At 54.7% G+C, this 57,671-nt stretch carries 53 protein-coding genes and 1 pseudogene (1 of these 54 running past the window's edge); 31 read left to right on the forward strand and 23 right to left on the reverse strand.

The features are described 5' to 3' along the window. The first annotated feature begins 103 nt into the window (after positions 1 to 103). The 12 genes from AB9F26_RS18320 (at position 104) to AB9F26_RS18375 (ending at position 17,515) form a co-directional block, all read left to right on the forward strand. On the forward strand, positions 104 to 1,006 hold the full coding sequence (locus AB9F26_RS18320) for an extracellular solute-binding protein (RefSeq protein WP_369768727.1): 903 nt from the start codon (positions 104 to 106) through the stop codon (positions 1,004 to 1,006). A 137-nt stretch (positions 1,007 to 1,143) separates the two neighbouring features. Then, entirely contained in the window at positions 1,144 to 2,016 is an 873-nt protein-coding gene (locus AB9F26_RS18325; RefSeq protein WP_335585179.1) for a sugar ABC transporter permease, read from the forward strand. A 1-nt stretch (position 2,017) separates the two neighbouring features. After that, positions 2,018 to 2,848 (forward strand): carbohydrate ABC transporter permease, encoded by an 831-nt coding sequence (locus tag AB9F26_RS18330; RefSeq protein WP_335585180.1) that lies wholly within the window; start codon positions 2,018 to 2,020, stop codon positions 2,846 to 2,848. After that, on the forward strand, positions 2,848 to 3,852 hold the full coding sequence (locus AB9F26_RS18335; protein ID WP_335585181.1) for an ABC transporter ATP-binding protein: 1,005 nt from the start codon (positions 2,848 to 2,850) through the stop codon (positions 3,850 to 3,852). Before AB9F26_RS18330 ends, AB9F26_RS18335 begins: the two co-directional genes overlap by 1 nt. A 126-nt stretch (positions 3,853 to 3,978) precedes the next feature. Beyond that, on the forward strand, positions 3,979 to 5,388 hold the full coding sequence (locus AB9F26_RS18340) for a mannitol dehydrogenase family protein (RefSeq protein ID WP_369768728.1): 1,410 nt from the start codon (positions 3,979 to 3,981) through the stop codon (positions 5,386 to 5,388). Then, positions 5,385 to 6,338 carry a carbohydrate kinase gene (locus tag AB9F26_RS18345; RefSeq protein ID WP_369768672.1) on the forward strand — a complete coding sequence of 318 codons (954 nt, stop codon included), beginning with the start codon at positions 5,385 to 5,387 and terminating at the stop codon, positions 6,336 to 6,338. The genes AB9F26_RS18340 and AB9F26_RS18345 overlap by 4 nt, the downstream gene beginning before the upstream one ends. A gap of 54 nt (positions 6,339 to 6,392) precedes the next feature. Next, entirely contained in the window at positions 6,393 to 8,786 is a 2,394-nt protein-coding gene (locus AB9F26_RS18350) for a glycogen/starch/alpha-glucan phosphorylase (RefSeq protein WP_369768673.1), read from the forward strand. 30 nt (positions 8,787 to 8,816) lie between these two features. Further along, positions 8,817 to 11,015: a 1,4-alpha-glucan branching protein GlgB gene (gene glgB, locus AB9F26_RS18355; RefSeq protein WP_369768674.1), complete on the forward strand. Its 2,199-nt coding sequence runs from the start codon at positions 8,817 to 8,819 to the stop codon at positions 11,013 to 11,015. A gap of 36 nt (positions 11,016 to 11,051) precedes the next feature. Then, positions 11,052 to 12,311 carry a glucose-1-phosphate adenylyltransferase gene (gene glgC / locus AB9F26_RS18360; RefSeq protein WP_335585186.1) on the forward strand — a complete coding sequence of 420 codons (1,260 nt, stop codon included), beginning with the start codon at positions 11,052 to 11,054 and terminating at the stop codon, positions 12,309 to 12,311. 1 nt (position 12,312) lies between these two features. After that, positions 12,313 to 13,749 (forward strand): glycogen synthase GlgA, encoded by a 1,437-nt coding sequence (gene glgA, locus AB9F26_RS18365; RefSeq protein ID WP_335585187.1) that lies wholly within the window; start codon positions 12,313 to 12,315, stop codon positions 13,747 to 13,749. Between the two features lie 9 nt (positions 13,750 to 13,758). Beyond that, complete coding sequence (glgX, locus tag AB9F26_RS18370; protein ID WP_369768675.1) at positions 13,759 to 15,861, forward strand: glycogen debranching protein GlgX; 2,103 nt, start codon at positions 13,759 to 13,761, stop codon at positions 15,859 to 15,861. A gap of 22 nt (positions 15,862 to 15,883) precedes the next feature. After that, positions 15,884 to 17,515, forward strand: a complete 1,632-nt coding sequence (locus tag AB9F26_RS18375) for an alpha-D-glucose phosphate-specific phosphoglucomutase (protein WP_369768676.1) — start codon at positions 15,884 to 15,886, stop codon at positions 17,513 to 17,515. 3 nt (positions 17,516 to 17,518) lie between these two features. Here the strand turns inward: AB9F26_RS18375 and AB9F26_RS18380 are convergent, their stop codons facing one another. From AB9F26_RS18380 to chvE, 6 genes are all read right to left on the reverse strand, one after another. After that, positions 17,519 to 18,436 carry a dihydrodipicolinate synthase family protein gene (locus tag AB9F26_RS18380; RefSeq protein ID WP_335585190.1) on the reverse strand — a complete coding sequence of 306 codons (918 nt, stop codon included), beginning with the start codon at positions 18,434 to 18,436 and terminating at the stop codon, positions 17,519 to 17,521. A gap of 30 nt (positions 18,437 to 18,466) precedes the next feature. Further along, a complete protein-coding gene (locus AB9F26_RS18385; RefSeq protein ID WP_369768677.1) occupies positions 18,467 to 19,399 on the reverse strand; it encodes a Gfo/Idh/MocA family protein in 933 nt (310 codons plus the stop codon). Further along, a complete protein-coding gene (gene araD / locus AB9F26_RS18390) occupies positions 19,400 to 21,142 on the reverse strand; it encodes an L-arabinonate dehydratase (RefSeq protein WP_335585192.1) in 1,743 nt (580 codons plus the stop codon). Between the two features lie 11 nt (positions 21,143 to 21,153). Then, complete coding sequence (mmsB, locus tag AB9F26_RS18395) at positions 21,154 to 22,350, reverse strand: multiple monosaccharide ABC transporter permease (RefSeq protein ID WP_369768678.1); 1,197 nt, start codon at positions 22,348 to 22,350, stop codon at positions 21,154 to 21,156. Between the two features lie 11 nt (positions 22,351 to 22,361). Further along, entirely contained in the window at positions 22,362 to 23,882 is a 1,521-nt protein-coding gene (gene mmsA, locus AB9F26_RS18400; RefSeq protein WP_369768679.1) for a multiple monosaccharide ABC transporter ATP-binding protein, read from the reverse strand. Between the two features lie 78 nt (positions 23,883 to 23,960). Next, a complete protein-coding gene (gene chvE, locus AB9F26_RS18405; RefSeq protein WP_369768680.1) occupies positions 23,961 to 25,025 on the reverse strand; it encodes a multiple monosaccharide ABC transporter substrate-binding protein in 1,065 nt (354 codons plus the stop codon). A 169-nt stretch (positions 25,026 to 25,194) separates the two neighbouring features. Between chvE and AB9F26_RS18410 the strand changes: the two genes are divergently transcribed. Further along, positions 25,195 to 26,127, forward strand: coding sequence for a LysR family transcriptional regulator (locus tag AB9F26_RS18410; RefSeq protein ID WP_369768681.1), 933 nt, complete (start codon positions 25,195 to 25,197; stop codon positions 26,125 to 26,127). Here AB9F26_RS18410 and AB9F26_RS18415 read toward each other — a convergent pair. From AB9F26_RS18415 to AB9F26_RS18440, 6 genes and pseudogenes are all read right to left on the reverse strand, one after another. After that, positions 26,058 to 26,243 carry a hypothetical protein gene (locus AB9F26_RS18415; protein WP_369768682.1) on the reverse strand — a complete coding sequence of 62 codons (186 nt, stop codon included), beginning with the start codon at positions 26,241 to 26,243 and terminating at the stop codon, positions 26,058 to 26,060. The two genes, AB9F26_RS18410 and AB9F26_RS18415, sit on opposite strands and share 70 nt — an antisense overlap. Further along, a pseudogene (locus tag AB9F26_RS18420) lies at positions 26,188 to 26,448 on the reverse strand (TRAP transporter large permease subunit); the annotation flags it as partial. The gene AB9F26_RS18415 and the pseudogene AB9F26_RS18420, both read right to left, overlap by 56 nt. Before the next feature lie 72 nt (positions 26,449 to 26,520). Beyond that, a complete protein-coding gene (locus tag AB9F26_RS18425; protein ID WP_369768683.1) occupies positions 26,521 to 26,658 on the reverse strand; it encodes a hypothetical protein in 138 nt (45 codons plus the stop codon). Between the two features lie 184 nt (positions 26,659 to 26,842). Continuing rightward, positions 26,843 to 27,013, reverse strand: a complete 171-nt coding sequence (locus AB9F26_RS18430; RefSeq protein WP_369768730.1) for a hypothetical protein — start codon at positions 27,011 to 27,013, stop codon at positions 26,843 to 26,845. A 43-nt stretch (positions 27,014 to 27,056) separates the two neighbouring features. Further along, positions 27,057 to 27,782 (reverse strand): STAS/SEC14 domain-containing protein, encoded by a 726-nt coding sequence (locus AB9F26_RS18435; RefSeq protein ID WP_335585199.1) that lies wholly within the window; start codon positions 27,780 to 27,782, stop codon positions 27,057 to 27,059. Positions 27,783 to 27,920: 138 nt separating this feature from the next. Next, positions 27,921 to 30,215: a Tex family protein gene (locus AB9F26_RS18440; RefSeq protein WP_335585200.1), complete on the reverse strand. Its 2,295-nt coding sequence runs from the start codon at positions 30,213 to 30,215 to the stop codon at positions 27,921 to 27,923. Between the two features lie 212 nt (positions 30,216 to 30,427). Between AB9F26_RS18440 and AB9F26_RS18445 the strand changes: the two genes are divergently transcribed. Together AB9F26_RS18445 and AB9F26_RS18450 are read left to right on the forward strand one after the other, a co-directional pair. Next, a complete protein-coding gene (locus AB9F26_RS18445; protein WP_335585201.1) occupies positions 30,428 to 30,997 on the forward strand; it encodes a carboxymuconolactone decarboxylase family protein in 570 nt (189 codons plus the stop codon). 163 nt (positions 30,998 to 31,160) lie between these two features. After that, positions 31,161 to 31,760 (forward strand): TetR/AcrR family transcriptional regulator, encoded by a 600-nt coding sequence (locus tag AB9F26_RS18450; protein WP_369768684.1) that lies wholly within the window; start codon positions 31,161 to 31,163, stop codon positions 31,758 to 31,760. Positions 31,761 to 32,037: 277 nt separating this feature from the next. Here AB9F26_RS18450 and AB9F26_RS18455 read toward each other — a convergent pair whose 3' ends face one another. After that, complete coding sequence (locus AB9F26_RS18455) at positions 32,038 to 32,730, reverse strand: TetR/AcrR family transcriptional regulator (protein WP_335585203.1); 693 nt, start codon at positions 32,728 to 32,730, stop codon at positions 32,038 to 32,040. 151 nt (positions 32,731 to 32,881) lie between these two features. On the opposite strand from AB9F26_RS18455, the gene AB9F26_RS18460 reads away from it, so the two are divergent. The 7 genes from AB9F26_RS18460 to AB9F26_RS18490 are packed head-to-tail and all read left to right on the forward strand — an operon-like array spanning position 32,882 to position 40,123. Beyond that, positions 32,882 to 33,742, forward strand: a complete 861-nt coding sequence (locus AB9F26_RS18460; RefSeq protein WP_369768685.1) for a xanthine dehydrogenase family protein subunit M — start codon at positions 32,882 to 32,884, stop codon at positions 33,740 to 33,742. After that, entirely contained in the window at positions 33,739 to 34,227 is a 489-nt protein-coding gene (locus AB9F26_RS18465; RefSeq protein WP_335585205.1) for a (2Fe-2S)-binding protein, read from the forward strand. The genes AB9F26_RS18460 and AB9F26_RS18465 overlap by 4 nt, the downstream gene beginning before the upstream one ends. Beyond that, positions 34,224 to 36,578 carry a xanthine dehydrogenase family protein molybdopterin-binding subunit gene (locus AB9F26_RS18470; RefSeq protein ID WP_335585206.1) on the forward strand — a complete coding sequence of 785 codons (2,355 nt, stop codon included), beginning with the start codon at positions 34,224 to 34,226 and terminating at the stop codon, positions 36,576 to 36,578. The genes AB9F26_RS18465 and AB9F26_RS18470 overlap by 4 nt, the downstream gene beginning before the upstream one ends. A 26-nt stretch (positions 36,579 to 36,604) precedes the next feature. Continuing rightward, a complete protein-coding gene (locus tag AB9F26_RS18475) occupies positions 36,605 to 37,066 on the forward strand; it encodes a CoxG family protein (RefSeq protein ID WP_369768686.1) in 462 nt (153 codons plus the stop codon). 58 nt (positions 37,067 to 37,124) lie between these two features. Next, a complete protein-coding gene (locus AB9F26_RS18480) occupies positions 37,125 to 38,198 on the forward strand; it encodes a C4-dicarboxylate TRAP transporter substrate-binding protein (protein ID WP_039001135.1) in 1,074 nt (357 codons plus the stop codon). Positions 38,199 to 38,253: 55 nt separating this feature from the next. Next, complete coding sequence (locus tag AB9F26_RS18485; RefSeq protein ID WP_335585208.1) at positions 38,254 to 38,799, forward strand: TRAP transporter small permease; 546 nt, start codon at positions 38,254 to 38,256, stop codon at positions 38,797 to 38,799. A gap of 1 nt (position 38,800) precedes the next feature. Then, the gene (locus AB9F26_RS18490) at positions 38,801 to 40,123 is read left to right on the forward strand and encodes a TRAP transporter large permease (protein WP_039001133.1); all 1,323 of its coding nucleotides are present in this window, start codon (positions 38,801 to 38,803) and stop codon (positions 40,121 to 40,123) included. Positions 40,124 to 40,290: 167 nt separating this feature from the next. Here the strand turns inward: AB9F26_RS18490 and AB9F26_RS18495 are convergent, their stop codons facing one another. Genes AB9F26_RS18495 through AB9F26_RS18505 form a run of 3 tightly spaced genes read right to left on the reverse strand, consistent with a single transcriptional unit; the run spans position 40,291 to position 42,830 of the window. Beyond that, positions 40,291 to 40,782, reverse strand: a complete 492-nt coding sequence (locus tag AB9F26_RS18495) for a flavin reductase family protein (protein WP_369768687.1) — start codon at positions 40,780 to 40,782, stop codon at positions 40,291 to 40,293. A gap of 1 nt (position 40,783) precedes the next feature. Next, positions 40,784 to 42,013, reverse strand: coding sequence for a styrene monooxygenase/indole monooxygenase family protein (locus tag AB9F26_RS18500; RefSeq protein ID WP_369768688.1), 1,230 nt, complete (start codon positions 42,011 to 42,013; stop codon positions 40,784 to 40,786). A gap of 40 nt (positions 42,014 to 42,053) precedes the next feature. After that, entirely contained in the window at positions 42,054 to 42,830 is a 777-nt protein-coding gene (locus AB9F26_RS18505; protein WP_369768689.1) for an SDR family oxidoreductase, read from the reverse strand. 140 nt (positions 42,831 to 42,970) lie between these two features. Here AB9F26_RS18505 and AB9F26_RS18510 point away from each other — a divergent pair, with 140 nt between their 5' ends. The 3 genes from AB9F26_RS18510 (at position 42,971) to AB9F26_RS18520 (ending at position 44,625) form a co-directional block, all read left to right on the forward strand. Further along, on the forward strand, positions 42,971 to 43,996 hold the full coding sequence (locus AB9F26_RS18510; RefSeq protein WP_369768690.1) for an AraC family transcriptional regulator: 1,026 nt from the start codon (positions 42,971 to 42,973) through the stop codon (positions 43,994 to 43,996). Positions 43,997 to 44,310: 314 nt separating this feature from the next. After that, complete coding sequence (locus AB9F26_RS18515) at positions 44,311 to 44,505, forward strand: hypothetical protein (RefSeq protein ID WP_369768691.1); 195 nt, start codon at positions 44,311 to 44,313, stop codon at positions 44,503 to 44,505. Between the two features lie 33 nt (positions 44,506 to 44,538). Continuing rightward, complete coding sequence (locus tag AB9F26_RS18520) at positions 44,539 to 44,625, forward strand: hypothetical protein (protein ID WP_369768732.1); 87 nt, start codon at positions 44,539 to 44,541, stop codon at positions 44,623 to 44,625. A 1,282-nt stretch (positions 44,626 to 45,907) separates the two neighbouring features. Here AB9F26_RS18520 and AB9F26_RS18525 read toward each other — a convergent pair. After that, positions 45,908 to 46,339 (reverse strand): hypothetical protein, encoded by a 432-nt coding sequence (locus tag AB9F26_RS18525; protein ID WP_369768692.1) that lies wholly within the window; start codon positions 46,337 to 46,339, stop codon positions 45,908 to 45,910. Positions 46,340 to 46,823: 484 nt separating this feature from the next. Here AB9F26_RS18525 and AB9F26_RS18530 point away from each other — a divergent pair, with 484 nt between their 5' ends. Genes AB9F26_RS18530 through dctP form a run of 3 tightly spaced genes read left to right on the forward strand, consistent with a single transcriptional unit; the run spans position 46,824 to position 49,637 of the window. Next, positions 46,824 to 47,300 (forward strand): TRAP transporter small permease subunit, encoded by a 477-nt coding sequence (locus AB9F26_RS18530; protein ID WP_335585216.1) that lies wholly within the window; start codon positions 46,824 to 46,826, stop codon positions 47,298 to 47,300. Further along, positions 47,297 to 48,610 (forward strand): TRAP transporter large permease subunit, encoded by a 1,314-nt coding sequence (locus AB9F26_RS18535; RefSeq protein ID WP_369768693.1) that lies wholly within the window; start codon positions 47,297 to 47,299, stop codon positions 48,608 to 48,610. The genes AB9F26_RS18530 and AB9F26_RS18535 overlap by 4 nt, the downstream gene beginning before the upstream one ends. 55 nt (positions 48,611 to 48,665) lie before the next feature. Next, positions 48,666 to 49,637: a TRAP transporter substrate-binding protein DctP gene (gene dctP, locus AB9F26_RS18540; protein WP_335585218.1), complete on the forward strand. Its 972-nt coding sequence runs from the start codon at positions 48,666 to 48,668 to the stop codon at positions 49,635 to 49,637. A gap of 52 nt (positions 49,638 to 49,689) precedes the next feature. On the opposite strand, the gene AB9F26_RS18545 is transcribed toward dctP, so the two are convergent. After that, on the reverse strand, positions 49,690 to 50,457 hold the full coding sequence (locus AB9F26_RS18545; RefSeq protein WP_369768694.1) for an amino acid ABC transporter ATP-binding protein: 768 nt from the start codon (positions 50,455 to 50,457) through the stop codon (positions 49,690 to 49,692). A 34-nt stretch (positions 50,458 to 50,491) separates the two neighbouring features. Beyond that, positions 50,492 to 51,145 carry a GntR family transcriptional regulator gene (locus AB9F26_RS18550; RefSeq protein ID WP_369768695.1) on the reverse strand — a complete coding sequence of 218 codons (654 nt, stop codon included), beginning with the start codon at positions 51,143 to 51,145 and terminating at the stop codon, positions 50,492 to 50,494. 179 nt (positions 51,146 to 51,324) lie between these two features. On the opposite strand from AB9F26_RS18550, the gene AB9F26_RS18555 reads away from it, so the two are divergent. The 3 genes from AB9F26_RS18555 (at position 51,325) to AB9F26_RS18565 (ending at position 54,073) form a co-directional block, all read left to right on the forward strand. Then, positions 51,325 to 52,134: a substrate-binding periplasmic protein gene (locus AB9F26_RS18555; RefSeq protein WP_369768696.1), complete on the forward strand. Its 810-nt coding sequence runs from the start codon at positions 51,325 to 51,327 to the stop codon at positions 52,132 to 52,134. Between the two features lie 88 nt (positions 52,135 to 52,222). After that, entirely contained in the window at positions 52,223 to 52,894 is a 672-nt protein-coding gene (locus tag AB9F26_RS18560; protein ID WP_335585222.1) for an amino acid ABC transporter permease, read from the forward strand. Positions 52,895 to 52,936: 42 nt separating this feature from the next. Next, positions 52,937 to 54,073 (forward strand): aminotransferase class V-fold PLP-dependent enzyme, encoded by a 1,137-nt coding sequence (locus AB9F26_RS18565; RefSeq protein ID WP_369768697.1) that lies wholly within the window; start codon positions 52,937 to 52,939, stop codon positions 54,071 to 54,073. A 58-nt stretch (positions 54,074 to 54,131) separates the two neighbouring features. On the opposite strand, the gene AB9F26_RS18570 is transcribed toward AB9F26_RS18565, so the two are convergent. The 4 genes in view from AB9F26_RS18570 to AB9F26_RS18585 are tightly spaced (each overlapping or abutting the next) and all read right to left on the reverse strand, a layout consistent with a single transcriptional unit that may run on beyond the window. Next, on the reverse strand, positions 54,132 to 54,965 hold the full coding sequence (locus AB9F26_RS18570) for a dipeptide/oligopeptide/nickel ABC transporter ATP-binding protein (RefSeq protein WP_335585224.1): 834 nt from the start codon (positions 54,963 to 54,965) through the stop codon (positions 54,132 to 54,134). Beyond that, positions 54,962 to 55,861 (reverse strand): ATP-binding cassette domain-containing protein, encoded by a 900-nt coding sequence (locus tag AB9F26_RS18575; RefSeq protein ID WP_039003100.1) that lies wholly within the window; start codon positions 55,859 to 55,861, stop codon positions 54,962 to 54,964. The genes AB9F26_RS18570 and AB9F26_RS18575 overlap by 4 nt, the downstream gene beginning before the upstream one ends. Next, complete coding sequence (locus tag AB9F26_RS18580; RefSeq protein ID WP_369768698.1) at positions 55,858 to 56,721, reverse strand: ABC transporter permease; 864 nt, start codon at positions 56,719 to 56,721, stop codon at positions 55,858 to 55,860. The genes AB9F26_RS18575 and AB9F26_RS18580 overlap by 4 nt, the downstream gene beginning before the upstream one ends. Continuing rightward, positions 56,714 to 57,671 carry the 3' portion of an ABC transporter permease gene (locus tag AB9F26_RS18585; protein WP_369768699.1) on the reverse strand. Its footprint extends 50 nt past the window's final position, so only the last 958 of its 1,008 coding nucleotides appear in the window; the start codon falls outside the window, past its right edge; it ends in the stop codon at positions 56,714 to 56,716. Before AB9F26_RS18585 ends, AB9F26_RS18580 begins: the two co-directional genes overlap by 8 nt.

Raw genomic sequence — 57,671 nt, forward strand, 5'->3', positions numbered from 1 at the left:
CCTCAAGCGCCACAGAAGCTTTAAACTTGTCTGAAAAGTTCCGTCGTTTCGTCATTCTCGTATCCATTCTCTTGTGTTGGATACACCTTAGCACCTTGTCCAAATTTGCCGGACCACTTCAATGTACCGCAAAGACCTGATGGCAGCAGCTGGCCTTGAAATGCCAGAAGCGCCTACATGGGACTTCATTCGTGAAGCCGCAGCGGCAATGACCGACAAAGATGGCGAAATTTACGGCATTTGTTTGCGCGGTAAAGCTGGCTGGGGCGAGAACATGGCGTTCTTGTCGGCGATGAACAACTCCTTCGGCGGCAAATGGTTCGACGAAGACTGGAACGCGCAATTTGACGGCGACGCTTGGAAAAACACGCTCACATTCTATGTGGACATGCTCAATGAATCGGGCCCTCCCGGTGTGTCAAACAACGGCTTTAACGAGAACCTGACCTTGTTCCAAACGGGCAAATGCGGCATGTGGATTGATGCCACTGTTGCGGCTTCGTTCGTGACAAATCCAGACGACAGCCAAGTGGCAGATCAAGTTGGTTTCGCACTTGCACCGGACGCAGGTCTTGGCAAACGCGGCAACTGGTTGTGGGCATGGTCTTTGGCCATTCCAACAAGCACAGACTCACCTGAAGCTGCCAAAAAATTCGTAGAATGGGCCACTTCCAAAGAGTACACAGCGCTTGTTGCTGAGAACGAAGGTTGGGCGAATGTGCCTCCAGGTACACGGACTTCGCTCTATGAAAACGCCAACTATATGGACGTTCCGTTTGCAAAAATGACGCTCGAAAGCATCAACTCTGCAGACCCAACCAACCCATCGGTTGATCCGGTTCCATACACGGGCGTTCAGTTCGTTGCTATTCCCGAATTCCAAGGGATTGCTACGGCCGTTGGTCAACAGTTCTCGGCGGCCCTCGCAGGGACAACTTCAATTGAAGATGCGCTTGCGAATGCTCAAGAGCTGACTGTGAATGAAATGGATGACGCGGGGTACTAAACCCCTCTCCCTGAGGGGCTGCCTGTAAGGGTGGCCCTTCTTTTCCAGTGATTTTCTTACCTGAAATTGGCCGAATTGTGATTTGGTCAAGGTATCAGTGACACTGCATTCGGTTTCCAACAGAGGGGCTCTTCGCCATGTCCACGCAACACTCGCGCACCGCAGCCAAGGCAATGATTTCGCCGTCTATTTTATTGTTGCTTGCATGGATGATCATTCCCCTGTGCATGACGCTATATTATTCCTTCCAACGCTATCGACTGCTGACGCCTGATCGGCGCGGCTGGGTTGGATTTAAAAACTACGAAAATTTCCTGACGAACCCCGCGTTTTTTGATGCGTTTTTCAACACACTTTTCCTCGTGCTCGGAGTGTTGATCATCACCGTTGTGTTGGGGGTGTTGCTGGCGATTTTGCTCGACCAACAAATTTGGGGGCAGGGGATCGTACGTATCCTTGTGATCGCGCCGTTCTTTGTTATGCCGACTGTTTCGGCGCTGGTTTGGAAGAATATGTTCATGAACCCCGTGAACGGATTGTTCGCATATGGGGCCAAAGCCGTAGGGTTAGAGCCTTATGACTTCCTCAGTCAGGCACCATTGTTGTCGATTATCGGGATTGTGAGTTGGCAATGGTTGCCCTTCGCGACGCTAATTCTTCTGACGGCGATTCAGTCGCTCGACAGCGAACAGATGGAAGCCGCCGAGATGGATGGTGCAAGCCACTTGTCGCGGTTCCGCTTCATCACGCTACCGCATCTTAGTCGCGCTATTACCGTTGTGATCCTGATCCAGACGATCTTCCTTCTGTCGATTTTCGCAGAGATCCTCGTTACGACAAATGGTGGTCCCGGTACGGCCAGCATGAACTTGACCTATATGATTTACGCCGAAAGCCTGCTCAACTTTGACGTTGGCGAAGGTTCCGCCGGTGGTGTTATCGCCATCATTCTTGCAAACATTGTAGCGATCTTCCTTATGCGAATGATCGGGAAAAACTTGGACGCTTGATATGGCACGTGCAGTTTCAAACCAACACAGAGTCATCGTTACGGCGGCGGCTTGGACCATCGGCCTCGCGATATTCTTTCCGATCCTTTGGACCATCATCACCAGCTTTAAAACGGAGGCCGAAGCAATCGCCGATCCTCCCTCGCTGTTCATGTTCAACTGGACGATGGAGAATTACGCTATTGTAAATCAGCGCTCCAACTATCCGCTGCATTTCTTTAACTCGGTGGTGATTTCGGTGGGTTCGACCCTACTTGGCCTCGCAATTGCGATCCCCGCAGCATGGTCCATGGCCTTTGTGCCGGCAAAACACACCAAGAATATCCTGATGTGGATGCTGTCGACCAAAATGTTGCCACCGGTTGGGGTTTTGATCCCGATCTACCTGATTTTCCGCGACACGGGACTTTTGGATACGCGCACCGGATTGGTCATCGTTCTGACCCTGATCAACCTGCCGATTATCGTCTGGATGCTCTATACTTACTTCAAAGAAATTCCGGGCGAAATCCTTGAGGCCGCGCGGATGGACGGGGCAACATTGAAGGACGAGATCATCTATGTGCTGACTCCGATGGCCATTCCTGGAATTGCGTCGACTGTCCTTTTGAACATCATCTTGGCGTGGAACGAAGCGTTCTGGACCCTCAACCTGACGGCGGCAAAAGCGGCACCGCTCACGGCCTTCATCGCGAGTTATTCCAGTCCTGAAGGGCTGTTCTATGCGAAATTGAGTGCTGCGAGCACAATGGCCATCGCGCCAATTCTCATCATGGGCTGGTTCAGCCAAAAGCAACTGGTCCGCGGACTGACATTCGGAGCTGTGAAATAATGGGCAACATTACTCTCAATCAAGTCACCAAGAATTTTGGCGACGTTCAAGTCATCCCGCCGCTCGATCTGCAAATCAATGACGGGGAATTCGTAGTCTTTGTTGGCCCGTCTGGGTGCGGAAAATCGACCCTATTGCGCCTGATTGCAGGTCTTGAGGATGTGACCAGCGGGGCCATTCAAATTGATGGTCGCGAAGCCACCGAAGTGCCGCCCGCGAAACGCGGTTTGGCGATGGTGTTTCAATCCTACGCGCTCTATCCGCATATGTCGGTGCGAAAAAATATCGCGTTTCCGCTCAAGATGGCGAAGATGGATCAGGCCGCGCAGGACGCGAAAATCGATGCTGCCGCCAAAGCGCTGAACCTGACGGATTACCTTGATCGTCGTCCCGGGCAACTCTCGGGCGGGCAACGTCAACGTGTGGCCATTGGCCGTGCGATTGTGCGCGAACCCTCGGCGTTTTTGTTCGACGAACCCCTGTCAAATCTCGACGCCGCGCTGCGGGTTGGGATGCGTCTGGAAATTTCGGAACTGCATAAAAAACTAGACACCACAATGATTTACGTGACCCACGACCAAGTCGAAGCCATGACCATGGCCGACAAAATTGTGGTGCTACAAGCAGGTGTGATTGAGCAAGTCGGCTCGCCGCTTGAACTGTATCACAAGCCGCGCAATGTGTTTGTTGCGGGCTTTATTGGCTCGCCGCAGATGAACATTATTGCCGGTGCAGAGGCCCAGAAACATGGGGCGACCCATATTGGAATCCGTCCCGAACACGTGGGCGTCAGCATGACCGAGGGTCTGTGGAAGGGTCGCGTTGGCGTGGCCGAGCACCTTGGGTCGGACACATTCATCCACGTCCATGACACGGGATTGGTGGACATGATGACGGTACGGATTACTGGCGATATTGCCGTAAACCATGGCGATACCATTTATCTTAATCCGCAATTGGACCAGATGCATAAATTTGGAGCAGACGGCCTTCGGATGGACTAACGCCTTCCGAAAACCGTGGTTAAACCTTGAACTAAAGACAAGAAAGACATGCACATTTCGGTGTGGGTGCGCTGGAAAGGACTGCTTGCTGTGATGCAAAAACTTGATCTCTCGGCCCTCAATTCATTGTCCGCGAACGTGATCGTGCCGCAATATTCCCGCGGCGATCTTACGGCGGGGATCGTGCATATTGGGGTGGGTAATTTCCATCGCGCACATATGGCCGTTTATCTGGACGCGTTGTTTAGTACGGGCCGCGATCATGATTGGGCAATCGTCGGGGCAGGGATCAAATCCTTTGACGCCGACCGCCGCGCCGCGCTCAAGGAGCAAGACTGGCTGACCACGGTTGTTGAACTCGCGCCCGAAAGCCTGACTGCGCGGGTCACAGGCTCGATGATCGACTTTTGCGAGGTGGAAACCGAGGCGCTTTTGGCGCAGCTCTGCGCGCCCAACATTCGGATTGTCTCGCTGACGGTCACCGAGGGCGGCTATTTCGTTGACGCTAAAACAGGTCTGTTTGACGCGAAACATCCCGATATTCTGGCCGATGCTGCCGCGCCAAAATCCCCGAAAACCGTGTTCGGGATTCTGCTGCTTGCGCTGCAACGCCGCCGCGCTGTGGGGATTGATCCTTTCACGATCCTGTCCTGTGACAACTTGCCCGAAAACGGCCATGTCACCAGCAACACAGTGCTTGGATTGGCCGAAATGATTGGGGCTGACCTCAAGGAATGGGTCCAAGCCAACGTCGCGTTCCCCAACTCAATGGTCGATTGCATCACCCCCGCAACCACCGACCGCGAGCGCGCTTTGGTCAAGGAGCAATTTGGCATTATCGACAGCGCCCCCGTGGCCTGCGAGCCGTTTCGCCAATGGGTGATGGAAGATAATTTCCCGTTCGGGCGGCCGCGTCTTGAACATGTGGGCGTGACCTTTGTGGGGAATGTGACGCCCTACGAGACGATGAAATTGCGGATTTTGAACGCGGGCCATGCCGCGATTGCTTATCCTGGCGCGTTGTTGGGCTATGAATTTGTGCATGAGGCGATGGCGGATGAGGATATTCGCGCGTGGCTTATTCATGTGATGCGCACCGATGTCATGCCAATTTTGCCACCAATTGCTGGCGAAAATTTTGAAGACTATCTGCAAATGTGTGTCGAGCGTTTTTCCAACCCGCGCGTTGGCGACACCATTGATCGGCTGTGCCTTGACGGTTCAAACCGCCAGCCGAAATTTGTGGTGCCCACGATTCAAGAGGCCCTTGCTGCCGGAACAAGCCTAAAAGCGCTCGCGCTTGAGGTGGCGTTTTGGTGCAAATACTGCGCCGATTGCCCTGACTTACAGGATGAACGTGCTGAAGTTTTACGCATAGCGGCGCAAGCGAGCCGCACCGATCCATCGGCCTTCCTGAAAATCACCAGCGTATTTGGCGATTTGGCTGGTGAAGAACGGTTTGCCATTGAGTTTGCCGCACAAATAGATCAGCTTTGGACTCTGGATGTAAGGGACGTAATTAGAGGGACAATATGATTTTATGCTGTGGTGAAGCCTTAATCGACATGTTGCCAACCGTGGACGGGCAGGGCCGCGCGGCCTTTATGCCCTACGAGGGCGGCGCGGTGTTTAACACTGCCGTTGCACTGGGGCGGTTGGGTTTGAAACCGGGATTTCTGTCGGGCTTGTCGACGGATATTTTTGGCACCATGATCCAGAGCGCCCTGACCAAAAGCGGCGTCAATCACAGCCTGTCGATCTATAGCGATCTACCGACGACCTTGGCCTTTGTTGAATTGGCCGACGGGCAGGCGCGTTATCATTTTTATGATGAAAACACCGCGGGCCGGATGCTAACGAACGATCTTATGCCGAAAATCCCCGCCTCGGTTGAGGCGATGTATTTCGGCGGTATCAGCCTGATTGTTGAACCCTGTGGTGATTTTTATCTCGCATTGGCGCAACGTGCGGCTGTTGATAAAGTGGTGATGGTCGACCCAAATATTCGCCCAAGTTTCATCAAGGACGCGGTGGCCTATCGCACCCGTCTGAATGCTTTGCTGGCTGTAAGCGACATTTTGAAAGTGTCCGATGAGGATCTCGATTGGATTGTTCCCGGTCCCCTGACTTTGCTGGAAAAAGCCCATGCTTTGCGCCTGAATGGTCCCGAAATCATCATTCTGACGCGCGGTGCTGATGGTGCAACGGCGATTTTCGGCCACGATGAAATCATCGATGTGCCCGCCGTAAAAGCGCAGGTTGTCGACACCGTTGGTGCGGGCGACACCTTTAATGCGGGCGTGCTTGCGGGATTGTCGCGGGCGGGTGTCCTTAACAAAAAAGCCATCGCGCATGTCACGGGATCCGTTCTAAAGGATGCGTTGGATTTGGGCGCTCTGGTGGCGTCGATCACCGTTGCGCGTTCTGGCGCTAATCCCCCGTGGGCCGATGAATTGCCCGACCTGTCGGGTGCGCGGCCAGCTTAGTTAGGCCCATAATAAGTTCGGGCCCGTCGGCCCGATATAGTCAAAGAAATCGAAATGCTGAAAACACACCAGAGTGACGTAACAGTCAAAGACCTGCGCGAAGATATCCAAAAGCATCTGAAACTTTCTATCGGTAAGGATGCGGGGCACGCGAGTCTGTATGATTGGCGCATGTCGCTTTCGCTGGCGTTGCGTGATCGGGTGGTGGAACCGTGGTTTGCGTCGACCCGCGCGACCTATGAGGGCAAGCATAAGCGGGTCTATTACCTGTCGATGGAGTTCCTAATTGGGCGTCTGATCGAGGATGTGACCATCAATCTCAACGTCGAAGATGTGGCGCGCCAAGCGCTCGCGGATTTGGGGCAGGACTATAACGCGGTGGTCGCGGATGAGCCGGATGCCGCGCTTGGCAACGGCGGGCTTGGTCGTTTGGCCGCGTGTTTTATGGACAGTCTTTCGACCCTCGCGATCCCTGCCTATGGCTATGGCATTCGCTACGAACATGGCTTGTTTGAGCAACATTTTCAGGACGGACAACAGATCGAAACCGCCGAAGGCTGGCTGGCACAGCGCCATGCGTGGGAATTTGAACGTCCCGAAGTGGCCTATGGCATCCACTTTGGCGGCCACGTGAGCGAGTCCGATGGCAAGGCCGTTTGGCATCCCGCCGAAACGGTTGTGGCTTCGGCTTATGACACGCCGGTTGTTGGGTGGCAGGGCAAATGGGCCAATACACTGCGCCTATGGGCCGCCAAGCCCGTCAAATTGTTTGATCTCGAGAGCTTTAACCGTGGCGATTATGTTGCTGCGAATGCCCCCGAACGCCTCGCACGCACGATCTCACGGGTGCTTTATCCCGACGACACCACCGATGTTGGCAAGGAATTGCGCCTCAAACAGGAGTATTTCTTTACCTCCGCGTCGATCAAAGATTTGCTACGCCGGTTCCTCTCTGAGGGGCACAAAATCGAAGACTTGCCCGAGCATGTTGCCATCCAACTCAACGATACCCACCCCGCCATCGCAGGGCCGGAACTGGTGCGGATTTTGGTGGACGAACACGGGCTTGATCTGGACCACGCGATCGAATTGGCGCGCGGCTGTTTGGCCTATACCAACCACACGTTGTTGCCCGAAGCGCTGGAGCGGTGGCCCGAAGGCCTGTTTGCTCGCATCCTGCCACGGCATTTTCGCCTGATCGAGTTGATCCAAGAACGTCATCTCGCGGCCACCCAAAGCGGCATCCGCATCATTGATCATGGCAATGTGAACATGGGCGAGTTGGCGTTCATCATGGCCCATAACGTCAACGGCGTTTCGGCGCTGCATACGGAACTGGTCAAGGAAACCGTTTTCGCCGATTTGCACAAAGCCTATCCAGCGCGGATTTTGAACCAGACCAACGGCATTACGCCGCGCCGCTGGCTCTATTCCTGTAACCCGCCGCTGCGCAATCTGATCAACGACACCATTGGCACCGACTGGCAACAGGACCTTGAGAAAATCCAAGACCTCAACGCGCATCTGGATGACTCGGCGTTTTTGGGCGCCTTTATGGACGCCAAAAAGGTGAATAAAAATCGTTTGGCGGGGTGGCTGAAAACCCATCACAACGTCACGATTGATCCCTCCGCAATGTTTGATATTCAGATCAAACGCATCCACGAATACAAACGTCAGCACATGAATATCCTCGAAACCATCGCGCTTTGGAATGAGATCCGCGACAACCCCACTGCCGATTGGACGCCACGGGTTAAAATTTTTGGCGGCAAAGCAGCCCCCGGATACGCGCTGGCAAAATCGATCATTCGCTTGATCAATGACGTGGCCGCGACCATCAATAGTGACCCTATTACACGCGATTTACTGCAAGTTGTGTATCCCGAGAACTATAACGTCTCAATGGCGGAAATCCTGATCCCAGCCAGCGACCTTTCGGAGCAAATTTCGACCGCAGGCAAAGAGGCCTCGGGCACGGGCAACATGAAACTATCCCTCAACGGCAGTCCGACCATCGGCACGCTGGATGGCGCGAATGTGGAAATCTTGGAACACGTCGGCGCGGATAATTTCTTCCTCTTTGGCCTCACGGCGGCAGAGGCGCAAGAGGCGCGCAATCACCACGGCTATGCCCGCCGCGCGATTGAAGCCAGCCCACGGTTGAGCCGCGTTTTGGGGCAAATCGGGGCAGGTGTTTTCTCGGCGGGGGATAAATATCGCTACTCCGATATCCTGCATAACCTTTGGGAACATGACTATTTCCTCGTGAGTTGCGATTTCGACAGCTATTTTGACACACAACGCGACGTTGACGTGGCTTACCGCGATGTCGCGCGTTGGTCGCGGATGGCCGCCGCGAATACAGCAGGGATGGGGTGGTTTTCCTCGGACCGCACGATCCGTGGATACGCCAAGGATATTTGGCATGCAAAACCGGTGACTTAGACGCTGCAAGAAACATAAAGGAAACACACAGTGATCAATCCTCAGGACGTTCAGCAGATTGCAACAGGCAGCCACGCCGATCCGTTTTCCGTGCTGGGATTGCACGCCGTGGAGGGGAAGCTGACCCTGCGGGTGTTTCATCCTGATGCCGATTCCATTGATGTTTTGGATGCCAAAACGGGGGCCAAAATCCTGTCGTTGGAGGCCTTACCAGAGGAGCCGTCCCTTTTTGTGGGCACCGCTGCACGGCGTAAAAAACCTTTTGCTTACCGCTTGCGCATCACCAAAGGCCCCCATGTTTGGGAGGCCGAGGATGCCTATCGTTTCGGCCCTATTCTAGGGGAACTCGACGAATATTTGATTGCCGAGGGCGCGCATCTTGACCTGTGGAAAGTGCTCGGCGCGCATGTCACCGAACACGAGGGCGTTGCGGGAACCCACTTTGCGGTCTGGGCGCCAAATGCGCGGCGCGTTTCGGTTGTGGGCGATTTCAACGGCTGGGATGGACGGCGCAATCCGATGCGGATGCGCGGGCAAACCGGTGTTTGGGAAATCTTCCTGCCCAGCCTTGGCGACGGTGAAGCGTATAAATACGAGTTGCTCGACGGGAGTGGCAATCTTTTGCCGCAAAAGGCCGATCCCTTCGGGTTTGGCTCTGAACACCCGCCCAAAACCGCCTCGGTTATCCGCCAGTTGAACGGGCATAAATGGACGGATGCAGCATGGATGAGCAAACGCGAAACGCTCCATCGCATTGATCAGCCGATCTCGATTTATGAAGTGCATCTTGGCTCGTGGAAACGGGTTCCCGAGGAGGGCAATCGTCCGCTGTCGTATCTCGAACTCGCTCAGGAGTTGGTGGCCTATGTAAAGGACATGGGTTTTACCCATATCGAGCTGATGCCGATCTCGGAATTTCCGTTTGATGGCTCTTGGGGCTATCAACCTGTGGGCCTCTATGCCCCGACCATTCGCCACGGCACGCTTGAAGAATTCCGCGCCTTTGTCGAGGCTTGCCACGCCGCCGATATTGGCCTGATACTGGATTGGGTGCCCGGGCACTTCCCCGAAGACAAACACGGTCTGGGCCGGTTTGACGGCACGCCGCTCTATGAACATGCCGACCGCAAGGAAGGGTTTCATCCCGACTGGAACACGCTGGTTTATAATTACGGACGCCGCGAAGTTTCGAATTATCTGGTGGCGAACGCCCTGTACTGGCTGCGCGAACATCACATCGACGGGCTGCGCGTGGATGCGGTGGCGTCGATGTTGTACCGCGATTATTCGCGCAAAGCGGGCGAATGGATTCCCAACAAGGACGGCGGCCGCGAGAACCTTGAAGCGATTGATTTCCTGCAACGCACCAATGAAGTGGCCTATGGCGAAATGCCTGGAATAGTGACTATTGCGGAGGAGTCCACCGCCTTTCCGGGGGTCAGTGCGCCCACCGATCACGGCGGGCTTGGGTTTGGGTTCAAGTGGAATATGGGCTGGATGAACGACACGCTGTCCTATATCGCCGAGGATCCGATCAACCGGAAATATCATCACAGTAAGATGACCTTCGGCCTGCATTATGCGTTTTCCGAAAATTTTGTCTTGCCGATTAGTCACGATGAAGTGGTGCACGGCAAAGGCTCGATGATCGACAAAATGCCGGGGCAGGGGGGCGATAAATTCGCCAATCTTAGAGCCTATTACGGATTTATGTGGGGCCATCCAGGGAAAAAGCTTCTGTTCATGGGCTGTGAATTTGCGCAGGGCGTGGAGTGGAATCACGACACGAGTCTTGATTGGCATTTGCTCGATCATCCGCTGCATGGCGGCACGCAGAACTTGATCCGCGACCTCAATGCACTGTTGGGCGATAGCCCCGCGCTGTACGAATTGGATTGCAAGCCCGCAGGGTTTGAATGGGTTGAGGAGGGCGCGGCCGAGGAATCTATTTTCGCGTGGATTCGCAAGGGCGCCGACGGTACGCCGCCAGTTCTTGTCGTCAGTAATTTCACCCCCGTTGAGCGCCACGCGCGGCGCATTGGGGTGCCAAAGGCAGGACGTTGGCTTGAAAAACTGAACACGGATTCAAGCCGCTATGGCGGGGGCGATCGCGGCAATATGGGCTATGCGGACAGCGAACAGGTGGCGGCCTCGGGGCGGGCACATTCGATCTCGCTGACGCTGCCGCCGCTTTCGACGATATTTTTTGAGCTGCAAGAGGACGTGTAGCTTTTAAGGGAAGACAGAATTTAGGGAGGACTATGGATGGACAATGAATCTCAAAGACTGGCCCAACAATCTATGGCGTTTGTCTTGGCGGGGGGCCGTGGGAGTCGGCTCTATGAACTGACGGATACGCGCGCCAAACCCGCGATGTATTTTGGCGGCAAGAGCCGAATTATCGACTTTGCCCTGTCTAATGCGGTGAATTCCGGCATTCGGCGCATCGGGGTCGCGACCCAATATAAGGCGCACTCGTTGATCCGGCACCTGCAACGCGGCTGGAGTTTTTTCCGCGCGGAGCGCAATGAATCCCTCGATATTCTGCCCGCGTCGCAGCAAATGAATAATGAGAATTGGTACAAGGGTACCGCCGATGCTGTGGCCCAGAACATTGATATTATTCGCGGTTATGGCCCGAAATACATCATCATTCTGGCGGGCGATCACATCTATAAACAAGATTATTCCTTGATGATTAAACACCACGTCGACAGCGGCGCGGATGTTACGGTGGGTTGTATCGAAGTGCCGCGTATGGAAGCGCGTGGCTTTGGCGTGATGAAAGTGGGCGACAATGATCGCATCCTTGATTTCGTCGAAAAACCCGCCGATCCGCCCCCAATGCCTGGCCATCCCGATATGGCGTTGGCCAGTATGGGGATTTATGTTTTCGAGACAGAATACCTAATTGGGTTGTTGCAAAAGGACGCCGAAGACCCGAATTCGAGCCATGATTTCGGCGGCGATTTGATCCCCGATATCGTTAAAAACGGCAAGGCGATTGCGCATCCGTTTAGCCGCTCTTGTGTGCGGACGGGCTTGGAGGAAAAACCATACTGGCGCGATGTGGGAACGGTGGATGCGTTCTGGCAGGCCAATGTGGACCTAACCGATTTCAAACCCGAGTTGGACCTGTATGACAACGAGTGGCCGATCTGGACCTACTCCGAATTGACGCCCCCCGCGAAATTTATCCATAACGAGGAAGGGCGGCGCGGCCAAGCGGTGTCGTCGATGGTCTCGGGCGGATGTATTATTTCGGGATCGAGCCTTGATCGCTGTATGTTGTTTACTGGCGTGCGGACGCATTCTTTCTCGCAGTTGAGCGGGGTTGTCGTCATGCCCTACGCGGAAATCAATCGCAACGCGCGGCTGACAAATGTGGTGATCGACCGTGGGGTGGTCATTCCTGAAGGCTTGGTTGTTGGCGAAGACCCCGTGTTGGATGCCAAGCGATTCCGGCGAACGGAGAATGGCATTTGCCTGATTACCCAACCCATGATCGACAAATTGGATCTCTGATATGAACCTGCTTTTCGTTGCCTCCGAATGTGCGCCCTTCGTGAAAACGGGGGGCTTGGCGGACGTGATCGGCGCGGTGCCCAAAGCGCTCGGCACGTTGAATATCAACGTAAAGATTTTGATCCCAGCCTATCCCGCCTTGGCGGAATGGGTGGCAAAGGGCGACACGGTTCTGTCGTTTGGCAACCTCTTTGGCGGACCTGCACGGGTGGTTTCCGTACAGGCGGAGGGACTCGATATGTTGCTGCTTGAGGCGCCGCATTTGTTTGATCGGGCGGGGAGTATTTATCTGGGGCCGGACGGAAACGACTGGCCTGACAATGATCTGCGGTTTGGCGCCTTGTCCTATGTGGGGGCGCAAATTGCCCTGCATGGCGTTGAGGATTGGAAGCCCGATGTCGTCAATGCGCATGACTGGCAAGCGGGTCTATTGCCCGTATATTTGCGTCAATCTGGGCAGAAAACACCCCCCGTGGTGATGACGATTCACAACATCGCGTTCCAAGGTCTGTTTGACGCGACCCGCATGGGAGTTTTGGGTCTGAACGCTGATATGTTCACGCCCGAGGGGATTGAATATTTCGGGCGGATTGGCTTTTTGAAGGCGGGTTTGGCTCTATCCGAGAAAATCACAACTGTTAGCCCGACCTATGCCGCCGAGCTTCTGACGCCCGAATTTGGCATGGGGCTGGATGGTCTTCTGCGCGGACGGCAAGCCGATCTTTCGGGTATCCTGAACGGGATCGATTTGGATGTTTGGAACCCCGAAAACGACGCCGATTTGGTCGCGCCTTATTCCGTGCGCAGCCTCAAAGGCAAAGCACAAAATCGGGCCGAGGTTGAGGCGCGGTTTGGTCTTACGCCCAGTGACGGTCCGCTGTTCTGTGTTGTCAGTCGGCTGACCTCGCAAAAGGGTCTCGATATGTTGTTGGAGTGCTTGCCCACTCTGGTAACTCAAGGCGGCAGGCTTGCGCTTGTGGGGTCGGGCGACGCGGATTTGGAACGCGCGTTTATCGACGCGTCCAACCGTTACGCGGGGTCGGTCGGCGCGATTATCGGTTATGATGAGGGGCTCTCGCATCTGTTGCAGGGTGGTAGTGACGCTATCTTGATCCCTTCGCGGTTTGAGCCTTGTGGCCTGACGCAGCTGTACGGTTTGCGCTATGGCACGCTCCCCGTTGTGGCCCATACTGGCGGTCTGGCGGATACGGTGATTGATGCAAACGAGGCCGCGCTACTGGCCAATTGTGCCACGGGATTTCAGTTTGCCCCTGTGAATAGCGCGATGTTTGCCCATGCCATTACCCGCGCCTGTGCGCTTTATCGCCAGCCTAAAATTTGGGCAGGAATGATGCGCCGTGCCATGCGGCATCCGGTGGGGTGGGATCTTTCGGCCGCGGCCTATCTTGATGTTTACCGCGCGGCGCAGGAGCGGTAGTCCCATCCTATGAAACATCAAAAATTATCTGGCGGCAGTTCGAATAGGCTTGGGGCGCATCACGATGGCCGAGGCGTCAATTTCGCCGTGTTTTCCGAGAACGCGAGCAAGATCGAATTGTGCCTCTTTTCGCCTGACGGAAAGCGCGAAACGGCGCGTATTGCTTTGCCCTGTCGCACGGGCCCAATCTGGCATGGATATGTGGCGGATGTGCCCATCGGTACGCTGTATGGGTATCGCGCCCATGGGCTATATGCGCCCGAACAGGGGCATCGGTTTAACGCCAATAAGCTCTTGTTAGACCCTTATACCCGCGAGATTTTCGGTGATTGGACAACTAATCCCGCGACTTTGGGATATGATAAAGAGTCCTCGGCAGGGGATCTTTCGTTTGATCCCCGCGACAGTGCGCCCTACGTGCCAAAATCGGTTGTGTCCGATCCCGCTTTGTTTGAGGGCATGAAGAATGGCCATCACATTTCGTCGGATAAAGACCTGATTTATGAGGCCCACCCAAAGGGTCTAACCCAGACCAATTCGCAAATTCCCGAAGCTTTGCGCGGTACTTATGAGGGGCTGGCGTCAGAGCCGATGATCGCGCATCTGAAGGCGCTGAATGTACAGGCCGTTGAGCTTTTACCGGTACATAGTTTTGTCGACGACAGCTTTTTGGTCGAGCGCGGATTGCGCAATTATTGGGGCTATAACTCCATCGGGTTTTTCGCGCCAGAGCCGCGTTATTTTGGCCCCGACGGGCTGAAAGGCTTTCGCCAAATGGTGGAACGGTTTCATGACGCGGGGATCGAGGTCATTCTGGACGTGGTGTATAATCATACCGCCGAGGGCGATCAGCGCGGCCCGACATTGAGCTATCGTGGCCTTGATAACGCCTCTTATTACCGTCTGATCGCGGGTCAACCGCGCTATTATGTGAACGATACCGGCTGTGGAAATACGCTGAATGTGGCGCATCCCTATGTGTTACGGATGGTGCTGGATAGCCTGCGGTTCTGGGTCGAATGCATGGGGGTTGATGGCTTTCGGTTTGATCTGGCAACGACGCTTGGCCGCGAGGCACACGGGTTTGATCGGCACGGTGGTTTCTTTGATGCCCTGCGTCAGGATCCGGTTTTATCCTGTGTGCGGATGATCGCCGAGCCGTGGGATATTGGGCCGGGTGGCTATCGGTTGGGCGAATTTCCGCATGAGTTTTCTGAGTGGAACGACAGCTATCGCGACACGGTGCGGCAATATTGGCGCGGCGATGCGCATAGCACCCAAGAGTTAGCAGCGCGCCTTCTTGGCTCGGCGGATAAGTTCGACCGGACGGGGCGGCGCAGTTGGTCGTCGATCAATTTTCTGGCGTCCCATGACGGCTTCACGCTGGCGGATACCACGCGCTATTCCAAGCGCCACAACGAGGCCAACACCGAGAATAACTGCGATGGGCACCACTCGAACTACAGCGATAATTGTGGCGTTGAGGGCGAGACCGACGACACGCAAATCCGCGGACAACGGGCGCGGCGGCAACGCAATATGCTCGCCACTTTGTTCCTGTCGCAGGGCACGCCGATGCTACTGGCGGGCGATGAATTCTCCAATTCGCAACAGGGGAACAACAACGCCTATTGCCAAGACAACGAGACGGGCTGGCTGAATTGGGACAAAACCGATGCTGAAATGCTCGGCTTTGTCGCGGGTCTGTCAGCGTTTCGGCGCGACCATCTTTCGGTGCGACAAACACAATTCCTCCACGGCGAAGCACGTCCAAGCGACGGCTTCGACGATGTCAGCTGGACGGATTTTGCGGGTGAACCGTTGCAATGGCGTGATCCAAAACTGGCCAACTTTTGCCTCATCCTGCGCTGTTCCGCCGAAGCGCCGGACTTTGAGCCAGACAGCGACGTTGTGTTGATTGCGTTCAATCGCACGCTCGAAGAACGGACGGTTGTTTTGCCCGACCCGCCCGAGGGAAGCCATTGGACGCGCGGCATCGACACGGACACCGCCGCGCAGGGCGCGTTTTGCGAATTGGAAAGTGAGCCGCTTGTTTCGGCTGAGTCGGTAATCGCCTTTATTCTCAAAGCGCATGAGGAACCTGTTAATTGAACATAGAAATGGGGATAGCCAGATGAAAATCGAGATCGTCGAAACCACGCCTATTGAAGGCCAAATGCCGGGCACATCTGGGTTGCGCAAAAAAACCAAAGTGTTCATGACGCCGCATTATCTTGAGAATTTCATTCAGGCGACGTTTGACGCGCTCGGCGGTGCCGCGGGAAAAACTTTTGTCGTGGGCGGCGATGGGCGGTATTTTAATAAGCCGACGATCCAAGTCATTTTACGAATGGCGGCGGCGAATGGCGCGGTCAAAGTGATTGTTGGCCAAGACGGCATTCTCTCGACACCCGCTGCTTCGCATTTGATCCGCCTAAACAAAACCGATGGCGGGTTTATCCTGTCGGCGAGCCATAATCCAGGCGGGATTGACGAAGATTTCGGGGTGAAATTCAATGCCGACAACGGAGGGCCAGCGCCAGAAAAACTCACGGCGCAAATCTTTGCCGCGACCAAGGCGATCGCTGAGTATAAAATCGTCGCGACGAATGACGTGGATTTGCAGAGCGTCGGTCAAACGCATCTTGGCGATATGGTGGTCGAGGTGGTCGATCCCGTTGCAAGTTATCAAGTGTTGATGGAAAAATTGTTCGATTTCGCGGCGATCAAATCCCTGTTCGCGGGTGGCTTCACCATGCGTTTCGACGCGATGCATGCGGTCACGGGCCCTTATGCCACGGCGATTTTGGAGCGCAGTTTGGGCGCGCCCAAGGGCACCGTCGTCAATGGTATTCCGCTGGAGGATTTCGGCAAAGGCCACCCCGATCCGAACCCGATCTGGGCCAAACCCTTAATGGATTTGATGATGTCCGACGACGCCCCCAACTTGGGCGCGGCCTCGGATGGCGACGGGGATCGGAACATGATTGTCGGGCGCGGTGCTTATGTCACCCCCTCCGACAGCCTCGCGATTCTGGCGGCAAACGCGCATCTTGCCCCCGCTTATAAGGGCGGTCTTGCGGGCATTGCGCGTTCAATGCCAACCAGTGCGGCGAGCGATCGTGTCGCAAAAAAGCTTGGAATAGGGTCTTATGAGACGCCCACGGGGTGGAAATTTTTCGGCAATTTGTTGGACGCGGGCAAGGTGACGATTTGTGGCGAAGAGAGCGCGGGGACGGGCTCAAATCACGTGCGCGAAAAGGACGGGCTTTGGGCTGTGCTGCTCTGGCTCAACATTCTGGCGGTGCGTAAACAATCGGTTGCGGAGATCGTTTCCGAGCATTGGCAGACCTTCGGGCGGGATTATTATTCGCGGTATGATTATGAGGATGTGGCCATTGAGCAGGCCAACAAATTGATGGAGGAACTGCGGGCAAAACTGCCCGATCTGGTCGGGCAGAAATATGTTGGGCTGACCGTTTCTTCGGCGGATGAGTTCTCGTATTTGGACCCTGTGGATGGATCGGTTAGCAAAAACCAAGGTCTGCGCCTCGGGTTTGAGGGTGGGGCGCGCGCGGTTTTTCGGCTCTCGGGTACGGGCACGCAAGGGGCCACAATTAGGCTCTATCTCGAGCAATATGCGGCTCAAGGCGAGGATTTTACGATGGATACACAGGTCGCATTGCAAAAGGTCCGACTTGCGGCCCAGACCATCTGCGAGATGCAATCGTATATCGGCCGCCTAAAGCCAGACGTGATTACTTAGGGTCTAACCCGCCCACTTAAGTGCAATTAGGTCAAGGTCGCGGGCCAAATCCAGAAGGCGGATTTTGGTGCGTTCGGTCATGGGTTTTAACGGGTGGCGCACATAGTCGCTTTTGATCACGCCGCCCGCCGCATAGACGGTTTTACACGCCCGCAATCCGCATTGACGGTTTTCGTGATTGATCAGGGGGAGGCATTTTTGCCATTGGGCAAGGGCTGCCGCGTGGTCGCCCGCGAGGTAATGCGTGACGATGGGGCGGATGTGTTCGGGGAACATTCCTGAGGTCATCGTCCCCGTGCATCCCGCGTCGAGATCGGCCAAAAGGGTCACCGCTTCTTCGCCGTCAAACGGGCCGACGATGTGCTTGCCTGCAGCTTCGATCAAGGCGGCGAGTTTGTCCGCCGCAAAGGGGCATTCGATTTTGAGGTAGGAGACATTTTCGATCTCAACGGCCATGCGGGTGAGCAAGGGGACGCTGAGAGTCACGCCACTGAGGGGCGCGTCTTGGACCATGATCGGGATGGTGATCGCGCGGCTTGCGGCTTCGAAATGTTCGAAAATGCCTGCCTCGGCGGGGAACAATCCGGACCCGTGATAAGGTGGCATCATCATCACCATCGCCGCGCCGAGGGCTTGGGCCTCGCGAGCGCGTTTGACCACAATGTCGGTGGAAAAATGGCTGATGGTAACGATGACGGGCACGCGACCCGCAACATGTTCGAGACTAACGCGGGTTAAAATGGCGCGTTCTTCGTCGGAGAGGACGAATTGCTCGGAGTAGTTTGCCAAGATGCAAATCGCATCGACGCCTTGATCAATCAGGCAATCGAGCACGCGGCGCATGCCGTCGACATCGATTTCGCCCGTGGCATGAAAGGGCGTTGGGGCGACGGGCAAAATGCCAGTGAGGGGAGTTTTCATATCAGGTCTTTCGAAAATAAGTGCGGTTTGTCACCAGTTGAAAGGATCGACAACCAAGCGTTTCCCGAGCGTGAAGGCGTCGGACACATGGGTCATTGGCGATAGATCAACTTCGATTTCATTCTGCGCAACGAGGTCGGCAAAACGGGCGTAAAGGTGGCGGTATTCGAGATTGTCTCCGCGCCCAATTTCGACGCCATCAACGCTAAAGGCGGCACCGCCCTCGCTCAAAACAGCCTTGCCTTCGGCGGTTTGAATGTGGATGTCCCACGATTGCTCGCCTTCCTGACGCCAGTCAAACGCGGCGGTGATTTCGACGCCTTGCGGGTCAATAAATGTCAAATCAGCCGCAATCGGTGTGTCCCGATTGGAAGGAAACGAAAGGTCGGCTTTGGACAGGTGCATTGCGCGAGGATAGATTTCGGTGAGGACAGACAGGCCATTGATACCCGGATCAAACACGCCCAAACCGCCTGCTTCCCAGATCCATTCCTGACCGGGATGCCAACGGCGCACGTCCTCTTTCCAGATCACATCGACCTTCTCAATCGTCTTGTCACTGAGCCATTCCTTGGCCATTTGTACGCAAGCCGCATGGCGCGAATGCCATGTGGCAAACAGCGAAACACCCTGTGTTAGAGCCAAAGACACCAGCTCATTGATTTCACTCAAAGTCGCACCAGGGGGTTTTTCCAGCATCACATGACGGCCCGCGAGAAGGGCGCGGCGCGCATCGGCGTAGCGCACTTGCGGCGGGGTACAGAGCGAAATGCAGGTCACATCGGGGCGCGCGGCAAGCATGCTTTCCAAACTTTCATAGCCGTCCACGCCGCCAACAGTCGCATTGCGACTGGCGGTGGCCGCCAACTCAAACCGGTCACTTTCCGAGATTGAAGGAATATGTTGATCGCGGGCAATTTTACCGACGCCTGCGATGCCTACTTTGAAAATTTGTGTCGTCATTTAATGTGAATCCCTCGGAACAGCGTTACCGCGACACCCTTGCAGAAAGTCGAAATCAGCGCCAGTGTCCGCGCCCATAACATGGTCGTAGAACAGTTTGGCATAGCCACTTTCGGGGGCTTTGATCGGGTTTTTCCATGCGGCCAGACGGCGGGCGATTTCCTCATCGGAGACCTCAAGATGGATGCGACGGTTTTTCATATCCAACTCGATCATGTCGCCATTTTGGACAATCGCGAGGGGACCACCCGCAGCCGCTTCGGGGCTGGTGTGCAGTAAAACCGTGCCATAGGCCGTGCCCGACATGCGCGCGTCGGAAATGCGCACCATATCGGTAATGCCCTTTTTGAGGACCTTCGGCGGTAGGCCCATATTGCCCACTTCCGACATGCCCGGATAGCCGCGCGGCCCGCACATTTTAAGGACCATCACACAGGTTTCGTCGATATCGAGATCGTCGTCATTGATCTTGGCTTTATAGTCGTCGATGTCTTCAAACACCACGGCGCGACCGCGATGTTGCAGCAAATGCGGGCTGGCGGCGGAGGGTTTGAGCACCGCGCCGTTGGGGGCAAGGTTGCCGCGCAACACGGCAATACCGCCTTGTTTTGCCAGCGGCGCATCGGCGGGCATGATGACGTCTTCGTTGTAGTTCTGCGCGTCTTTCACTTGATCCCAAGCGGTTTCGCCAGAAACAGTGATGGCGTCTTTGTGGAGCAAATTCGCCTCGCCAAGACGCTTGATCACCGCAGGAAGGCCGCCCGCATAAAAGAACTCTTCCATCAGGAATTTGCCCGACGGCATCAGGTTTACGATGGTCGGCACGTCGCGGCCCAAAGTGTCCCAATCGTCGAGATTGAGCGCAACGCCGACACGGCCCGCAATCGCGGTGAGGTGGATCACGGCGTTGGTCGAGCCGCCGATCGCGCCGTTGGTGCGGATCGCGTTCTCGAACGCTTGGCGGGTCAAAACGTCGGACGGCTTAAGGTCTTCTTTGACCATTTCCACAATTCGGCGGCCCGTAACGTGGCTCATGACGCGGCGGCGGCTGTCGACGGCGGGGATCGCGGCGTTGCCCGAAAGCGTCATGCCCAGGGCCTCGACCATGCTCGCCATCGAGGAGGCCGTGCCCATCGTGTTGCACGATCCGGGGCTGCGGCTCATGGATTGTTCTGCTTCGAGGAAGTCCTCTTTCGACATTTTGCCGGCTTTGATGTCTTCGGACATTTGCCAAAGCGCGGTGCCAGACCCGACCCGTTCGCCACGGAACCAGCCGTTGAGCATCGGGCCGCCAGAGACCATAATCGCGGGCAAATCGACCGAAGCCGCACCCATCAACAGGGCAGGGGTTGTCTTGTCACAGCCGCACAAAAGCACGACGCCGTCCAAGGGATTGGCGCGAATGGCCTCCTCGACATCCATCGCCGCGAGGTTGCGGTACATCATCGCGGTTGGGCGCAATGTGCTCTCGCCGGGGGAGAAAACGGGGAATTCGAGGGGCAATCCGCCAGCTTCGTAAATCCCGTGTTTGACCCGTTCGGCAAGGTCGCGCAGATGCGCATTACAGGGGGTCAATTGCGACCACGTGTTGCAAATACCGATCACGGGGCGACCATCAAAAAGGTCGGCAGGAAGCCCCTGATTTTTCATCCAACTGCGGTGATAAATGCTATCGCGGCTGGTGCCGCCAAACCATTCCTGCGAGCGCAGTTTGCGGGGCCATTTTGCGGGAGTGAAAGCCATAATCTTAGCCCTTAACCTTGTTTCTGTTTGTTATAAACATCAAAGATAACCGCCGCGAGAAGCACGAGGCCTTTGATAACTTGTTGATAATCAATGCCAATCCCCATGATTGACATGCCGTTGTTCATCACGCCCATAATAAACGCGCCCACGACCGCGCCGACGATTTTACCAACGCCGCCCGACATGGATGCGCCGCCAATAAACACCGCCGCGATGACATCAAGCTCAACCGCGAAGCCCGCTTTTGGCGTCGCTGTGTTGAGGCGCGCGGCAAATATCAGCCCCGCCAAGGCGGCCAATACACCCATATTGACGAAGGTCAGGAACGTGAGCCGTTCGGTGCGAATACCCGAAAGTTTCGCGGCTTTGTTGTTGCCGCCAAGAGCATAAACGCGCCGTCCAATGGTGGTTTGCTCGGTGATGAAGGCGTAGATCACAGTCAAAACGCCCATTGTGACCAACACGTTCGGCAAGCCACGGAATGTCGAAAGTTTGTAAGCAACGAACAACAGCGCACCGGCAACAATGATATTACGGGCGATGAAAAAGCTCAGCGGTTCGTCCTCAATGCCATAAGACGTGTTGCGCGCGCGTTTGCGCAGACCAAGCCACAGGATGGACATAGCGGCGATAATCCCAACCACGAGGGCGGTGACATTTGGCCGTCCGACGTTAAACAAATCGGGAATAAATCCTGTGGAAAGCAGCTGGAACGATTTGGGGAAGGGGCCGACGGATTGCCCTTCCAACAGCCAAAGCGACAGGCCGCGAAACACCAGCATCCCCGCAAGCGTCACGATAAAACTTGGGATATTCCAGTAGGCAACCCAATAGCCTTGGGCGGCGCCAATCAGCGCGCCAAAAACCAGACACAACGGGATTGCCAGAAACACAGGCAGATCATAATTGACGATCATCACGGCGGCCAAAGCGCCGATAAACCCCATAACAGAGCCTACCGAGAGGTCGATATTGCCGCCCACAATCACGATCAACATGCCAAGCGCCATGATGATAATATAACTGTTTTGCAGGAACAGATTGGTGATGTTCACGGGTTTGAGCAGAACGCCCCCCGTGACGATTTGAAAGAAACCCATGATCGCGATGAGGGCGAAAAGCAGCCCGTATTCGCGCATGTGACCAAGGAGATAGCGGCCCATGCTTGCGCTGTCTTTGGCGGATTTTGTGGCTGTTTGCGACATGCGACTGGGTCCTAATCTGTTACAATAAGCGACATAATGCGCTCTTGGTTAGCTTGGGCGGCGGAGAGTTCCCCGACAAATCGCCCTTCGTTCATGACGTAAATCCGGTCACTCATGCCCAGCAGTTCGGGCATTTCGGAACTGATCATCACCACGCCTTTTCCTTGCGCCGAGAGGTCGTTGATGATCCCGTAAATCTCAAATTTCGCGCCGACATCAATGCCGCGCGTTGGCTCATCGAGGATCAAAACTTCGGGACCGGCAAAGAGCCATTTTGACAACACAACTTTTTGTTGGTTGCCGCCCGACAGGTTCATCACTTTCTGAAAAACGCTCGGAGTGCGAATGTTCATGGCTTTGCGATAGCGCTCGGCGACTTTGCTTTCTTCGGCGTGATTCAGAATGCCGTTTTTTGAAACATCATCCAAGTTCACCAAGGTCGTATTGTGCAGGATCGAATCCTCAAGCACCAAGCCCAATTCCTTGCGATCTTCGGTGACATAGGCCAAGCCGTTTTTGATCGCGTCGGGCACGGTGGCTGTTGAAATCGGCTTGCCGCGCAGCTTCACGTTGCCCGAGATATTCTGGCCGTAACTTTTGCCAAAAATGCTCATGGCGAGTTCGGTGCGGCCAGCACCCATGAGGCCCGCAATGCCGACAACTTCGCCGGCGCGAACGTGGAAATTAATGTCCTTGATGACCTGCCGCGTAGCATGTTCGGGGTGGAAAACGTTCCAGTCGGACACCTCCATCAGCATCTCGTCGGCGCGCCGTGGCCGCGCGGGATAGCGTTGCGACATGTCGCGCCCCACCATATCGCGCACTATCTGGTCCTCGGAAATATCTTGGGTGCGGGCATCGAGCGTCGAGACGGTCGCCCCGTCGCGAATGACGGTGATCGTATCGGCGACGCGGCGCACTTCGTTGAGTTTGTGACTGATGATAATCGAGGTCACGCCCTCGGCCTTCAGCTCCAACAACAGATCCAAAAGCGCCTGACTGTCAGATTCCGAAAGCGCGGCTGTTGGCTCGTCGAGGATAAGCAAGCGCACGTCCTTGGATAGCGCCTTGGCGATTTCAACAAGCTGTTGTTTGCCCACGCCCAGCCGATCAATCGGGGTGGCGGGGGCTTCGTTCAGGCCAACTTTCTTGAGCAGTTTCTCGGTACGGCGATAGGTTTCTGGCCAATTGATCACGCCTTTAGTGGCGCACTCATTGCCAATAAATAGGTTCTCGGCAATCGAGAGAAGCGGCACAAGGGCCAGTTCTTGGTGGATGATGATAATGCCGAGCGCTTCGCTGTCACTGATCCCAGAGAACTCGGTGACTTGACCCTCGAAATGGATGTCGCCCTCATAGGTCCCTTTGGGATAAACCCCTGAAAGTACCTTCATTAGGGTCGATTTCCCCGCTCCGTTTTCGCCAACAAGCGCGTGAATTTCGCCTTCTTTGATCACCAGATTTACACTGTCGAGCGCCTTGACCCCTGGAAAGGTCTTGGTGATATTTCGCATTTCCAGAAGTGTTTGCACAGTTTTCTCCCCCATAGTTAAGCTTGTTCCGCCCGCAGGACACGCAGGCGGAACAGGCCTTCTTAAACTGCGCGTGACCTAGAGGTCGTCTTTTTTGTGATAGCCAGAATCAATCACAATCGCTTCGTAGTTGGAGCCGTCCACCGAGACGGGTTCCAGCAGATATGACGGCACGATTTTCTTGCCGTTGTCATAGGTGGTTGTGTCGTTGATTTCCGGTTCGCCGCCTTGAAGAAGGGCCTCAACCATGCCCACGGTTACGCGTGCAAGTTCGCGGGTGTCCTTGAAAACGGTTGAATATTGCTCGCCTGCGATGATCGATTTGATCGATTGCAATTCGGCGTCTTGGCCGGAAACGATGGGCATAAGCAAATCGCCAGAGCCATAGCCGACACCCTTGAGTGAGCTGAGAATACCGATGGAAAGGCCGTCGTAGGGGCTCAAAACACCGTTGATTGTGGCGTCGGTGTAATGTGCGGACAACAGGTTATCCATGCGCGATTGTGCAACGGCGCCATCCCAACGCAGGGTGCCGACCGTGTCCATGCCCATTTGGCCGGAAACGATGTTGATTGTGCCCGCGTCGATCAATGGCTGAAGAACCGACATCGCGCCGTTGTAGAAGAAATAGGCGTTGTTATCGTCGGGCGAGCCACCAAACAATTCAACATTCCATGTGTCTTGGTCGGGGAAACGCTCTTTGAGGCCGTCCACAACCGAGGTTGCTTGCTGCACGCCAACTTTGAAGTTGTCGAAGGTTGCGTAATAATCGACATACTCGCTGTCGCGGATTAGGCGGTCATAGGCGATGGTTTTGATGCCCGCAGCATTTGCGTTTTCGAGTGCGTTAGAGAGTGTTGTGCCGTCGATTGCCGCAATCACAAGCACGTCGACGCCTTTGGTGATCATGTTTTCGATCTGGGCCAACTGGTTTGGAATGTCGTCTTCTGCATATTGCAGGTCAACATCATAGCCTGCTGCTTCGAACTGTTCGACCATGGAGTCGCCGTCCGAAATCCAACGGGCCGAGGACTTGGTTGGCATCGCAATGCCGATGGTGCCTTTTTCTGCGGCGAAGGTTGGCATGGCCACGAGGGCTGTGCTGAGTGCGAGGGCAGTGAGCCCAAATGTCCGTCTTTTCATAACTTCCTCCCAAAAGCTGATAGATCGTAGGTTCGACCCATCAGGCCCCTAAACAGGGCTTTTTCTCCGACAGTCATGTGCTGCCTGACGGGGAAGGTAGGCTGGTTTTGATATAACAATCAAATTACAATAATTGACATATTCATACCATTATTGGTATCAACAAGGAATGAAAGATCTCCTCAATCGCATTCAGCTCCGCCACCTGCGGCTAATCCATTCTGTTAACGAGGTGGGGCAACTTTCAATTGCGGCGGATCGACTCGCCATTACCCAACCCGCGGCGTCGCGTATGCTAGCGGAAATCGAGACCATGGTTGGTAAGCCGCTTTTTGTGCGCAACCCCAAGGGCATGATCGCGACGCCGATTGGCGCGGTGCTTGTGCGCCACGCAACGAGCCTATTGCAGGGATTAGCGGCAACCGTGAATGAAGTTGGGGCGTTTGCGACGGGCAAAAAGGGATCGGTTCGGGTTGGCTCGGTAACCGGCGCGGCTGTGGCCTATGTTGTGCCTGCAATTCAGTCTCTAATGCTAGGCTCGGGGGGGGCGGACGTGCATATTGAGGTGGGTCCAAGCGATGTGCTTATGGCGGGCTTGGTCAATGGCGACTATGATTTCATCCTGTCGCGCGTTTCGCCGGAAAACGATCCGCGCATGTTTGATATTCAGCATGGACGGGTCGAAACCGTAGAGTTTTTGATCCGCGCCGCGCATCCCCTCGCGAAGATTAAAGCGCCGAGCATTACGGATTTGGCGGGGTACAATTGGGTTGCACAAGCCCCTGGCACACCGATGCGACAGGCCGTTGAGGAGACGTTTTTTGCCAACGGCGTTGCCCTACCTGCCGAGATTATCAACACGCCATCGCTGTTGGTGATGATTGCCTATGTGCAAAACAGCGATTCAATCTCGCCGATTTCGAGCGAAGTGGCCAACCTTTTGGTCAGCTCAAAAGTGGGGGGGATTCGGTCGATAAAAATACGGCAATCCATCATCATTTCCCCGTACCACCTCATTCAGCTCAAAAACGTTCAGAGCAGCCCAATTGCGGCGGAACTGCGGGCCAGAGTCATAGCCGCGCTGTCGGCAAACGCGCTGTGAGCGATCGGGTCGGCCCCTGGAAATACCAGAGGCACGAACCCATTGAAGAGATAGACTACGCTAATGCCAAAATGCACCGCATCGATCCCAAGCTGTGCCGCGAAGGGCAGCAACATCGGTGTCAGAATAATCGGCGTCGACGGCGGATTCAGACGGGGTAAAGACGCCCGAAAATATTCCGCCCAGAATGATCAGCGGTTCCATTAAGCCCCAGCTTGCGGAGCGAAATCTGCGCCCGATGGTTGAGACGTTGAACGGTGCGCGGCGCGGATAGGCGCGGCGGTGCCTCCGCGTAAGCGCAACCAAAATAAGGCCCATGCCATGGCAACATCCTGAATAAAGCCAGTGGAAGCAGTTTTGCGACCGTTTCCAGCGCTATCTCTGCGTTGATAATCATCGGAACAGAAGGGGGATGACCACGACAACGGCCGTCGTAGTCGCGGCCCCAGAACCCGAGATCGCAATAAAGAAAATGCCTGCCAAAACCGACACGATGGTGAGGCCGCCCTGGTCGAAAAACCAGCGGAGCACCGAGATACGTCCCTCAGATCAAAAGGAAACGTGCGCCTCCTCCGTCCACCTCACAGATGTGAAAGACCCCCGTGAGATTATTTGCAGGGCGATCACGGCTGTGAGTCCGGCCATACCAGCAAGGGCCACGGACTGAAGCACCGCGCCAACCATTCGGTCGATTCACGCCAGCCCTTTCAACATTCTACTTCAACGCGTCTTCGATTACTTTCATGCCACTGTCTTTGAGCGCTTGAAGGTGTTCACCCTCAAGTTCTGCATTGAGCGCGCGCTCATATTCCGCGGCCTCTTGTTCAGATTCGGCGACGATCACTTGTCTCTCTTTGGAAAGCTCGGCCCGTTTTGGCGTGCCCATCACGACAATCGCCCTTCGAAAAGTAGATTTGCGCCCAAATGGCCTACTGCTTAGTTAGCCAATCTTTGGCGGCCTCAAAATCCGCCCCTTCGAAAAATCGGGTTTCCGCCTCAAGAAACGTCCCGCCAATGCGTTCGGCAAGACGTTGCCAAGCGCTATTGCCAACGAGTGCCAGTTTTTGAACCATTGGCGCATGGGCGCGAGCAAAGCCTAGGTGGGCGGAGAGGGCGGAAATCCCTTCCCAGCCGTCAAATTCCCGCAGATCCAAAAGAAGGCAAAACCTGTCGAGCCCACGCGTGCGCGCGTCCAAATCCGCTGCCGTATTCGCGTAACTTGCGGGGTCGAGTTTTCCCAAGAGTTGCAACTGAAACGCATTTCCCCCGAGGTCGCGGATGTGCATCGCTCCCAGAGATTCCCTGAGCCAACGTCGTGCCGTGTCACTTTCGGATGGATCGAACATTTGCACTGGGCAGGGCGCCAACGGTGCAAATGCGCCCATCGCCGAACGCATCCATCCACGGCCTGCGACCACCGCGATGCGATCAAATCCCCGCCAATGACTGAGGCCGAGTTTTAGGTCGGACCAAGCGCCGCCAACGTCATAGGACACATCCTCGTCGAGAACGGCCAACATGCGAACATGGTCGTTTTCCCGCAAAGCCTCCTCGATCGCCGGGACGAGAACCGACTCATAGTCGGAGGCCGTGACCAGCCCGCTAAAGCGAACTTCAAGTTGGTCTGAAGAGCCGGAATCAATCAATTGGATCATTGGTGTTTACCCCCTGAATAATTGGTGCGCGGATTGGAACGCTTGAATTCACGTCCAAGCTTAACCCTCACATTGCATTACACAAGGACAATACTGGCCCCTCGCGTGCTGGCACTGCCGACAAAGGACACTTCCTTTTTAGCGTTTTAGGGCCGCGGCCAAGGCCGATGCTAGGGCGCCCGGGCTTTCATCTTGCGATTTTGGGGCAGGTACGGATTTGGCTTTATGCTTGGGTTCTGATCGGCTGTTTGGGGCGGGTTCGTTATTGTTATCCTTGCGCATGGTTAGGCCAATGCGCTTGCGCGGCACGTCTACTTCTGTCACGCGCACGCGGACGACATCGCCTGTTTTCACGATCTCATGCGGGTCTTTGACGAAGCGATCGGCGAGTTGGCTGACATGTACCAACCCGTCCTGATGCACGCCGATATCGACGAAAGCGCCGAAGGCCGCGACATTGGTCACCGTGCCCTCAAGGGACATGCCGGATTTGAGGTCGGTGATGCTTTCGATGCCCTCCGCAAAGGTGGCGGTTTTGAAGGCGGGGCGCGGATCACGGCCCGGTTTTTCCAACTCGGAGAGAATGTCGCGCACGGTCGGCAGGCCGAAGTTCTCGTCGACGAATTGGTCAGCGGTCAGGCCTGCGAAGGCTTGGCTATCGCCCATGATCGCGCGCACGTCACGCCCGCAGGCCTTTACGATTTTGCGCGCAATGCCATAGGTTTCGGGGTGAACGGAGGAGGCGTCTAGCGGCTCTGTTCCGCCGGAAATACGCAAGAACCCTGCACATTGTTCAAAAGCTTTTGGCCCCAGTCCGGCGACCTTCAGCAGAGCTTTGCGGGAGGCAAAGGCACCGTTTGCGTCACGGTGCGCCACGATGTTTTGGGCGAGCGATGGCCCAAGTCCCGCGATGTGCGACAAGAGGGGCGCGGAGGCCATGTTGAGATCAACACCGACCGCGTTCACGGCGTCCTCGACGACCGCCGCGAGGGAGAGCGCAAGGTGGCGTTGATCGACGTCGTGTTGATACTGTCCAACGCCAATTGCCTGAGGTTCGATCTTGACCAATTCTGCGAGGGGATCTTGCAATCGCCGTGCAATAGAGACTGCTCCGCGAATGGAAACGTCCACATCGGGGAACTCCTGCGAGGCCAATTCGGAGGCGGAATACACGGACGCGCCCGCCTCGGAAACGATGACGGGGCTTGGGCGGGGGAACCCTGCGGGTAGGTTTTTGAGGGTGTCCGCGACCAGCCGTTCGGACTCGCGACTCGCGGTGCCATTGCCGATGGCGATCAGGGCGACATTGTGTTTGCGGATCATGTGGAGCAGGGTTTCCTCCGCGCCGCGCAGGTCGTTGCGGGGCTGGAATGGGTAGATCGTGGCAGTATCGACAAGCTTGCCCGTTTCATCCACCACTGCGATTTTACAGCCCGTGCGGATACCCGGATCAAGGCCGAGGGTCGCGCGCGCACCCGCGGGGGCTGCCAGCAAGAGGTCGCGCAGATTGCGGGCGAAAACTTCGATTGCGGTGACGTGGGAGCGGCGGCGCAGGTCAGTCAGCAAGTCCATAAACATGGTCATGCTCAGTTTGAGGCGCCATGTCCAACTTGCCGCGTCTTGGAGCCACTTATCGCCCAGCCCTTGGCCCGGAATGCCGATCTCGGCGGCGACCATGCCGACCACGCGGTCAAGGCCCGCTTCTGGGTCGGGCGCGATTTCGAGGATCACGATCTCTTCTTTTACGGCCCGTAGAATGGCGAGGGCGCGGTGCGAGGGGATGGTCGCCCATTTTTCGCTGTAGTCGAAATAATCGGAGAATTTGGCGCCGAGGTCTTCTTTGCCTTTACAGACGCGGGAGGTTACGAGGGCCTCTTTCTGCATGAATTGCCGCAGACGCCCCAACAGGACAGCGTTTTCGCCAAGCTCCTCGGCGAGAATGTCGCGCGCGCCGAATAGGGCGTCTTTTTCGCTTGGAACGGCTTCGGATAGGTATCCCTTTGCCAAGACCGACGGATCGGCGGCACGATCATTTAGAATGCCGCGCAGCAGAAGCTCCAAGCCATTTTCGCGGGCGATCATCGCTTTTGTGCGGCGTTTGCGTTTGAAGGGGAGATAGAGGTCTTCCAGTACCGCTTTGGTGTCGGCCGCCGTGATCGCGCGCGCGAGGGCGTCGGTGAGTTTGTCCTGACTGGTGATCTCGCTCAGGATGCTGGCGCGGCGCTTTTCCAGATCGCGCAGATAGCTCAGACGCTCGGCGAGGCGGCGCAACTGCGTGTCGTCTAGTCCGCCTGTGACCTCTTTGCGATAGCGTGCAACAAAGGGAACCGTATCGCCGCCATCCAGCAAGGCAACCGTCGCGGTAACCTGTTCAGGGCGCGCGCCAATGTCGGTCGCGATGTTACGGGCAATACGGTCAACGGTGGCGTTCATGGCAGTTCCTTCAGGTGATCTGAGGGACGTGATATCCCTGTAGGTGCTGACGGCCAAGCCCTTTAATCAGCAGGCGGCGGGATTTGGCGATCCCTGTCGAATATTGGCGTCTCACGTTTGAGTGATCACTCAAAGTATCTATTGAGCAACCACTCAAACGCTGTCATGTCCATCCCAGCGAAAATGAAAACCTACGCTTGAAAGGATACTCCATGACAAACTTCCCGATCCACACCATCGAATCCGCCCCCGAAGCCGGCAAACCACTTCTGGAAACCTCCCTTAAAAACAACGGTCGCATTCCAGGCCTGCACGGCACAATGGCCGAAGCGCCACAACTGCTCGCCGCATACAACTTTGCCCACCAGCAATTCATGGCGACAACGATGACCGATGAAGAGAAAACTGTTGTTTGGCAGACGATCAACGTTGAAAATAATTGCCACTATTGTGTGCCTGCCCACACGGGAATCGCCAAGATGATGAAGGTGGACGACGCCATCACGGAAGCTCTGCGCGACGAAACGCCTCTGCCGACAGCCAAGCTTGAAGCCTTGCGCACCTTCACTTTGGTGATGGTTCGTGACCGTGGCTTTGTAGCTGATGCCGACACACAAGCATTTCTTGACGCGGGCTTCACAGAAACCAACATCCTTGAAATCATTCTAGGGGCTGCGCAAAAGTTGATGTCAAACTACACCAATCATTTTGCAAAAACGCCTGTCGACCAAGTGTTCCAAAAATTCGCTTGGGAAAAGAAATCAGCCATCGCTGCTGAATAATAAATTGCCGGGGAGGGAGACCGCTCCGGCAATCCACCTGCTGCCCAAAGGCACCTCTCTCGCTGTCCTGCTGTTCGACAGCAAACACCTTGTCACAGGGGCACAAGACGTGGATAATTACACAAGTATTCTTGCCCAGCTTGCCAAAATGAGAGGCTAACCCATGGCGCGCGCCACAAATTATAATCGGGATGCAGCGCTTGATGCGGCCATGGCTGTGTTTTGGCGCAAGGGTTACCATGCAACGTCTTTGAAAGATCTGGAAGCCGCGTTAAACATGAAACCCGGAAGTATTTACGCGGCTTTCGAAAGCAAGGAAAACCTCTACCTTCTGGCGATTGATCGCTACTATGAAGCATCTCGTAAAGGGTTTTACGAGCAAATGGCCACGGCTACAACGCCCCTTACGGGGTTGGCCGCGCAGTTTCAAAATTATGCGGGCCTTGCGCAGGGAGATCCATCGCGACAGGCCTGTATGCTGATGAAAACGGTTCTTGATACCGCTTCAACCGACCCCAAAATCGCGGCGGCATCGCAACACTACCTTGATCAAATGTGTGCTGGGTTCGCCGAATGTTTCAAAGCGGCCCTTGCCGTGGGAGAGCTGCCGCACGACGCAGACCCCATGCGCCTCGCGCGGCGCTATCAAGCCAATGTCTCCGCCCTTCGCGTGGAATTGCAGCGCGGAACACCCCGAGACGACATCTTAAAACTCGCCGCTGACATGGCACAAGAGACGCTGGACCTCGGCGTCTCTCGTTAGGAAGAGCAACGGATAGCCCTTGCCTCGAACCTTCACGCATAAACTAAGGAAAAAATAATTCCGTTGACCCTTCAGTGGAGTGAAAACTTTGATGTGGGTGCAGATTGCCAACCACCGTTCAAGTTTAGCGGTTCTATGGGCGTTGCTGCACAGATCGGCAGCAGCTCGGAACGCGCCCTACCCGAGGGAGAAATCTGGCACTGCTATTTCAACCCCAGTAATCCAGCGCTTCAAGCCTTGGGTCTGACGCGGCGGGTGCGTTTGCTTCGGGATCTTGTCACGACGATATGCGTTGAACTTGTGCCGCATCTTCAAAGGGTTGTGAGGGGAGCGTCATAGCCCCGTTGAAAAAAGTCTTCACTGTGTTTGCAACCGCGAGTTCAACCTCAATTTCAACGGGTTCGCCGTAAATGTATTTCCGAATTGCGATATAAAACACGGCGCCGTGCAGCCCCCAAAAAAGCTCGAGTTCTGCTTCGCTCAGAGGGGCGGTGTTCGCACCTTGATCAAGCTCGCAACGGAGTTCCATCGCGGCAGGACGAATGATTTTGGTGCGGATGATGTCGAGGTAACGTTCTGTCAGACCATAAGATTTCAGCCCAGAGGATACAAAAATCCGGACCCAGTCATAGTCAAACACACGCGCAGCGTATTCAATATAGAACTGGGTCAGTCGGTCTTGCAGACTGAGGCTGCGGTCCAGCACCAATGGCTCCCAATCGGGGTTCCACCGCTTCACATAAATATGGTCATAGACCCGTTCAATCAGCGCGTCTTTGCTCTCGAAATGTCGGTAGATCACAGCGTGCGAAATCCCCATTCGTTTTGCAAGTTCGCGGGTCTGCCCTTCAAACCCACATTCAGCAAAGAACCGTACCGCTTCCGAGATTATCAATTTCTCGCGGTCCTCGCGGCGCATGTTTTTACGGCGCGGTTGCGCGGCGATTGTTGGGTTGTCTGAACCTGCCATAAATTTCTCACTTAAGTTTCTTTCAGTATAGCCCGACTTAATGAAATAACCAAGTGGTCACTTTTTTCTTGACGGACCATCTTCCTCTCGCTTATCAAAAGTGACCAGATGGTTACAACTTCGGCTGGAGGGCTGAAATTGAGGGGGGAACATGAAATCACCAGCATTTGAATATATGCGGGCCGAAAGCGTTTTAGACGCAATGGCGGCCTATGCAGGTATGGACGGTGATGCGGTTTACCTTGCGGGAGGGCACAGTGTGATGCCGTCGATGGCATTGCGCTTACAAGCTCCGTCGTTGATGATTGACCTTGCCAATATCGAAGCGCTGACTGGCATTTCGCTTCAGGATGGGTGGCTTCGTATTGGCGCTATGACGCGCCACGTTCAGGCGATGAACGACCCGTTGATCGCAACACATGCACCCCTTTTCGCCGCCGCCGCACCGTTTGTCGCACATCCCGCCATCCGCAATCGCGGTACTCTCGGCGGGAGCCTGGCGCATGCAGATCCGGCTTCCGAGTTTCCCGCAGCGGCTGTCGCTATGCGGGCCGAGCTTGAAATTGCGTCGCAAACAGGCACGCGTCGCGTGCCAGCGGATGCGTTTTTCCGCAACATCTATGAAACAGCAATCGAGCCCGGAGAAATCCTGCAGGCAATATACGTGCCCAACCCTGTGGCGGGGCAAATGATTGGGTTTGATGAGATCGCCCGAAGACGTGGAGATTACGCAATGGTGGGAGTTGCGGTCCAGGTCGTGTCCGTAGAAAACACAATAACAGACGTCAGTATCGCTTTGTTCTCCGTCGGAAATAAACCAACGCGCGCTGTTGGAGCGCAGGCGGCTTTGATGGGGCGGGCGTTGGATGGCGCATCGATTTCCGCGGCACAGGCCGCGCTTGGTGATGATCTTGATCCATCTGATGATCCACAGTTTCCCGCCAGCATGCGCGTCCACTTGGCACGCGTGTTACTGGGCCGAGTTCTGGCAAATCTAAAGGCGGTAGCATGAAAACCGATATCAATTTTACCGTGAACGGAGAGGCCGTCCGCGAAGCGATTGAGCCGCGCACCAGTCTCGCGGATGTGTTGCGCGATAACCTGTCTTTGACGGGCACGCATTTGGGGTGTGAAATGGGCGCTTGTGGGGCCTGTCTGGTGTTGCTGGACGGCGCTCCGGTGCACGCCTGCTTGGTTCTTGCGGTGCAGGTTGCAGGGCAAAATATCGAGACGATCGAAGGTTTAAACAACAGCGGGCTGGTCGCAGACCTGCAAGAACAATTCCATGATCGCAATGCGCTGCAATGTGGGTTTTGCACGAGCGGCATGTTGATGTCAGCGCATGCTTTGTTGTCGCAAAACTCCATGCCGTCACGCTCGGAAATACGGGATGCCTTGTCGGGAAATTACTGTCGCTGCACTGGCTATGAGGCGATAGTCGATGCGATCTCGGCCACGGCTGAGCGACGGTCAAAAATGGTGGAGGGCGTGCAATGACAACCTCCAAGGGTCATATTGGCCAATCACATCGGCGGGAAAATGCCCTGCGCCATTTGGCCGGACGTGGGCGTTTTGTGACCGATCTGGTGCTGCCGCGCATGCTTCATGTCGCCTTTGTGCGCAGCCCGATGGCCAAAGGCAAGATCGTTGAACTCGACGTTTCGGATGCCGCTGCGGCCTCCGGTGTCGTGCGCGTGTTCACGGCCGAAACGTTAAACGATATGTGCGCGCCATGGACCGGTGTTCTTGATCACTTCGCAGGCATGCAAAGCGGGGCGCAAAACCTGCTTGCCGAGAAAGAAGTGCTTTGGGCAGGGCATCCGGTTGTGATGATTTTGGCGCACAGCCGTGCCGAGGCCGAAGACGCCTGCGAGCTGGTCATGTTGGACATCGAAGATGAAGACGCGGTTGTCGATGGCGAGGCAGCGCTGGTCGGCGGGTCGCCTCTGGCGGCCGAAGGGCTCGACAGCAATCTGTGTTTTCAAACGGTGCTGAAGACGCCCGGTTTGGAGGAGGCGTTCTCAAGTGCTGCGCATGTCGTCGAAGGCAACTTCACGTTTGGACGCCACACGGCTGTCTCACTTGAACCCCGAGCGATTGTCGCAGATTTTGATCCTTCAACAGGACAGTTGAATGTGCATCAAGGCACCCAAACGCCTTATCAGTTTCAGGACGTCTATTCCCGCCATTTTGGTCTGCCCGAAGGTAAAGTTCGCGTGATCGCGCCCGATGTTGGCGGCTCGTTCGGAATGAAATTGCATGTCTATCACGAGGAAATGGCAACGGTTGCTGCCAGTCTGAAACTGGGGCGACCGGTACGTTTTGTGGCGGATCGGCTGGAAAGCTTTTTGTCAGACATCCATGCCCGCGACCACCGTGTTAAGGCCCGTATGGCGCTCGATTCAAACGGCGGCATTCTGGCGATGGATGTCGATGACATGACGCAAATAGGCGCGTTCTCAAGCTATCCGCGCACCAGTGTGGCCGAGGGCAATCAGGTGATCCGCCTAATGGGCGCTCCCTACCAGATGCCGGACTATCGCGGACGGTTGTCTGTCGTTTTTCAAAACAAGGTGCAGACCAGCCAATACCGAGCTGTTGGCCACCCGATTGCCTGTGCCGTCACCGAAGCGTTGGTTGATCTGGCAGCGGAAGAGTTGGGGCTGGACCCGTTTGAGATGCGCCAGCGCAACTTGGTGGCCGATGACGCGTATCCCTATGTGTCTGCGACCGGATATCAGTTTGAAAAGCTGTCACATCAGGCGAGCTTGGCAAAACTACGTGATTTGATGGGCTATGACGCGCTGCGCGAAGAACAAGCTACTTTGCGCACACAGGGTATTTATCGCGGCATTGGCATCGCGCCCTTCGTGGAAATTACCAACCCGGGCGCGACGTTCTATGGCGTCGGCGGCGCGCGTATTTCGGCGCAAGACGGTGCGGTGGTGCGTTTGACACCCGCAGGAGACGTGTATTGCGCGATCTCGGTGACAGAACAAGGGCAGGGCACCGAAACCATCATCGCCCAAGTGATCGCAGACCAGTTGGGCGTAACGCCCGATCAGGTGAAAGTCTCCACCGGAGACACAGACACAACGCCAAGCGGCGGGGCAACATGGGCCTGTCGCGGCGCGGGCATTGGCGGGGAAACTGCCTTGCGGGCTGGGCGCAAATTACAGGAACAGATCCTGACCTTGGCTGCGGCCATCCTGCAAACGGATCCAACCCTGCTGTCCCTTGCTAATGGGGCGGTGGTCGACACGGCAACGCAACAAGAGCGGATTACGCTGGCCGAAATTGGCCGCATTGCAACCTATCGTCCGGATACTCTGCCAAAGGGCTGCGACCATTCGCTGACGGTCGCACAACATTACGCGCCGACGGGCTATCCGTTTGATTTCACGAACGGTATTCAGGCCAGCTATGTCGAAGTTGACATAGAAACCGGTGTCACGCGTTTGCTGAAACACTGGGTCGTTGAGGATTGTGGCCGTATTATTAATCCGCTTTTGGTCGATGAACAAATTCGGGGCGGCGTGGTCCAAGGGCTCGGACCCGCGTTTTTCGAAGAGTGCCTGTATGACGACATGGGCCAGATGGTAAACGCGTCTTTGGCTGATTATCTGGTGCCGATGGCAGGCGAAATGCCCGACATCGAAATTGCCCATATCGAAACACCGACGCTGGATACAATCCTTGGCGCGAAGGGCGTGGGGGAGGCGGGAACCGCGGCTGCTGGCGCTGCTGCGATGAACGCCGTGAATGATGCGCTGCGCCCGACGGGGGCACGTGTTTCCCAAACCCCAATGACGCCGATGCGTATTCTGACCGCCCTAGGGCATTTGTAAAACGGGTCAATTAAAGGACAATAACGATGGAACTTCAAGGCACCCAACCCCTTAGCGCAACCCCTGATCAAGTGTGGACGGCGCTCTTTGATCGCGATGTTTTGGAGCGGGCGATCCCTGGCTGTGAAAGCTTGGAGCAGACCAGCGACACGAGCTTCTCCGCCGTGGTTAAGTTAAAGATCGGGCCCGTCTCCGCGCGCTTCAAAGGCGATGTTGAGTTGAGCGACATTGACCCCGGCAAGTCCTGCACATTGTCTGGCAAGGGCTCTGGCGGGATCGCGGGCTTTGCCAAGGGTGCGGCGCGTATGACGCTGACACCAGAGGGCGATGGTACCGTGCTGGATTATACCGCAGACGTTGCAATCGGGGGGAAACTCGCCGCCTTGGGGAACCGATTGATCAAGGCTACAGCCCAGAAACTTACCGGCGAATTCTTCGCCAATTTCACCACCGCTCTGACTGGCGAGGCCAAAGAACCCGCCGCTTGAGTGTTTAACACGACCAATACTGACCGCGCAGGACGCGGGATTTCTAAGGGAGGAAACCATGAAATCAACTCGCCGAGCCTTTTTGGCTGCATCTTCGGCTACGCTTGCGTTGCCATTCTTGAACACCCGTCTGATCGCGGCGGAAACCATCAACATCCAGATCGGCTCTAGCCATCCGACGAACAACATCTGGGTCTATGCGATGCAAAACGCATTGCAGCCTGAACTAGAACGTTTGCTGGCCGACGCTGGGGGCAATTACACAGTCAACTGGAACGAAAATTACGGTGGCACACTTTACAAATTCAAAGATACCCGCTCCGCTGTGCGCGATGGGATCGTTGATATCGGCATGGTCGGTACGGTTTGGGAAGGATCGGCAATGCCTTTGCAGAACGTCACCTATTTCACACCCTTCGCAAACGCCGACCACAATGTTGTCATCGATATTTTTGACAAGCTGACGGATGAGCTTCCGGAGCTTCGGGCTGGCTGGACCGATCAAAACATGGTGCACCTATCTTCGCTGGTAACCGATAGCTATGACATCTATTCGAACTTCCCGATCGCGTCTGTTGACGACGTGAAAAATCGCCGCCTAAACGCGCCTGGAACGTCTGCCAATTGGCTGGCAAACACGGGCTGCACACCAGTTAACGGCGCACTAACAACTTATTACACGGATATCCAAACAGGCGTGTCCGAAGGGACGTTGTCCTTTGCCAGCGGCATTCAGCCAACCCGCGTGTATGAAGTGGCTCCGCATTTGACACGCGTCGGATTTGGGTCGATGTACTTTGGCGGGATCGCGGTAAATAAGCAGTTCCATGATGGTTTGCCTGCCGAAGTGCAAACCGCGCTCCGCGAAGCTGGCCGCATTACGTCCCGCAGTCACGGCGACTATGTGACCGAGCGTTCGACCAGTGCGATGACAGAAATGGTCGCCGCGGGCCTTCAGGTTTCGGAAATGGAACAGGTCGAGCGTGAGAAATGGGCTGCAACGTTGCCTAATGTTGCCAAACCTTGGCTGGATGCAAACGGTCCGGCGGCTGCCGTCGTGATGAAAGCATATTTCGACGAACTCAAGGCGCGCGGGATCACCCCAGCGCGTGATTGGTCCGCCGAAATCTAGGCCAAGACAAGCAACGCAAAACCATACGATTTTAAGCCGCTGAATGGGGAACGACATGCAACAAGATGGGGTTATGGACCTAAAATCAAACCCGTATAAACGGGGGCTGCAGGTTGCTCTAAACGCTGTTGCGGCGATTGGAACCGTATGGATATTTGCCATTATGCTCATGATTGTGGCCGACGTGTTCGGCCGCAATTTTCTGGGATTGCCGATTACCGGTGTCCCAGAAATCGCCGCACGTAGCGTGGTTGCGATTGTTTTTCTGATGTTACCAGCCGCCGCCTTGAACGGGACGTTGATCCGCGCTGACTTCCTGTTGCGCGGGTTGCGACGCTACTCCCGCCGTTCGGTGTACTTTTTAGATACGGTTTTCGCGTTGGTCGGGGCCGTGCTCTTTGCGCTGGTGGCGATCGCGGCTTGGCCGGACACCCATGAAGCTTGGGCAACCTCCGAGTTCTTTGGCGTGCGCGGTGTCTGGACCCTGCCAACTCTGCCGTTCCACCTGCTTGTGGTGCTGGGGTCAGGCGCGACAAGCTTTGCCTTTGTTACCGTCGCCATCGAAAGCGCGATGCAAATAAAATCCGAAAAGGGTCACTGAGATGAGTAGTATTTCCATAGGCCTGATCCTGATCGGCGTCTTGTTTACACTGGTCCTGATGGGAATGCGGATTGCCGTCGCCCTGATGGCTGTTGCGTTTGCGGGGGTCTGGATTATCCGCGGTAATTTCGATCTGTCGATGCGCTTGATGTCGATGGCCGCGTATAATGGTGTGGCGAATTACCTGTTTGCCACGATCCCCCTCTTTGTCCTGATGGGGCACCTTGTCAGCATCTCGAACGTGGGAAAAGACACGTTTGACGTGGCCGAGACCTTGTTGCGACGCCTTCTGGGCGGTTTGGGCATTGCCACGGTTGCCGCCAATACGATTTTTGCAGCTGTCACGGGGGTTTCCATCGCGTCAGCCGCTGTGTTCACCAAAGTTGCCGTGCCCGAAATGACGCGCCACGGCTATCGCCCTTCGTTTTCGGCGGGCACCGTCGCAGGAAGCTCGGTTTTGGGCATGTTGATCCCGCCCAGCCTGCTGTTGATTATCTATGGTGTGCTGGCCGAACAATCCATTGGCCGTATGTTCATCGCAGGGTTGCTTCCCGGTGCGCTTCTGGCTGGGGGCTTTGTATTGTGGATTTTGCTGGTGTCCAAATTCGCGCCCAGCCTAGTATTTACGCAAGAGTATCTTACGCACAAAAAGAAAGCTCTCCCATTCCCTCCTGCGATGCCCGTGCCCGAAATTTTGCGAAAGCTGGCGCCGATTTGTGTGTTGGTTTTGTTCGTATTGGGCGGGCTATATAGCGGATTTTTCACCCCGACCGAAGCTGGGGGCGTGGGCGCTTTCGCGGCGCTGATTGTCGCTTTGATGCGCCGCAGCCTCAACCTGCGTAAATGGTGGGACGTGTTGACCCAGACCGGATCGATTTCGGTCGGCATTCTAGCGCTGCTTGTCGCGGCAAGCTTCTATAGTCAAATGCTAGCGGTTGCGGGAATTCCGTCTGCCATCGGAAATTTCGTGCAAACCAGTGGGTTTGGTTCCGTCGGTTTTTTGATCGTCTATGTGGTCATTGTTTTGCTACTGGGGATGATCTTGGACAGCAGTTCGATCCTGTTGATCGTTGTGCCAATCGCCGCTCCTATTGCGCAAAATCTCGGCTTTGATCTGATCCAATTTGGTATCATCACAGTCATCGCTGTTGAGGTGGGCCTGTTAACACCTCCGTTTGGGATTTCCATTTTCACGGTGCATTCGACCCTCGCCGACGACAGTACAACGCTGGAATCAATCTTTGCAGGCGCGCTTCCCTACGTAGGGGTGATGCTGATTGTCCTTACGCTTGTCGCGGTATTTCCCGGGCTTGTGATCGGATGAGGGATGATAACGTGTGGGGGCAGTGTCAGTGGAAACAAACTTGAGCCGGTTCTGTCGCATACTTTATGGCAGCAAACCGAGCAAAGGTAGTCGTGTAAGGTTTTTGTTGAAGCCTCGATGGGAAGGGCCCCGAAATTAGGGGCCCTTCTTTGGATACAGCAAGATGTTTAGCTCGCCATAGCAAGACGTTGGAACTTCGATTGGGCATAGATTAGCGCCTCACCTTCAGCGACGACTACGTCTTCAATCTGGCCGATGAAAACTGAGTGGCTACCGGCCTCTGTGGTAGCGATTACTTGGCAAGATATGCTTGCCAAAGCGCCTGTTAAACGCGGTTGCCCAGCGGGGCAACTGGCCCAGTCTCCAGTCTCAAACTTGTCCACGCCACTGAGGCCTTTTGCGCCCGCAAACGCCATAGCGACATCGGCGTGATCTTGCCCCAGAAGCTGCACTGAAAATTGCCCTGATCGGGCGATTTCAAGACAGGTTCCAGTTTTCCGATTGACGCAAACCAAAAGGCTCGGCGGGCTGTCCGAGACAGAACAGACAGCCGTCGCAGTGATGCCGCGCCGCAAGGTTGTCTGCCCCGTTGTGATCAACGTTACAGCGCCGGGAAACAGGCCCATGGTCTCGCGAAATGTTTGAATATCGATGGACATCCTATGCAGCCTGAAGGCTGATGAGATAGTCCTCAGCGGCGGTTGGATCCGCGAACCACGGGAAGAAATCGCGCGGATCGTCAAACCCATTGGCGATGCGACCTGCCAAACCAGGCAATACCTGTGCAGACCCCATAATATCCAACACGAAGGCGGGCGGCGGTAGAAGCATCATGTTGGTCCAGCGCACAACCCATTGAGCATAGTCCCAAAAACGCTCGAAAGTTGCGGTCATCCAGATTTCGTCAAAGGGCTGATCGCCGTGCTGCAAAATGGCATCAAGATAAACCATCGCCGCCTTTGAAGAGTTGTTCGCGCCTTGACCTGTGATCGGATCATTCAAGCACACCGCATCGCCGAGCCCTAAGACTTTTGCACCAGAAGGTAAGGTGCCGATTGGCTTGCGCACCGTTGGTGGGAACCGCCCTGCAAGGATTCCGCCATCATCTGTCAGCTCAACATTACGGCAGCGGTCCGCTTCCCAAGGCAGGAATGTCTGCAGGATTTCTTGGGATTTTGCGAGATGTTCGCTGGGGGTTTTTACATCACGCCAGCAATCCATCGGGCCATTTGGAACCCCTTCGAACACCATGATTTCACAGGGGCCAGATTTCGTCAAAGCTGGGAATACAAAATATTCGCCCACACCCGGAATCAAGTTGAAGTTTACTGCGGAAAATTCCTCGCGGGGCGTCATGCCGTGTACATATGTTAGGGCCAAGGCACGTTGTGGCGCATCAAAAGGCGAGCGCTCCGCATCCCGTTCAAACAGTTTGCTGATATCGCCTTTTCCTGACGCGACGATCACCAGATCACTCGACTTTGCCTCTGCTTCAAGCGTCGGGATATCGGCCAGGGTGATGTCCAGTTTGCCGCCAAGGCGTTCAAATTCCGCCAGCCAGCGTGGAATCTTGACGCGTTGATCGATGGATTGTGCAGGGTCATCTAAGCACGCGCCCCAATCGATCACTTTGCCCGGCCCGTCGGGGTTTGCGACAGCAAAGGCAATGCCCTCGACCGGAGGGCAACTGTCTTGCCAAAAATGCAGGCCCAGATCGCGCTCGTGTTGAAGTGAGGTGTTGAACTGGCATTGTGACGACATAACGCGGCCGTCCGCGATTTGATCTGGGGTGCGGTCTTGGATAACTTTGACGGCATAGCCTTTTTGTAGCAGGCCGATGCCCAATTGAAGGCCTGATTGGCCGCCTCCGACGATGGTAATGCGTTTCATTCTGTGTCTCCCGTTGGTCTATTTTTGTTTTTTATTTGGTTTAATCGATGAGTCTTGGGATCGCGGCGACGGCGCCTTCCGGGCCCATAGCGGTGTAGCCCCCGTCGACGCGCAGGTCGGTTCCGGTGATAAAGCTGGCCTCGTCTGAGCATAGAAACATGATGGCAGCAGCCACTTCTTCAGGCTCGCCGACGCGGGGGAGTAAGTGAAAATCGGCGCCGACCTTATCGGTTTTTGGGCGGTTGCCACCGGACAGGTTGTCCATGATGTTCGACCATATCCAGCCTGGAGAGACCGCGTTGACGCGAATGCCGTCAGGGGCCAAGTCCATGGCTTGACTGCGGGTCAACTGCAATATTGCAGCTTTGGATACAGGGTAGAGCCAGCGTCCGGTCTGGGCCACGCGGGCGGATATGGATCCAAAATTAACGATGGCCCCTTTATTTTTCTTCAGCTCTTCGCGGGCGGCCTGCATCAACATAACCGACCCGATAAGGTTCACATCCAAAGCTTCTAGCCATTCGGCCCGTGTACTTTCAGCGCCATTATCAAGATATGTCGCCGCAACATTTACCAGAAAGTCGATCCGGCCAAATGCCTCCTTCGTTTCTGCGACTAGCCGTGTGAGATCAGCGTCCGAGCGCAAATCCGCTTTGACAAACTTAACGCCATCGCCCTGCAGCTTTTCCCCGTTTGCGGCATCGATATCTGCGACGACAACCTTTACCCCGTGCGATCGAAATGCTTCGACCACGGCAACGCCAATTTTCGTCGCACCGCCGGGTACAATTGCTACTTTGTCTGTTAAGCCACGCATGCTTTGATCCCTCTTGTTTCATTTTTATGATAAAAGTTGACCAAAATGGAGAAAGCTGCGCTATCCTTTCAGCGCAACCACTATCCGGATTGCGCATTTAATCGCTTTAAGCCTCAATTAACCATTTGGAAGGGGTGAGCTTGGATCTGTTTCAATCAGCGACAAAAGCCGATGCGCTTCCGCTTAGCGATCATGTGCTTTTCAAAGGCGACGACATCGACGAAGCCCGCGCTGCGGTAGCCGAAGTCTATTGTGATCACCGACTTGAGACGATAGGGCGGCAGCCCTTTGCGGCGCAGCACAACCGTATCAGCGGCAAAGCGTTGTCGATTAATGTGATGACTTATGGTGCAAAAACCCTGATCGCGCCAGGCGCTCTGGAGGGGTTCTACTTGTTCCAATTTCCCGTTCGCGGCCATGCCTCTATTAACAATGGAACAAACCGGCATGAGATCGGCGGAGGTACTAGCGGTGTAATCAACCCCGAAGCTTCGACCTCTATGATTTGGAGTGAAGACTGCGTTCAGGTGATGCTCCAAATTGAAAAAAAGGCATTAATAGAGACCGCTCGCGCCGAGGTTGGTTTGCCTGCGGGGACGTCGCTGCAATTTGCGGGAGCCAACAAACTGCGCAACGGCGAAGGGCGCGCATTTCTGGGTCTTTTGAATTTTATTATGAAGGGGTCAGAAGGAGACGACGCATTATTGGGAAGCGATACGTTGCTTGGCAAGCAATTGGAACGGACCTTGATGGTCGGATTGCTGCAAACTCAATCGCATAATTTTTCCTCCATTGTTGCGAGTAATACAGGGCCAATGCCGCGGATCATTCGGAGCGCAGAAAGCTATATGCACGAAAACCTGCGTGCGCCGATCATGATCGAAGATATTGCCTGCGCTGCGGGGACAAGCGTGCGCAATTTACAGGGGGCTTTTCGCAACAGATACGGTCGTTCGCCCATGACGGTTCTGCGTGATTTGCGACTTGAATTGGCGTGGGAGGAACTTTCCAATCCTACACAGACGACGCGGGTGACAGATGTCGCAACCGAACTTGGTTTTTTCCATCTTGGGCGGTTTGCTGAAATTTATCGCAAGAAATTTGGCTGTACCCCAGTCGAAACCCTTCGCGCGGCGCTCCCAACAGAAGGGTTCAGGCCTTTCTGATTTGGCAAAACCCTTAGCGTAGGATTTCGCTCCCAGCCGAAACAGATGGGGTGGATGCCCCTTCTACGAACGGCATCGCATTGTGCCAAGGTGGTTTTATAGCCACCACCAAAGAGAGGAAGCATCCATGAATAACGATATCATCATCGGCATTGATCTTGCAAAGAATGTACTTCAGCTGCACTAGAACCCTGCTTAGTCGCTATGGAGGCCTGTAGAGCGTCTCACTATTGGGCTCGCGAGTTGTCGAAAATCGATCATGATGTGAAGCTATCACCGAGGCCGTGCTTCGCAGCCATCTGGCCGAGTTTGGCATGATGACTGCGGTGGGTCTTAAAAACGTCGACCAACTTCGCAAGCGGATTGAAGAAACTGAATATACTCCAGCCCTTGTTACCGAAATGGTGGACATGTTTTTTGCGCAGATTTGCAATCTTTCGGAGAAAGCCAAAGCATTGACGGCAAAGATCAAAGCCCATTGTGTGTTGAGCCCGTCGGCATGCATTTGACAAACCATGCCGAGAAATGGCCCAAAAGGGGCCATGGTGATTGAGGCTTTTGTTCCGGACATGCAGAGCTTTACGAAGGGGAGCGACTTTGCAGTCTGGTTGGGATTGATACCAAAGTAAAACTCCAGCGGCGGCAAGGCCCGTATTGGACGTACGACGAAGATGGGTCATTAGTTGTATGGCCTCGGCCAGTCGACATGGAAAACGCTGTAATCCCTGGCTTCAAGAGAAACCAGATCGCATACCCAAAATGATTGCGGCTATCGCATTAGCAAATAAAATGGCTCGGGCAATTTGGGCCATGCTGACAACGAGCGAAGCTTACAAGACGCCTGTCGCTGTGTTGGCTCAATGAATAAGGGGTGTCACATGATCGCCCTTTATAGGTGAAGAGGGCACCGAAGGATATGGAAGTCAGATAGGGATTGGGTATTTAGAACCCGCGGAGCAGAATTGGACCCAATCCGCCAACAAACCATACCGGCCCGCGGCACGTAAAAAGCCGCAAATGAGAGGCCTGACACAAGACCGCAATCAATGGTTATCCAAAACGTCGGAAACTTCTTGCTAAACTGGGGGCATCCACACAAGACCCCGATGACGACGAACGGCTGGTGTGGATACTCCGACGACACAAAGGTTTTTTGTGGAACGGAAACCTACATGATGGGCAGATTGCCATTGACGACCTTGCTGAGGATTTGGACGAAATAGAAACCGACTATGCCAGCGTCAAGGCTCGGCGCCCATTTGATGTTGCAAACCCGCACCCGCGTCCTTGATCGCACCCTTCGTCAAAAGTTCGAACAATGGTATCCAGGGCTGAAGGCCGCAGATTTCGGGTCAACCATGCGGTTCGGGTAAGCAAAGGGGGAGTGCAGTATACTTTCTGGGCGATGACGAAAGATGCACCCCGTGAGCATATGCAAAAAGCATTCATTCAACGACGCGAGCAAATTGTAGGCGATTGCGTTCAGTTGAATACGGATGTTGAAGCCTATAATGGATTTAATGACGATCGACAGCCCATTCAGACGTTGTTCGATTCTAGAGATGATTTTGAGGAACGTAAGTTTTCAATATCGGATGCCGGTCAACCCTTTTTCCATCGCGTCTCCACGGCAACGCGAGCCATGCCTTCTCTTTGCTGGGGTCTCAGGGTCTCTTGGGCTTGTCGCTCATCTGCGATGTCTCGTTTCCATAAAATGCTCTGTCTTCGCTGCGTATACCGTTGATTGGGCGTTGCGCTGCGCACCAGTAGCTTCGCCCGAAGCAATCTCCGTTATTCCGTCGCAGTCAAAGAGAAACCACTCCCACTTGGCGGACTTTCCGGTTGCACCAAGAAAGGGATCTCGTGTCGACGGTGGAATAACTCGTCAGACCTGAAGTCTAAAACCGACGTCTATTTTGAGAGGCCTTTTAACTCTTGATCATACCCAGATGAATCTAAACTCTTCATGGTACATGCGATTTTCTTGTCCATCATCCCTGCTTTTTTAAATTCTTTGGCGGCGGCGTCAGTACCAAGCGTGATCCCGTCGCCATTATCAGTGAGTGATTTATTGTAAGCTACAATTGTATCTTCAGAGAGGGATTTGAAAGCAGCCGTAACCGTGCACCCACATTCTTGCTTAATAAGCTCAAAGCTGTAGGGCTCTAATTGCGCGATTTGGGGCGCTGTGAGGTAATTCAAAGTACCACTCAAGCCAGCTTTCCACTTCGTGTTTTGATATACGATGCAAGAGGCGTATAAATCGCTTCTGTTGACGCTCTCTGCTGCAACGGCGGACGCCGTGAATAGACCAAGTAATAAAGCGGTTAATGTGTGTTTCATTCTGAAAAATGTCCTGTGTTTTAAGCTATGTGTCTTATTCGAGTGGGGCAGGAGAGATTTATTTTTGGCTCTGGCAAGAACTGTGCCATTTCCACGTTGCCTGCAAGGGCGCACTGCTTCGCAAGGTTGTAAAACGACCACGAATATATTGGAAAGGGTCAGAATAGCGTTTTTTCTGATCTGCTCCAGTCTTCGTCTCTGTCCACCGGTGACTTCAAGCTCACTATAATTATTTCCGATCTCCTTTTGGTTATATTTGATGTATAAATATATTCCGAAGCGGCTAAGGGCCACGATATACTTGTTGGGCGACGCGAGCCGCCATTTATATTACCTATGTAAATATGATCTAATGGACGGGTATTTAAGAATATTCTCGGAGAGCTGGTTCTTCAGTCCTCGATTTAATTACAAAAAATAACTTTAAGCTTGAATTATTGTTCGATGCACATATTGTGCTTTTAGCAAGTCTTAGGGAGGCTCCGTGATTAAAAAATCGATGAAGAGGGCGATGGGCGGTTTGGGTGCTCTGTCAGCGTTCGGGTTCGCCGCCATAGCAATTGTTGTTTGCGCGGATGTTTTGATCCGCAATCTTGAACTGGCGCGCATCGCTTGGATCACAGAGTTCACAGAGTATCTTCTTATGCTGTCGACATTCTTCGGCGCCCCGTGGCTGCTACATGCGCACGGCCATGTTAAAGTCGATATTTTGCCGCGCTACCTCTCTCCTGCCAAGGCGCGCCGCTTGGAGGTGATCGCCAATCTCGCAGGGCTTCTGATTATGGGGCTTTTGTTCTGGCGCGCCTGTTTGGTGACGTTTGATACATGGCAGCGCGGCTCGTTGGTGTTCAAAAACCTCGTTTTCCCTGAATGGTATTTGCTGTTGCCGATACTAGTGTGCCTCGGCATGTGCTTGTTGGAATTCGCCCTCCGCCTGACGTCTAAGGAGTACACGCAATGATTTGGTGGCTGGTATTATCAATTTTGGGTGCAATTTTGGCGGCACTATTTGCCACTGGGATGCCCGTTGCAATCGCGTTTTTGGGTACAAACATCGTTGGTGCGTGGATGTTTTTGGGTGGTACGGCGGGGCTGGATCAGCTGGTGCGCAATGCCTCTGGCTCGGTGAGTTCGTTCTCGTTGGTGCCGATCCCACTATTTATTCTGATGGGGGAGCTGCTGTTTCATTGCGGGCTTGCCTATAAGGCGATTGAGGCGGTTGAACGCCTTTTGAACCGCCTGCCTGCGCGGCTCGCTTGTGTAACGGTCGTTGGCGGCACGGCGTTTTCCGCGCTTTCGGGATCGTCGATCGCCAATACCGCGCTGCTCGGAAGCACGCTGTCGCAAGAGATGATGAAACGCGGCTACTCAACCACGCTTGCCCTTGGACCAGCGATGGCCACGGGGGGGATTGCCGTGTTGATCCCGCCGTCGACTTTGGCCGTGATGTTAGGCTCCTTGTCCGGCATCTCCATCACCCAACTGTTGATTGGTGGCATCGTGCCTGGCTTCATGATGGCCGCAGGGTTCCTGATTTATGTGATCCTTGTGGGTATATTTGATCCCACGTCCTCGCCCCGCCAAAACCGCGAGCAACTCTATACTTTCCGCGAGCGTTATGTGCCGTTTCTGCGCGACGTGGTGCCATTGTTCGGTATTTTTGTGGCTGTTATCGGCAGTATGCTTTCGGGCATCGCGACACCGACTGAGGCCGCTGCCCTTGGTGCCGTGGCCGCGTTTTTTGCGACGATTTTCTATGGGAAACTGTCGTGGGCCGCGTTGCAACTTGCCTTGGTTGAGACCGCGAAGGTCTCGATCTCAATTTTGTTTATCATCGTCGCCTCCACGACATTCTCGCAGATTTTATCGTTTTCGGGGGCCACGTCGGGCATGCTTTCGCTGGTGCAAGCGGTTGATCCAACGCCAATGTCGCTTGTCATGTCGATGCTGTTGATTTTGCTCTTGATGGGCTGCTTTATCGATCAGGTTTCGATGATGATGATCACCATGCCGCTGTTTATCCCCCTCGCACAAAGTGCGGGCATTGACCTTGTTTGGTTGGGTTTGATGATGCTGGTGGTGATCGAACTTGGCCTGCTAACACCGCCTTTCGGGATGTTGCTGATGGTGATGCAAGGGGCGGTCAAAACCGTGCCGCTTTTGCAGATTTATAAGGCGGCAATTCCCTTCATTCTCATCGAGATCTTCGTGCTTGGCCTGATGATCTTGTGGCCCGACCTCACGACGTTCCTACCTTCGCTCGTGCGTTAATTCGACCTTCACTCGCGCAGCAAGCGTGGGGAAGTTATTCAACAGGAGACAGACTTTGACCCAATCCCTACGCGTCCTTCCGCTGGTTTCAGCGCTGGCCTTAACGGCCTTCACCACCGCCTCGTTTGCCGAAGAGGTCACGCTGCGCGCGATTTCGGCTTTCCAATCCGGTACGGTATTTTACGATCCCTTCCAGAAATTTGCCGATAGAGTGAATGAAAATGGCGCAGGAATCGTACAGATCGAGGTTATCGGCGGCCCTGATGCGATGCCGCCGTTCGAGATTGGCAACGCGCTGCGCAACGGAATCGTGGACCTCGCAAATACGACCGCTGTTTACCACGCCAACCTCGTTCCCGAAGGGCTTGCGATGACGCTAACGGACCTGCCGATGTCCGAATTGCGCGCAAATGGCGGCTATGATCTGCTGGATCAAATCCACATGGAGAAGGCCAGTATTCATTGGCTTGGCCGTCTTACAGAAAACGTGCCCTATCACATTTACCTATCTGAAGAGCCCGAGAGCACGGATTTTGAGGGTCTAAAGATTCGCTCAGTCCCGATCTATCAGGCGTTTTTCCAAGGTCTGGGTATCAACCCAATGCAAACCGCACCGGGTGAAGTTTATACCGCTTTGGAGCGCGGCACGATTGATGGCTATGCTTGGCCTGCGACGGGTGTGTTTGATCTCGGCTGGCAGGGTAAAACCAAGGTTCGCGTTGATCCGGGGTTCTACCAAGTTGAAACAGGCGTCTATTTTAGCGCAAAAACGTGGGCGAGTTTGAGCGAAGAGCAAACGGCCTTCCTGCAAGAACAAATGCTCGCCGCTGAAGCTGAGGCAGGGCGCTTTGTTGAGTTGGCCGCAACCGATATTGCGCGCCAAACTGAAGAAGGTATTGCAACGTTTGAACTTCCTGCAGATCAAGCAGTTGCTTTTGTTGAAATGTCGGTGGAAGAAGGTTGGAAGCCCGTTTTGGCGGCAAACCCCGAAGTAGGGCCAAAACTGCGCGAGTTGTTCTCGAAATAGTCGTTAGTTGAGCAAGGGCGGCGGGCACATCCTGCCGCCCTTGCTATTTACCTCAATGACCGAAAATCTGGCTGAGGAAGAGTTTTGTTCGCTCGTGTTGCGGGTTGTCAAAGAACTCTTCTGGCGTGTTCTCTTCGACGATTTTCCCTTTATCCATAAAGATCACACGGTCGGCGACTTGGCGGGCAAAACCCATTTCATGGGTCACACAAACCATCGTCATACCGTCTTCTGCGAGCGTGATCATCGTGTCGAGTACCTCCTTGATCGTTTCCGGATCAAGCGCTGACGTTGGTTCGTCGAAAAGCATCCCACGCGGCTTCATGCACAACGAGCGCGCAATCGCCACGCGTTGTTGTTGCCCACCCGAAAGCTGTCCGGGGTGCTTCGCCGCTTGGTCACTAATCTGAACTTTCTCAAGGAAGTGCCTTGCAACGTCCTCGGCTTCTTTGCGCGAAAGACCGCGGACGGACATTGGCGCGAGAATGCAGTTTTCGAGGATGGTCATATGCGGGAAAAGGTTGAAATTCTGAAAACACATACCAACTTCGGACCGAATTTTGCTGATATTCTTGACGTCGGCGGTTAACTCGACTCCGTCCACGACAATCTGGCCTTTTTGATGGACCTCTAGCCGATTGATGCAACGAATAAGTGTAGATTTTCCCGAACCTGATGGGCCCGCAATGACGATCTTCTCCCCCTGATTCACGGTAAGGTTAATGTCGGTGAGAGCGTGAAAATCACCGTACCATTTGTTTAGGTCGGTGATGCGGATTGCAACGTCATCGCGATGGATGGCTGTGGTCTGATTGGTCATGCGCGGGGTCCTTTACGGGGTGTTAAGGGGTGGCTTATGCTTGCGTTTGGCTGGCGCGGAGGTAACTTTCTTCGCCGGCAAGCACGAAGCGTAGAATGAGCAGTTCGACATCGACACCATTGCGGCTACTGAAGGCCGTCAGCATCTGGCGGTGAAAGGTAACGAGGGTGCGTTGGGAGACAGCGTCGCGCAGAGTTGCCATACGAACGGCCTGAATCTGGGCCATATAGCGTAGGATGGTGTCCCGTAATTCTATGTTAGGAACCGCTGCGAGCCACGTGCGCCGGATCATCTCTGAGGCATTGAAAAGCTGGGCAATATCTCCCGATTCGATTGTGCTTTCCGACAGGGCAACGGCGCGTTCCATGGTTTCCAGGTCTTGCTGCGTCAACTCATAGGCTGCGAGCGCGGCGGCGCGGGGTTCAAGCAATCTGCGCAGCTCGAAAATCTCCAGAATCTGGCGATGCTTAAGTTCGGGCAGGGTAAATCCGCGTGTCGAGCTTGCGAGATATCCCTCATGTGCAAGCCTCATAAATGCATCGCGCACGGGCATCCGCGACACATTGAATTCGGCGGCGACAGTTGTGTCGACGAGTCGGTCTTTATGTGTCAGTTCCCCACGCTGGATGCGTCCGAGATACTCTTCATAAATCACGTCTTTTATACGGCGTTTTGAAAAATCGGGCATAAATCTCCTTTAATCCGTATACTGTTTAAGTCTCTAGATTACCGCAAATATTGAAAATAACCAGTAAAAAAACTTTAACCTTAAATAAAATGTTTGAATTCGTATACGAGACGTGCATATCATAAAGATGAGCGCTGAACCAAAAAATGCGCCGCTAACCCAACAACAGGGATCATCACATGACCTCCAGTACACGACACATTATCGGCTTCGCCGCAGCAATGATGGCCATTTTCTCCGGCCTCAACGCGAGCGCGGCAGAGACATTGAAAATCGGCTCCTACCCCGCAAACCCCCCTTGGGAATTCAAAAACGAAGCGGGCGAGTTTGAAGGCTTCGAAGTTGACATCGTTACCGAAATTGCCTCCCGCCTTGACGCTGACCTTGAGATAAGTGGCCTCGATTTTCGGGCGCTTTTTGTAGCAACCGCATCGCGCCGCGTAGATGCTGTGATTTCATCGCTGACCATCACCGAGGAGCGGCTTGAAGCTCAGTCATTTACTCAACCTTATTTCTCGGGTGCGCTTGGATTTGGCACCAAAAAAGACGCGGGCATTGCAAGCCTTGACGATCTAGCTGGAAAGAAGATCGGCTCTATCGCCACATCTTTCCCCGAAGGTTGGCTTAAGGAACGCGAAGCAGAACTCGGCTATGCGTCCTATGGCAGCTATGACAGCACTGCGAATATGCTGACCGATTTGCGCAACGGACGGATTGACGCCGCTGTGAACGACATCGTGAGCCTGCGTTACGCATTTACACAACCACAGTTAAGCAATCTTGAGATCGCGATTGAAGTCGCGACGGGCGATAAATTTGCGATCATGATGCCCAAGGATTCCGAGAAGCTTGAAGCATTTAACGATGCGCTTTCCGCGATGAAAACGGATGGAACAATGGCGACGATCTATGAAAAATGGTTCGGCGTTGCGCCCGCAGCCGACAGCCTAACTTTGACGCCTCTTCCAATTCCCACGTCGGCAGACTGACCCAAAATGGTGCGGGGGCGGTATGATTTACCGCTCCCACACCACTTCAAAACCTCTGAAGACAGCATGAAAGGCAGCAGTGCAGTAAATGGAAATCTTTGATATTTTCTTCAACCTCGACGTCATGAGGCGCTCTTTTCCCATTCTGATGCGGGGGCTTGTGAACACCCTCTTACTTGGTGGCGCGGCCTCCGTATGTGGCGGTATTTTAGGGGTGCTGGTTTGCCTTGTGCGTCTTTATGCGCCTAAACCTTTTCGGCTTCTGGCAGTCCTTTTTGTCGACATCATGCGCGCCATTCCCGTCTTGGTGGTTCTGATTCTTGTCTATTATGCGTTGCCGTTTGCAGGGATTGTCTTTCCCCCGTTCATCGCCGCAACCATTGCGCTTTCGTTGGTCCTTGCGGCCTATACGGCGGAAGTTGTGCGCGCAGGAATCGAAGCCGTTCCAAAGGGCCAGTTCGAAGCCTCAGAGGCGCTTGGCCTTTCCTTCTTTTCGATGATGCGCAAGGTGATTTTGCCACAAGCTTTGCGGATGATGATTCCGCCGCTCGCGTCCTATTGCGTCGCCATTATGAAAGATACGTCTCTGGCTTCGGTCGTCACGATGGGCGACCTGTTGAAGCAAGCAACCGACGCACAAGCGCTCTTCGCGAATCCAACGCCGTTGTTGTTGGCCGCGTTGATTTATATCGCGATCCTGTGGCCGATGGTGCGGTTCACCAGTTGGCTCGAGCAGTATTACAAGCGCGGATACCACTAAAGGTAAGCGATCCCCCCTCACTCAGTTCTACGGAGAAATAACATGTCCGCACTTAACGGTGGCGACGCCTATTTACTATACCATTCCATCGGCCACTACCCCGACAAAGAGGCAGATTTGGCCCAAGAACTCGCTGCATTTTCAGCCAGTTGGTCAGCGTTTAATGACGGGCAGTGGAACGAAATTCTGGGCAAACGCCAGAGGTTTATTGATCTCTGGGCCGAGCTTATCTGCGCGCCAAAGGGCACATTGACCACCGCTGAAAATGTAACTTCCGCCATGATGACCTTCATCGGGTCTTTGCCGCCGAAAATGCTCATCGGCAAGAAAGTCCTCGTCGCTGAAGATGGCTTTCCGTCGATCCATTTCCTGTTGACCGGCTTGGCAGAGCGTTATGGATTCACCCTGCAAACAGTACCATTGCGGCAGGGGGCGCATTGGGTTGAGGAAGACGATCTGATCGCCGAATGGGATGAGAATGTCGCGCTGGCGCTTTTGACGTGGATTAGTTCGACCACCTCCCACCGCAACGACCTGCCGCGTCTTGTCGAACATGGCCGTAAAATGGGCAGCTTAATCGGCGTTGATATCACGCAAGGCGCGGGACTATTGCCATATGATGTGAGTGCGCCGCAGGTGGATTTCGTGATTTCAACCAGCCTCAAATGGCTCTGTGGCACCCCTGGCGCGGGTATCCTTTATGTGGATGATAAATTGTTGCCGCTCTGTGAGCCGGATTTGCGCGGCTGGTTTTCCCAAGACAACCCGTTCTCTTGGGCGCTGGATGCCTTTGCCTTTGCGCCCGACGCGCGGCGGCTTGACAACGGGACGCCGTCAACCGTTTCTGCAATCGCCAGTCTTCCCGCGCTTGAATGGCGCATGAAGCAAGATACCGAGGCGTTCGTGGCCCACAACCAAACTCTTTGCGCGATGCTCCTTGAAGGGCTTGAAGCGCTTGGCCTGACATTGGCGACTCCGCGTGAGGCGGATCGGCGCGGTGGTAGCCTTATGCTGTCATTGCCAAAGCATATCGTTGCTGCCGAGGTGGTTCAAAAACTGCGCGAGCAGCAAATTTATATGGATTGCCGGGGCCAAACTTTGCGCATGTCGCCGGGTCCGATTACCACCGTTTCTGGCGTAAAACGTACGTTGATCGCACTGGAAGAAATACTGCGTTAAATCGCGGAAAGCCTTCCAACGAAGCGAGCCTTGTTATCCGCAAGGCTCGCTTCGTTCGTTATAGCTCTGCGGTATTTTCCCACCAATCCTCGTCAATTTCAGGGAGTGGGATTGCAGCCAACAACGTTTTTGTAATGGCAGATTTTGGAGACTCGAACACCGTTTCAACGGGACCGTTGTCCACGATAACCCCATGATTCAGCACGATCACGTCGTCGCATAAATAGCGAATAACCGAGAGATCGTGACTAATAAAGGCCACAGTGAGGTCCATGTCACGTGCCAAATCGCGCAAAAGCGTAAGGATCTGGGCTTGGCTGGAGACATCCAGACCCGAAACGATTTCGTCGGCCAAGATAAAGCGCGGCTCAAGCGCGATGGCCCGCGCGATACCAACCCGCTGGCGCTGTCCGCCGGACAATTCATGCGGGTAACGATTTCCGAAGTCTGGTGTGAGCCCAACCTTTTTAAGCGCCGCCAAAGCATCGGCGCGTGTGCCGCCACGGCCATACCGCTTCATCGGTTGGGCAATAATGCGCCAAACTTTGTGGCGTGGATTGAGCGAGGACATCGGATCCTGAAAAATCATTTGAAGGTCGCGACGCAAAGGGCGCAATGCCACCTCATCCAACGTACTGATGTCCATACCGTCAAAAATAACTTGCCCAGAGTCGGGCTCCAGAAGACGGACAAATATCCGACCCAAGGTGGATTTCCCAGATCCCGATTCCCCGACGATTCCGGTTATCTTTCCCTTGGCAATATCGAGGTTTAGGTTTTTAAGAACCTCAATGCGCGGGGCAGGGCCGAGAAGGGGTTTATGCGCGCGGTCTGGAAAGGACAAACGAAGGTTGCGAATAGAAAGCAATGCGGTGTTTTGCGTTTGGGTCATGCTCGATCTCCCTTGGCGTAAGCGGCGTCGATCTGGGCAATGTCGCTGTGAAGTTCGGCGATCAATTCGGCGGGCACAGGGGAAAAAGACTTCGCGGTTGACTTGGTCGTGGGCGTCGCCTCGATCAAGGCTTTTGTATAGGGGTGGCTTGGGTTTTCAAAAATGTCGCGCGTTACTGCATCCTCCATCACGCGGCCGGCAAACAAGACCGTCACTTTCTGGCTGATTTTGGCGACGACGCCCATGTCATGGGTGACAAACAGGACGGCGGTTCCCGTTTCATGCTGAAGTTCGCGGATCAGTTTGAGGATTTGTTTTTGCACGGTGACGTCGAGCGCGGTGGTCGGTTCATCCGCCACAATTAAACGCGGCGAAGGGGCAAAAGCCGCAGCAATCAAAACGCGTTGCCGCATGCCACCGGACAGTTCATGCGGATAACTTGCCATGACGCGTTCGGGTGCTTGAATATGTACACGATCCAAAAGCTCGCGGGCCCGCGCCAAGGCACGATCAGCACTCCAGCCGTGAATGCGCGTTAAAGTATCGGTGATTTGCGGGCCGATTTTGCGCACAGGGTTGAGGGCGGTGAGGGGGTCTTGGGGTATCAACGCCGACATTTTCGCCACGGTTTGCCGCCGTGTTTTGGCGGACATTGCGTTTAAATGTGCGCCCTCCAGCAGGATTTCGCCCTCGGTCACTTCGACCTTATTGGGTAATATGCCAAGCACCGCTTTGCCGATCATCGACTTACCCGCACCGCTTTCGCCGACCAATGCGCGTACCTCGCCAGGTTCTAGGTCGAGCGAGACGTCCCGCAACAGGCGCCGCCCATTTGGCAGGGCAATATTGAGCTTGATGATGTCCAAAGTTTTGGCGTGTGGGGAAATTGTGGTCATTGGAGCACCGGATCAAATTGTTGCTTGAGGCCTTCTCCGAGGGTCGAGAAACTCAGGACGGACAAGAAAAGGGTGATGAGCGGAAACAGCAGAACCCACCACGCGAAGTGAATTGAGCCACGGCCTTCGGCGATCATGCTGCCCCAAGTTGGGTCATCCGACGAAATTGAGAGATTTACGAAGCTCAGGATGGCCTCGACGATCACGGCAATTCCCATTTCTAGCATCAACAGGGCTATAATGGAGGGGAGGACATTGGGCAGGATTTCACTAAACAAGGTTGCCACCCGACGAGCGCCGCCGATGCGAGCGCTGTCGACGTAATCCATCTGTGCTTGCACCATGGTTTCAGCGCGAATAACACGGGCAAAACGTGTCCAGTCGATAAGGGCGATAGCCGCAATGACGGAGCCAAGACCGGTACCGATGACGGCCACCAGAAGCACCGCAAAAAGTACGGGGGGAAAGGCCATCCAAATGTCCACGAGGCGCGAAATTATGCGATCCGGCCAGCCGCCATAATATCCTGCGATCAGGCCCAAAGTAGAACCAAAAATACAGGTCGTGGTCGCCGCGATGACGCTTACGAAAAGGGCGATGCGCGCGCCGTAAATGATCCGCGAGAGAACATCACGCCCAAGGCTATCCGTGCCCAGCCAATGACCAGCCTCGGATCCCTCCATGAAAAAGGGGGGGAGGCGCTCAAGCATAAGGTCTTGAGAGAGAGGATCGAAGGGCGCAATTAGCGGCGCAAAAAGCGCGGCGATCACAACAACCATGATCCATGTAAGCGGCAACCACAGCCGTAAATTTACATCCGCTCGATACGCGCGGACGGTTGGTGTCGTGACATCAGCCATGCCGGAACCTCGGATTTAAAAGGGTGTAGGAGAGATCAACCAACAGGTTGATCACGGTGAAAAGGGCGGCAAATAAAAGCACGATGCCCTGTACCAAAGGGAGGTCGCGATTGATCACGGCATCGATGGCCATATTGCCAAGACCTTCGTAGGCAAAGAGGCGCTCGACAATCACGGTGCCGCCAATGAGGAAGGTAAATTGCACTCCGATAAGCGCAATCGTTGGCAAGGCCGCATTGCGCAATGCTTCGCGCAGAATCACCGAGGTTTCGCTAAAGCCACGGACGCGGGCAAGGGTTGTGTAATCCTGAAGCAGGATTTCCTTGAGGTTCTGTTTCAGAAGAAGTGCGATCATCGCGGCCAAGGGAAGCGCCAACGACATCGCGGGCATCAACATATGTGAGAGCGTCGAGCCAACCACATCAAAACGCCCACGCAACAAGCCCTCAATCAAATAGAAATTTGTGGTGAAATCGACGTTAATGCTTGGATCAATTCGCCCCGAAATGGAGAGCACAGGCCAGAGGACGCCAAACAGGAGAACGAAAATCAACCCCCACAGAAAGTCGGGGATCGACAGAACCGCACCGCTGGTCAGATCGAGACTGGTTTCGACGCCAGATCCACGTTTGCGCGCGCCGACAATCGCCACCAAGCCGCCAAGGAATACGGCAATTATAAGCGCCATCACGGAGAGTTCTAACGTGGCGGGCAGTCGCCCAAGGACGAGATTTGCGACAGGTTGGCGCAAGGTAATAGACGTGCCAAAATCACCGTGAAGCACCCCGCCCATCCAAATCACAAATTGTTCGGGCAGGCTTTTGTCAAACCCGTAGAGCGCCGTCAGATTTGCGATATCTTGATCCGTCGCCCCCGGAGGCAGCATCATCGAGATCGGATTTCCGGGCGCCACGCGCACCAGTACGAACACAACAACGGCGACGCCGAAC

It is taken from the genome of Falsihalocynthiibacter sp. BN13B15 (assembly GCF_041205415.1).
GTDB classification, from domain to species: Bacteria; Pseudomonadota; Alphaproteobacteria; order Rhodobacterales; family Rhodobacteraceae; genus Falsihalocynthiibacter; species Falsihalocynthiibacter arcticus.

Bases quoted from the DNA above. Each gene is read 5' to 3' on its own strand.
- AB9F26_RS18325 (WP_335585179.1), top strand. From the start codon at position 1,144: ATGTCCACGCAACACTCGCGCACCGCAGCCAAGGCAATGATTTCGCCG.
- AB9F26_RS18330 (WP_335585180.1), top strand. From the start codon at position 2,018: ATGGCACGTGCAGTTTCAAACCAACACAGAGTCATCGTTACGGCGGCG.
- AB9F26_RS18335 (WP_335585181.1), top strand. From the start codon at position 2,848: ATGGGCAACATTACTCTCAATCAAGTCACCAAGAATTTTGGCGACGTT.
- AB9F26_RS18345 (WP_369768672.1), top strand. From the start codon at position 5,385: ATGATTTTATGCTGTGGTGAAGCCTTAATCGACATGTTGCCAACCGTG.
- AB9F26_RS18350 (WP_369768673.1), top strand. From the start codon at position 6,393: ATGCTGAAAACACACCAGAGTGACGTAACAGTCAAAGACCTGCGCGAA.
- glgC (WP_335585186.1), top strand. From the start codon at position 11,052: ATGGACAATGAATCTCAAAGACTGGCCCAACAATCTATGGCGTTTGTC.
- glgA (WP_335585187.1), top strand. From the start codon at position 12,313: ATGAACCTGCTTTTCGTTGCCTCCGAATGTGCGCCCTTCGTGAAAACG.
- glgX (WP_369768675.1), top strand. From the start codon at position 13,759: ATGAAACATCAAAAATTATCTGGCGGCAGTTCGAATAGGCTTGGGGCG.
- AB9F26_RS18375 (WP_369768676.1), top strand. From the start codon at position 15,884: ATGAAAATCGAGATCGTCGAAACCACGCCTATTGAAGGCCAAATGCCG.
- AB9F26_RS18380 (WP_335585190.1), bottom strand. From the start codon at position 18,436: ATGAAAACTCCCCTCACTGGCATTTTGCCCGTCGCCCCAACGCCCTTT.
- AB9F26_RS18385 (WP_369768677.1), bottom strand. From the start codon at position 19,399: ATGACGACACAAATTTTCAAAGTAGGCATCGCAGGCGTCGGTAAAATT.
- araD (WP_335585192.1), bottom strand. From the start codon at position 21,142: ATGGCTTTCACTCCCGCAAAATGGCCCCGCAAACTGCGCTCGCAGGAA.
- mmsB (WP_369768678.1), bottom strand. From the start codon at position 22,350: ATGTCGCAAACAGCCACAAAATCCGCCAAAGACAGCGCAAGCATGGGC.
- chvE (WP_369768680.1), bottom strand. From the start codon at position 25,025: ATGAAAAGACGGACATTTGGGCTCACTGCCCTCGCACTCAGCACAGCC.
- AB9F26_RS18410 (WP_369768681.1), top strand. From the start codon at position 25,195: ATGAAAGATCTCCTCAATCGCATTCAGCTCCGCCACCTGCGGCTAATC.
- AB9F26_RS18415 (WP_369768682.1), bottom strand. From the start codon at position 26,243: ATGTTGCTGCCCTTCGCGGCACAGCTTGGGATCGATGCGGTGCATTTT.
- AB9F26_RS18430 (WP_369768730.1), bottom strand. From the start codon at position 27,013: ATGGGCACGCCAAAACGGGCCGAGCTTTCCAAAGAGAGACAAGTGATC.
- AB9F26_RS18435 (WP_335585199.1), bottom strand. From the start codon at position 27,782: ATGATCCAATTGATTGATTCCGGCTCTTCAGACCAACTTGAAGTTCGC.
- AB9F26_RS18440 (WP_335585200.1), bottom strand. From the start codon at position 30,215: ATGAACGCCACCGTTGACCGTATTGCCCGTAACATCGCGACCGACATT.
- AB9F26_RS18445 (WP_335585201.1), top strand. From the start codon at position 30,428: ATGACAAACTTCCCGATCCACACCATCGAATCCGCCCCCGAAGCCGGC.
- AB9F26_RS18450 (WP_369768684.1), top strand. From the start codon at position 31,161: ATGGCGCGCGCCACAAATTATAATCGGGATGCAGCGCTTGATGCGGCC.
- AB9F26_RS18455 (WP_335585203.1), bottom strand. From the start codon at position 32,730: ATGGCAGGTTCAGACAACCCAACAATCGCCGCGCAACCGCGCCGTAAA.
- AB9F26_RS18460 (WP_369768685.1), top strand. From the start codon at position 32,882: ATGAAATCACCAGCATTTGAATATATGCGGGCCGAAAGCGTTTTAGAC.
- AB9F26_RS18465 (WP_335585205.1), top strand. From the start codon at position 33,739: ATGAAAACCGATATCAATTTTACCGTGAACGGAGAGGCCGTCCGCGAA.
- AB9F26_RS18470 (WP_335585206.1), top strand. From the start codon at position 34,224: ATGACAACCTCCAAGGGTCATATTGGCCAATCACATCGGCGGGAAAAT.
- AB9F26_RS18475 (WP_369768686.1), top strand. From the start codon at position 36,605: ATGGAACTTCAAGGCACCCAACCCCTTAGCGCAACCCCTGATCAAGTG.
- AB9F26_RS18480 (WP_039001135.1), top strand. From the start codon at position 37,125: ATGAAATCAACTCGCCGAGCCTTTTTGGCTGCATCTTCGGCTACGCTT.
- AB9F26_RS18485 (WP_335585208.1), top strand. From the start codon at position 38,254: ATGCAACAAGATGGGGTTATGGACCTAAAATCAAACCCGTATAAACGG.
- AB9F26_RS18490 (WP_039001133.1), top strand. From the start codon at position 38,801: ATGAGTAGTATTTCCATAGGCCTGATCCTGATCGGCGTCTTGTTTACA.
- AB9F26_RS18495 (WP_369768687.1), bottom strand. From the start codon at position 40,782: ATGTCCATCGATATTCAAACATTTCGCGAGACCATGGGCCTGTTTCCC.
- AB9F26_RS18500 (WP_369768688.1), bottom strand. From the start codon at position 42,013: ATGAAACGCATTACCATCGTCGGAGGCGGCCAATCAGGCCTTCAATTG.
- AB9F26_RS18505 (WP_369768689.1), bottom strand. From the start codon at position 42,830: ATGCGTGGCTTAACAGACAAAGTAGCAATTGTACCCGGCGGTGCGACG.
- AB9F26_RS18515 (WP_369768691.1), top strand. From the start codon at position 44,311: ATGATGACTGCGGTGGGTCTTAAAAACGTCGACCAACTTCGCAAGCGG.
- AB9F26_RS18520 (WP_369768732.1), top strand. From the start codon at position 44,539: ATGGTGATTGAGGCTTTTGTTCCGGACATGCAGAGCTTTACGAAGGGG.
- AB9F26_RS18525 (WP_369768692.1), bottom strand. From the start codon at position 46,339: ATGAAACACACATTAACCGCTTTATTACTTGGTCTATTCACGGCGTCC.
- AB9F26_RS18535 (WP_369768693.1), top strand. From the start codon at position 47,297: ATGATTTGGTGGCTGGTATTATCAATTTTGGGTGCAATTTTGGCGGCA.
- AB9F26_RS18545 (WP_369768694.1), bottom strand. From the start codon at position 50,457: ATGACCAATCAGACCACAGCCATCCATCGCGATGACGTTGCAATCCGC.
- AB9F26_RS18550 (WP_369768695.1), bottom strand. From the start codon at position 51,145: ATGCCCGATTTTTCAAAACGCCGTATAAAAGACGTGATTTATGAAGAG.
- AB9F26_RS18555 (WP_369768696.1), top strand. From the start codon at position 51,325: ATGACCTCCAGTACACGACACATTATCGGCTTCGCCGCAGCAATGATG.
- AB9F26_RS18560 (WP_335585222.1), top strand. From the start codon at position 52,223: ATGGAAATCTTTGATATTTTCTTCAACCTCGACGTCATGAGGCGCTCT.
- AB9F26_RS18565 (WP_369768697.1), top strand. From the start codon at position 52,937: ATGTCCGCACTTAACGGTGGCGACGCCTATTTACTATACCATTCCATC.
- AB9F26_RS18570 (WP_335585224.1), bottom strand. From the start codon at position 54,965: ATGACCCAAACGCAAAACACCGCATTGCTTTCTATTCGCAACCTTCGT.
- AB9F26_RS18575 (WP_039003100.1), bottom strand. From the start codon at position 55,861: ATGACCACAATTTCCCCACACGCCAAAACTTTGGACATCATCAAGCTC.
- AB9F26_RS18580 (WP_369768698.1), bottom strand. From the start codon at position 56,721: ATGGCTGATGTCACGACACCAACCGTCCGCGCGTATCGAGCGGATGTA.